The sequence below is a fragment of the Mycobacterium sp. IDUB_19 genome (genome assembly GCF_055419445.1).
Genome location: NZ_JBVAXR010000006.1, coordinates 69,157 through 125,274, shown reverse-complemented (window position 1 = coordinate 125,274; position 56,118 = coordinate 69,157). Strand labels below are relative to the sequence as shown.

The following is a 56,118-nucleotide window of genomic DNA, read 5'->3' as shown; positions in this document are numbered from 1 at the left end:
GCTCCGCGAGCACCGTGATGCCCAACGCGACCAGCACTTCCTTGGTGATGTCGATCTGCCCGCGGAACTCGTCCGGGGTTTCCGACCGGTTGGCCTTGTACTCCGGGTAGCGCTCCAGCCGGAACGTCTGCCGCGACACGTCGAACGCCGCGGCAATGTGCGTCGGAGCCTCGTCGCGCAGCAGGTTGATCAACATGGCGGTGAAGCCGTACACCGCGTTGGTGGTCAGGCCGCCGCGGGTCTTGAAGTTCTCCGCGGGCAGCGCGTAAAACGCCCGGAACGCCAGCGAGTTGCCGTCCAGCAGCATCAGGGTGGGCTTGGTTTGTTCCTCGCCGGCCTCAACAGCGAGTGCGGAATCAGCCTTAGTGCCGGCGGTCCTTGCTGGGCTCACGGCCCCACTCTAGGCACCCCTGGTGACATCAAGTCAGGCGCCGCTCACCGCCTACGTCGTACTCGGCTACCGACGCTGACACGATCGAGCCTTGTTGGTCATCGCTGGGTCCGTTACCGCGGAACGTGTCCACGGCCGCCTGTGACTCCCAATGCTCGAAGATGTCAACGCGACTCGGATCGAGCAGGTCGGCGCTGATCGCGTAGTCGATGCAACCCGGCGTTCGCCGAGCCTGCTCCACGACCGCCTTGCAGGCTTCCAGATAGCTCTCTCGCAGCATTGGATCAACGACGAGGTGACCAGCGACAATAACCACCACATACTCCTTCGCTCGGACGAAACCTCCTGAGATATGACCGCCGGTAGTCGCCGAATTCATCGCCGATCACCCAACCGCGCACACAAAACTGCAACACGTTTCAGTTTTGTCGGTGAGCTGGGTAGTCTGGCCGAGTGCCAGAGGTCACCAGTACACAAGCCGCGATCGACGGGTGGTTCGCCATCGACGACGCGGGAAATCCCCATCTGATCGGCAGCAAGTGCCCGCAGTGCGGCACCTATGTCTTCCCGCCGCGGGAGAACAACTGCCCCAACCCAGCTTGCGCCAGCGACACCTTGGAGTCCGTCGCGTTGTCGACCCGGGGAACGCTGTGGAGCTACACCGAAAACCGGTATCCCCCACCCGCGCCCTACCCGGCGGCGGACCCGTTCGAGCCGTTCGCCATCGCCGCGGTGGAACTGGCCAACGAAGGGATCATCGTGCTGGGCAAGGTGGTCGAGGGCACGCTGGCGGCCGACCTGAAGGTCGGCATGGAGATGGAACTGACCACGATGCCGTTGTTCACCGATGACGACGGTGTCGAGCGCATCGTGCACGCCTGGAGGATCGCATCATGAGCACACCCGAACCGCTCTACATCCTCGGCGCCGGAATGCACCCCTGGGGCAAATGGGGCCGGGACTTCACCGAATACGGCGTGGTCGCCGCGCGCGCCGCGCTGGCCGAGGCCGGGCTGGACTGGCGACAGATCCAACTCGTCGCTGGCGCCGACACCATCCGCAACGGCTATCCGGGCTTCATCGCCGGGTCGACGTTCGCGCAGAAGCTCGGCTGGAACGGCGTACCCGTCAGCTCCAGCTACGCCGCATGCGCCAGCGGTTCGCAGGCGCTGCAGAGCGCCCGCGCCCACATCCTGGCCGGGTTCTGCGACGTCGCGCTGGTGATCGGCGCCGACACCACGCCGAAGGGGGCGTTCGCACCCGTCGGTGGGGAACGCAAGAACGACCCCGACTGGCAGCGGTTCCACCTGATCGGTGCGATGAACCCGGTGTACTTCGCGCTGCTCGCGCGCCGGCGGATGGACCTGTACGGGGCGACGTCGGAGGACTTCGCTGCGGTGAAGGTGAAGAACTCCGCGCACGGCCTGCAGAACCCGAATGCCCGCTACCGCAAGGAGTCTTCGATCGAGGACGTGCTGGCCAGCCCGGTGGTCTCCGACCCGTTGCGACAGCTCGACATCTGCGCCACCTCCGATGGCGCCGCAGCGTTGATCGTGGCCAGCGCCGAGTTCGCCCGCAAGCACCTCGGCTCGCTCGACGGTGTGCCTTCGGTGCGCGCAGTCAGCACGGTCACCCCGCAGTACCCGCAGCATCTGCCCGAATTGCCGGACATCGCAACGGATTCCACCGCGGTGGTGCCTGGGCCCGACCGGGTGTTCAAAGACCAGATCCTCGACGCGGCCTACGCCGAAGCGGGCGTCGGCCCCGAGGACGTGAGCCTGGCCGAGGTCTACGACCTGTCCACCGCGCTGGAGCTCGACTGGTATGAGCACCTGGGTCTGTGCGCCAAGGGCGAAGCCGAGAAGCTGCTCCGCAGCGGGGCGACCGCGATCGGCGGCAAGGTTCCGGTCAACCCGTCCGGCGGGCTGGCGTGCTTCGGCGAGGCCATCCCCGCCCAGGCGATCGCTCAGGTCTGCGAGCTGACCTGGCAGCTGCGTGGCCAGGCCACCGGCCGGCAGGTGGAGAACGCCACGGTCGGCGTCACCGCCAATCAGGGCCTGTTCGGCCATGGTTCGTCGGTGATCGTCGCCCGCTGAACGACGCCTCCATTCGCCGAGTGTGCAACTGCGGCGGCCTCATGCGGCGCGTCGTCTACCTGGGTTCACACTCGACGGCCGAGAGCTACTCGTCGGAGGCGTCGCCGAGGGTTTCGAGCACGACTTCGGCCACCCGCTTCATCGTGGTCCGCCGATCCATCGCGGCACGCTGAATCCACTTGAACGCCTCGGGCTCGGTCATGCCCTGCTTGGACTGCAGCAGGCCCTTGGCGCGTTCGACGACCTTGCGGGTCTCCAGCCGGTCGGACAGTGTCTCCACTTCGCGTTCCAGCGCCCTGATCTCGCCGAACCGGCTGACGGCCAACTCAATGGCGGGGATCAGGTCGCTGATCGTGAACGGCTTCACCAGGTAAGCCATCGCCCCGGCATCGCGCGCGCGTTCGACGAGGTCGCGCTGGCTGAACGCGGTCAGCACCACGATGGGCGCGAGGCGTTTGCTCGCTATTTCGGAGGCTGCGTCGATGCCGTCACGACGCGGCATCTTCACATCCATGATCACGAGGTCGGGTTTGTGGCGCTCGGCCAGCTCGACGGCTTCCTGGCCATCTCCTGCCTCGCCGACGATTTCGTACCCCTCCTCTCGCAGCATCTCGGCCAAGTCCATACGGATCAGCGCTTCGTCTTCCGCGATCAGGACCCGGCGCGGCACAGCGGCGTCGGTGTCGGTCGTGGGGCCTGTCATGACGAACATTGTCTCGTGGATCCCGGCGACCAGCGACATCGGGGGCGGTGAGAACCGATGACCACACCGATCCTCTATGGTGGGAGGCCGCTTAAGCTAATACGCCGGACAAGCCCTCGTATCCCAACTGGCAGAGGAAACGGATTCAAAACCCGTCCAGTGTGAGTTCGAATCTCACCGAGGGCACCAGGCCTGACCCGGTGCAAACCGGGTGCAGGATCGTATTTCGGCAACGCCGCAATCCCGAATCCGACACACAGGGGTTCGTTACGCGTCTGGCTTGTTGAACAGACGTACAGTAAGCACGCTTAGCCCAGTCCCTAGAGAGTGGAGTTCGTCGTGTCGCGTTTTAGCAAAACCCTCATCGCCCTCGTTATAGCGCTCACCCCGCTCGCCACCGCGGCATGCGGTAGCTCCTGCGCGGCCGGAGCGTCCAGCTGCTTCGTTCTCTAAGTGGCTCGGCCCTATCCACCCCTCCCCGGAGGGGTAATCGTTATTGACCACAATCGGTCAGCGAAACCTCTTGTGCATCAAGACATTTGGCGCGCCTGACGAGTCGGCGATCCAACGCCGTCAATGGGGTCGGGTAGCTATCTCCCCGAGGCACTGCGCCTGACCCGGTGCAAACCGGGTCAGGATCGCATTTCGGCAACGCCGCAATCCCGAATACAACACGGTTGATTCGCAACACGTTTTGGCTTGTTCAACAGACGTACAGTAAGCACGCTTTGCCCCGTTCCACCCAGAATGGAGTTCGTCGTGTCGCGTTTTAGCAGAATTTTCGTTGCCCTCGTTATCGTGCTCACCCCGCTCACCACTTCGGGATGCGGGAGCTTCTGCCTTCCCGGCGGATCCTGCATCGCCATCTAAGTGGCTCGGCGCTGTCCACCCCTCCCCGGAGGGGTGGACAGCTATTTCACGACCGATGGTCGACTAGCGAGATCGCCTGTACACCAATGTATTCGGCGAATCCCGTAGCTGCGCAACCCGATCTCAGTAGTATTCGGGGATGCCGTGGGAAACGGCACCTTCTCGTGCGAGAGGTTGTGGCGTGAACCTGCGACGTAATCAGCGAGAACCGTTGGCGGACATCATCATCGAATTAGATGACCCCGCCGACCTGTTCGCCGTCGACCAGCGGTCGCTGCTGTCCGGCTCACGCCGAATCGACAGCGGCATCGACGAACTCGTCGAGCTGATGCTTTCCCAGAAGCGGCATTCCGCCGATCAGCGCATCGTCCTGGACATAGCCGGCGAGTGCTCGGGGGAACTGACCGCAAACCTGGTGGCGTCGGTCCACCGCTACTGCGAGTTGGCGGTCCGCCGATCCGACCGGCAGCACGACTTGATCTGGCGTCAGGGCATGCGGTCGTTGATCAGCGGCTCGCTGCTGTTCGTCGTCGGCATCGGGCTGTCGTTCATCTTCACCCGCCCGTTCGTCGGCGAGTTCGCCACCGAACTATTCGGAAACGGTGTGTTCCTGGTGGTGGCGTGGGTCGGCCTCTGGTACCCCCTCGATGTGCTGTTCATCGCCCGAGAGCAGGCGAAACGCGAGTCCCGGGTGTTCGCCACCATGCTGACCATGCCGGTCGTGGTCCGGCCCCACATCGCCGTGGTTCCCATCGCGCAGCTGCCGGGATTCGCGCCCCCCGGATCCGGCGGACGCCGCTCCACCCGCCTTCGTGACACGCATATCCATTTGCGGGGTGCGCCGCCGACCGGGAGTCCCGGCGCGAGTTAGCCTTTCGCCGCCAAAGCCGTCACCCCGGGGCACTCGGGCCCCACAATTTTCACCGCCACAGTGGGTATATGCCGATTCAGCGGTTACGCTTTGAACGTGGTGGCTAGGAAATGTGGTGCCCCACCAAGTCGGCCGGATGGCTCGACACGCCCGGACTGTAAGGCGGCGGTGCGGGCGAAGAATGGCGCCCGCAACGACCACTACGCCGACAGTCACGCGCGCCGGGTCAGGGTCCTCAACATCAACGCCTTGATGGGCGTGCTGGTGTGCCTGGTTTTCGCCGTTCTCGGCTTCTGGTCCGGACCCGCGGCCTACCCCATCCAGGTGGTCAACGTCATCACCGGAGGGATCTTCGCGTTGGTCCCGTGGCTGCACCGTTTCGGAGAACTGGTTGCGCCGCTTACCTTTATCTTCACGGCGTATACCGCGGTCGTCGTGACCTGCTGGGAAGTCGGCACCGGCGGCGGCGTGCAGTACTTCCTCGTGACGACCGCCAGCCTCGTGGTGTTGCAGCTCGGTGCGGAGCGCATCGGCCTCGCGGCGCTGCTGGCCGCTATCGGCGTCGCGCTGGTTGTCATGCTGCAGTTCCTGGTGCCCCGCTCCACCGGGCTGGAAGCGCCCTGGGCGATCACGATGAGCTTTGTCATCACCACGGTCTCGGCGTGCGCGATGGTGGTCGTGACGGTGTGGTTCGCGCTGCGCGATACCGAGCGTGCCGAGGCGGTCATGGAAGCCGAATACGACCGCTCGGAGGCGCTGCTGGCCAACATGTTGCCGGCCAGCATCGCTGAGCGACTCAAAGAGCCCGAACGCGACGTCATCGCCGACCGATACGAGGAGGCCTCGGTGCTGTTCGCCGACATGGTCGGCTTCACCGAGCGCGCAAGTACCACCGCGCCATGCGACCTGGTCAAGTTCCTCGACCGCCTCTACAGCACTTTCGACGAACTGGTGGACAAGCACGGACTGGAGAAAATCAAAGTCAGCGGGGACTCCTACATGGTGGTCAGCGGAGTCCCGCGGCCTCGGCCCGACCACGTCGAGGCGCTCGCGGACTTTGCCCTCGAAATGACCGCTGCCGCCGCCAATCTCGAGGACCCGCATGGTCTTTCGGTGCCGCTGCGGGTCGGCTTCGCGACAGGCACCGTGGTCGCAGGCGTCGTGGGGTCGCGTCGCTTCTTCTACGACGTGTGGGGCGACGCGGTCAATGTTGCGGCCCGGATGGAATCGACCGACTCCGTTGGCCAGATTCAAGTGCCCGAGGACGTTTACGAACGTCTCAAGGATGACTTCGTGCTGCAGGAGCGCGGCCGCATCGAGGTCAAAGGCAAAGGCATGATGCGCACCTGGTATCTCATCGGCCGCAAACCGGCAGCGGCCGAACCTGGCGGGCTGGCTGCCGACGAGCCCCGGACAACCCACGGCGCCACGGTCTAAAGCCCCTATTTTCGGCTTCGCGGTTGTGCCACAGTGAGGCTATGCAGCCCACTCCTATTCCGAGCATGTTGCCGCATCTGTGGAAATCCACGCTGGTATCGGGACTTCTGACGCTGATTGTCGGCGTCCTGGTGCTGGCGTGGCCCGGAATATCCATCCTGGCCGCCGCGATCGCCTTCGGCGCCTATCTGCTGATAACCGGTGTCGCACAAGTCGTGTTCGCCTTCAGCCTGCATGTTTCGGCGGGCAGCCGCATCCTGTTGTTCGTCAGCGGTGCCGCCTCGTTGATCCTGGCCGTGTTGGCATTTCGCCACTTCGGTCAGGGGTACGCCGTGCTGTTGCTGGCCATCTGGATCGGTATCGGATTCATCTTCCGTGGCGTGGCCACAACGGTTTCCGCGATCAGCGATCCCACCCTGCCCGGACGCGGGTGGTCGATTTTCCTCGGCGCGATCAGCCTGCTCGCCGGCATCGTCGTGCTGGCGTCGCCGTTCGCATCGATCGTCACGTTGGCGCTTGTTGTCGGCGTCTGGCTGGCCGTCATCGGCGTCTTCGAGATCGTCGCGTCGTTCGGGATCCGCAAAGCCTCTAAAGAACTCGGGAATGGCGCCGGGCTCGCCTAACTACTACACTGTGTCGTAGACCGCTGCAAGTCACGGGAGCTGACAGATGAATGTCGTCGACATTTCAAGGTGGCAGTTCGGTATCACAACCGTCTACCACTTCATCTTTGTGCCGCTCACGATCGGGCTGGCGCCCGTTATCGCGGTCATGCAGACCGCATGGGTGGCCACGGGCAATACCGCCTGGTATCGGCTGACCAAGTTCTTCGGCAAGCTGTTCCTGATCAACTTCGCGATCGGTGTGGCGACCGGGATCGTGCAGGAATTCCAGTTCGGCATGAACTGGAGCGAGTATTCGCGGTTCGTCGGCGACATCTTCGGCGCCCCGCTCGCGATGGAAGGCCTGGCCGCCTTCTTCTTCGAATCCACCTTCCTCGGGTTGTGGATCTTCGGCTGGAGCCGGCTGCCGAAGTTGGTTCACCTCGCCTGCATTTGGGTCGTCGCGATCTCGGTGAATGTGTCCGCGTTCTTCATCATCACCGCGAATTCGTTCATGCAGCATCCCGTCGGCGCGCATTACAACCCGGCGACGCGGCGTGCCGAATTGGACAGCATCGTGGCATTGCTGAGCAATAACACTGCGCGAGCGGCATTTTCACATGCGGTCAACGGTTCGCTGCTGACCGCGGGCACCTTCGTCGCCGCGGTCAGCGCCTGGTGGCTGGTCCGCTCGAAAAAGACCGCCAATGTCGACCTCGGCGCGGTGTTTCGCCCGGCGGCCATCCTGGGATGCTGGGTGGCGCTGTTCGCCACCGTCGGGCTGTTCTTCACCGGCGACCAACAGGGCAAGCTGATGTTCCAGCAGCAGCCGATGAAAATGGCGTCGGCGGAATCACTCTGCAACACAGAGACAAATCCGGACTTCTCCATCCTGACCGTCGGCACGCACAACAACTGTGACAGCATCACCCGCGTCATCGAGGTGCCCTATGTCCTACCGTTCCTCGCCGAGAGCAAATTCAGCGGTGTGACGTTGCAGGGTGTACGCAACATCCAGCAGGACTACGAGCATCGATTCGGGCCAAATGACTACCGGCCCAACCTGTTCGTCACCTACTGGTCGTTCCGGATGATGATCGGCTTGATGGCGATCCCGATATTGTTCGCGCTAGCCACCTTGTGGCTGACCCGCGGCGGTCGCACCCCGACCCAATCGTGGTTCTCCTGGTTCGCGCTGCTCACCATTCCCACTCCATTCCTGGCCAACAGCGCCGGGTGGGTGTTCACCGAAATGGGTCGGCAGCCGTGGATCGTCGTGCCGAACCCGACTGGCGACCAACAGGTTCGACTAACCGTCAGCCAAGGCGTATCCGATCACCCCTCCAGCGTGGTCGTCGTCTCGCTGGTGATGTTCACCCTCGTCTACGCGGTGCTCGCGGTCATCTGGTTCTTCCTGCTGAAGCGCTACATCTCCGAGGGCCCGTTGGAGCACGACGCGGAACCCGCACCGCCGAAAGCACCCGGCGATGATGAGGTGGCACCGCTCTCATTCGCCTACTGACACGCAGACCGACCGGGACGGAGCTCACCAATGGCGCTGCAAGAGTTGTGGTTCGGTGTCATCGCCGTGCTGTTCCTGGGCTTCTTCATCCTGGAGGGCTTCGACTTCGGCGTGGGCATGCTGATGGAGCCGTTCGGTCGTGTCGGCAGCGGGGATCCGGAAATCCACCGGCGCGCGGCGCTGAACACCATCGGCCCGGTGTGGGACGGTAACGAAGTCTGGCTGCTCACCGCCGGCGCCGGGATGTTCGCCGCGTTTCCCGGCTGGTATGCGACGGTGTTCTCGACGCTGTACCTCCCACTGCTCGCGATCCTGTTCGGCATGATCGTGCGTTCGGTGTCGATCGAATGGCGCGGCAAGATCGACGACACGAAGTGGCGCGCCCTGGCCGACTTCGGTATTGCCGCCGGATCCTGGTTGCCCGCGGTGCTGTGGGGCGTGGCGTTCTCGATCCTGGTGCGCGGTCTGCCGGTGGACGCCCACGGTCACATCCATCTTTCGATCGGCGATGTGCTCAACGCCTATACGCTGCTGGGCGGCTTGGCCACGGCCGGGCTGTTTCTGCTGTACGGCGCGGTGTTCGTCGCGTTGAAAACATCCGGCGCGATCCGAGAAGACGCGCACCGCTTCGCGGCGCGGCTATCCCTCCCGGTCACCGGACTGGTTGCCGCCTTTGGGCTTTGGACGCAGCTGGCGCACGGCAAGAACTGGACCTGGCTGGTGCTGGGAGTGGCGGTCGTCGCGCAGCTCACCGCGGTGACGTTGGTGTGGCGCCGGGCCTCCGACGGCTGGGCGTTCGCGAGCACGGCGGTCGTCGTTGCGGCGGTGGTTATCCTGTTGTTCGGCGTGCTGTATCCCGATTTGGTGCCCTCGACGCTGAACAAGCAGTGGAGCGTGACGATCTACAACGCGTCGTCGACGCCCTACACGCTCAAGATCATGACATGGGTGACCGCATTCTTTGCCCCATTGACGGTCGTGTACCAGGCGTGGACGTATTGGGTGTTCCGGCAACGAATCTCGACTGACCGGATACCGCCGTCGATCGGCCTGGCGAGGCGTTCGTCCTGACCACACGCAACTCCCGGGCGCCCCTGGACCCGCGACTCTGGCGGGCGTCGACCGCGTTGCGTCGCTACCTGGTCGCCGTGGTGAGCTGCGGAGTGGTGATCTCCGGATGCGCGATCGGTTCGGCGATCATATTGGCGGGCGTCGTCGCGCGGGTCATCAGCGACCACTCGGCCCGAGGGCTGCGAGACTGGCTTGCGCCGCTGTCAATCGTGTTGGCACTGTGGGCCGTCCGTACGGTGACGCGCTGGCTACAGGCGCGGCTGGGCCAGCGTGGGGCCAGCGCGGTGATCGCCGATCTCAACGACCAGGTGCTGGTGGCGGTAACCGCCCGTCAACCCAATGAAATTGCCGCGCAGCGCGATGACGCAGCGGTCGTGGTAACCCGCGGCCTGGACGGCCTGCGGCCCTATTTCACCGGATATGTGCCCACCTTGCTGCTTGCCGCGATCCTGACTCCGGCGACCGTGGCCGTGATCGCCCTCTACGACCTGAAATCGACGGTGATCGTGGTGATCACGCTGCCGCTGATCCCGATTTTCATGGTGCTGATCGGGCTGGCGACCGCCGAGCGATCAGCGGCGGCGCTGGCCGCCATGACGACCCTGCAGGGCCGGCTGCTCGACCTGATCGCCGGCATCCCCACGCTGCGGGCACTGGGCCGCGCCTCGGGCCCGGAACATCGCATCGCCGAACTCGCTGCCGCTCATCGACGCTCGGCGATGGCGACGCTGCGGATCGCGTTCCTGTCGGCGCTGGTGCTGGAATTGCTGGCCACGTTGGGCGTGGCGCTGATCGCGGTCGGTATCGGTCTGCGCTTGGTGTTCGGCGAGATGAGCCTGACCACCGGATTGACGGTGCTGCTGCTGGCGCCGGATGTGTACTGGCCGCTGCGCCGCATCGGGGTGGAATTCCATGCCGCCCAAGACGGCAGAACCGCGGCCGACAAGGCATTCGCGCTCATCGGCGAGCCCGCCGCGGCGGTGGTACGCACCCGGACGGTGGTCGCCCGCGGTGCGCAGATCCGCCTGGAAGCGCTCAGTGTGGCCGGACGAGACGGCAATTCACCGTGCGAGTTGACCGCGGCGATCCAGCCGGGTCTGGTGACGGTGCTGACGGGGCGAAATGGCGCCGGCAAGACCACCTCATTACAGGCAATCGCCGGACTTACCGTGCCGTCGTCCGGCCGCGTCACCGCCGACGGGGTCGACGTCACCGAGCTCGAGCAGACGGCGTGGTGGCGACAGCTGTCCTGGCTGCCGCAACGCCCAGTGCTTCTCCCCGGCACGGTCGGTGACAACCTAAGCCTGCTCGGCAAGTTGGATGATATTGAGAGCGCTTGTGCTGCAGCTGGATTCGATGCAGTGCTGGCCGAGCTACCGGAGGGGCTGAACACCACACTCGGGCGCGATGGTGTCGGGCTGTCATTGGGACAGCGACAACGGCTGGGCCTGGCCCGAGCCCTCGGGTCGCACGCTGCGGTGCTGCTGCTCGATGAACCCACCGCACACTTGGACGTCCGTACCGAAGAACGGGTGCTGCGGGCCATGGTCGAGCGGGCACGCGCGGGAGCGACCGTCGTGGTCGTCAGCCACCGGCAGCCGGTGGTGGCGATCGCAGACCAGGTCGTCGAGGTCGTCTCGGACAGGCAGGTGCGTTGTGCGCACGTCTGAACCCCTACTGGCCGCGTCGAGCTTGTTGCGCCCACGGCTGCCCCGCATCCTGGCGGCCATCGCGCTGGGAGTGCTGTCGCTGGGCAGCGCGTTGGCCCTGGCCGGAGTATCGGCGTGGCTGATCACGCGGGCCTGGCAGATGCCGCCGATCCTGGACCTGTCCGTCGCGGTCGTCGCGGTGCGCTTGTTCGCGATCTCGCGAGGCGTGCTGCATTACTGCGAGCGACTGGCCACTCACGACACCGCGCTGCGTGCGGCCGGTGTTGCCCGGGCGGAGATCTACCACCGGCTGGCGGACGGGCCGGCCGCGGTGGCCGTCCGGCTGCACAGCGGTGAGCTGGTGGCGCGCGTCGGCGCCGATGTCGACGAACTGGCCGACGTCCTGGTGCGCGCCCTGATACCGATCGGCGTCGCGGCGGTGCTGGCGGTGGCGGCAACCGTCGTGGTCGCGGTTATTTCACCCGCGGCCGGCGCGGTGCTGGCGATCTGCCTGCTCATCACCGGTGCGGTGGCGCCCCGGCTGGCGGGCAGAGCGGCCGCGGCTCAGGAAGAGATTGCCCGCCAACATCATTCCGAGCGCGATACGTCCGCGATGATCGCCCTCGAACACGCACCCGAGCTTCGGGTCGCCGGCGCGCTGCCCGATGTCATCGCCGAATCGCATCGCCGCCAACTCAATTGGAGTGATGCACTGGACGCGGCCGCCAGGCCGGCCGCACTGGCCGAGGCCATGCCGACCGCCGCCATCGGGGTCAGTGTGCTGGGCGCGGTCGTGGCCGGGATCGGGCTGGCGCCCGCGGTCGCCCCGACCACGCTGGCGGTCCTGATGTTATTGCCGCTGTCCGCGTTCGAGGCGATGACTCCCCTGCCGGCGGCCGCCATTCAGTTGACCCGTTCACGCATCGCCGCACGTCGTCTGCTCGACCTGATTCCGCAGGACCGGACGGCTGAATCCCCCGCGACGGCAACGCTACCCACCGGCACGGCCCGGCTGTCGGCCGACGTGTGCTCCGGTCACACGCAGGCCCTGTCGCACCAGCTGACGCTCGACCTCGCACCCGGCGCGCGGCTGGCCGTTACCGGCGCCAGCGGCTCCGGTAAGACGACGCTGCTGATGACACTCGCCGGCTTGATGCCGCCGCTGCACGGCCGGGTGATGCTGAACGGAGCCGACCTGAAACAGTTCGCCGAGTCTGAATTACCCAGCGCGGTAAGCTTTTTCGCCGAAGATGCGCACATCTTTGCGACCACGGTCCGCGATAACCTACTGGTCGCCCGCGGCGACTGCGGAGACGGCGAACTGGCGGCGGCACTGGACGCGGTCGGTCTCGGCGAATGGCTGGCGAGTTTGCCGCAGGGCCTGTCGACCGTGCTGACCGGCGGTGCGCAGGCGGTGTCGGCGGGTCAGCGCAGGCGACTGTTGCTGGCCCGAGTGGTCATTTCGCCGGCCCGGATCGTGCTGGTCGACGAGCCCACCGAGCACCTCGACGCGGCCGATGCCGAACGGATTTTGGCGGACCTGCTGACACCGGGCCCAGGGCTGGTGAGCGCCGAGCGGACGGTTGTGGTGGCCACTCACCACTTGCCCACCGGAGTTCGCTCTCCCGAACTGCACATCGGGTAAGCGGGTACCGTCGCGTTACAGCGCATCTGCACGCAGTAAGCCGACGCTCACAGGTGGCGTCGGCGCGGCATGAATTCCAATGTCAGCAAAACGAATACCAGCGGAGCCAGCTGCGTCATCGATATCAGCGCGTAGCGCCGAGCGTCCAACGCATGAAACTTGTGCACGTACCGGTACAACGACTCGAGGGCGATCAGCGGGTCGAGCAGATGGATCAGCCGATAGAACAGCCGCTCGAGCCGGCCGCGATTCTTGTCGTCGAAGATCTCCGGGAACGCCGCGAAGGAAAGCGATAACCGTTGCGCCCCAGCATCTTTCCCGGCCACGATCATGTCGACGCTGAGCCGTTCGTCGATCCCGTTGGGAGCGCCGCGGCGTCGCCATGGCACGTCAAGGGTGATATCGCTGCCACCGCCGGCCGTCGCGTACCGATGAAAGCCCTGGACCTGCCCGTCGGCGTCCCTGGCGACAATCAGCTGTATCCCAGGGAATCGGCCCTCCAGCACGCCATCGAGGTTCATGTAGAAACCCCGATCGGTGTGAGCCGCACGGGGCGACGCGTGCACCACATCGGTCAATTCGGCCAGCAACTTATCATCGAGTTCTTGCTCCGCCGCGATTTCCGTTGTGATACCGGCGTTGTGGGTGCGCTGCACCGCCTGACGCAAGTTGCGAAACTTGCGTCCCACCATGTCGAATCCGGACAAGTCGACGACGACGTCGCGACCGATCGGGACCGCCCGCAGCGATTGTCTGACCACCGCCGGGTCGTTCCACAGCCCGAGCCGTCGCTCACTGCAACCCACCACCGCGATGCGCCAGCCGTGGGTGTGGCACATCGAGGCGAAATCGGCGACCAGCTCGGGGAATTGCGCCTCATCGCCGATCGGATCCCCGCCGACCACCGCGAACCCCATCCGCGTCCGGTAGGCCAGCGCCGCGTCACCCGCGGCGGTGAAGTGGTAGCTCTTGCCCGTTTGCATCGCAAACGGTGCCAGCGGGTCATTCGTGGTGGCATTGATCAAAGCCCATGCCCGGGGCATATCTTCGGATCTTGGATGCGACGACGTCGGCCACATCAACAGCAATCCCGATCCTGCGATCAGTACGTCACCGAGGAGGTCAAACCCCAGCACATGCGCGCCCAGCCCCGCCAATACCGACAGAGCGGCCACTGCCGCGTGCATGGTCGTCACCGGACGACCCAGGAAGATGCCGCGAGCGATCAACGCCACGGCGGCCAGCACGGTGAGAGACCAATCGAGCCGATCGGCGTAATGCCACTGCGGCTGATAGCGGTGATGGGCGAGTATCGCGACCAGCCAGCATGCGGCGCACAGCAGCGCCAGGGCGCCGATACAGCGCGCCGCGAGCGAATCGACGTGCACCACAACACGTTCGCGCGCGCGCAGCTTGGGTAGGAGGTCTGCCGACGGACCTTTCATGCTTCACCTCCCGATGGGCGTGTCGCTTGTCCCATCGAATACCCGGCACCTTCGAAGTTACGCCCGATTGCGGTCCCGCAGAACCGAAAACGGACGAGTGTCAAGTAACTATTCGATAACCGCTACCGGTTCGAGGGCGGAAAGTATTTCAGCACACCTTCTTGCACCACGGTCGCGACCATTTGGCCGCTGCCATCGAAGAAATGGCCGGTGCCCAGCCCGCGAGAATCCGCAGCCACCGGCGACGTCGTCGAATACAACACCCAGTCGTTGAAATCGACCTGCCGGTGAAACCACACGGAATGATTGGCCGACGCGGCGAAAATGCGGTCGAACCCCCACGACAGCCCGTGGGTGGTGATGACCGAATCGAGCACCGTGGTGTCCGAGGAGTACACCATCGTCGCGGTGTGCAGCACCGGGTCGTCGGGCACCGCACCGTGCGCCTTGAGCCACACCCGGTTGTAGGGCAGCCGCTCCCCCTTGTCCCGCATCACCCAGGCCGGATCGTTGGTGTAGCGCCATTCGACCGGCTGCAGGGCCTTGACGAAGTGCGGAACGGTCTCCTCGTAGCCGCGCAACAGCTCGCTGATCGACGGCTGCGTGTGGGGCGGCGCTACCTGTGGCGGCTCGACGGCGTGCTCGAGACCACGGCCGCCGGACATGTAGGAGATCATCGCCGAGGACAGCAACGTGCCGTCCTGCACGGCGTCGACGCGCCGGTTGGCGAAGCGCCGCTCGTCGCGTAACCGGGAGACATGGAATTCGATGTCCTTGGCGGTGTCGCCGCCGTTGATGAAGTGCACCGACAGGGCGCTGGGCGGCAGGTTGTCCCGGAGCAGGGAGCGGCTGCTCGCGACGAACGATTGCGCCATCAGCTGCCCGCCGAAGGTCCGCATCGGGTTCTTGGTGGGGTGAGACCCGACGAACAGGTCGTCGCCCACGCGATTGAGGTCCAGGACCGCCAACAATTCGTCGAAATCGGAATTCGGCTCATTGCCGGCCGGCACGGGCTCTCCTTGCGCGTTAGAGGTCGTCCTCCCCGATGCGGTGGACGTGGATCAAGTTGGTTGACCCTACTGTGCCAGGTGGGGCGCCGGCGACGATCACCACCAGGTCACCCCGCTTGTATCGGCTCAGCTCGATCAGTGATTTGTCGGCCTGACGGATCATCTCGTCGGTGGATTCCATGATCGGGACGATGAACGTCTCGGTGCCCCAGGTCATGGCCAGTTGGCTGCGAACTTCGGGCCAAGCGGTGAAGGCGAGCAGCGGCAGCGGGGTGTGCAGCCGCGCCAACCGCTTCACCGTGTCTCCGGACTGGGTGAAGGCGACCAGCGCCTTGGCGTCCAATCGCTCGCCGATGTCGCGGGCGGCATAGGAGATCACGCCGCGCTTGGTGCGCGGCACATGCGTCAACGGCGGTGCGGCGGTGGAATTGTCCTCAACCGCACAGATGATTCGCGCCATCGTCCGGACCGCAACCAGCGGGTACTTCCCGACCGAAGTTTCGCCGGACAACATCACCGCATCGGCGCCGTCGAGCACGGCGTTGGCGACATCGGAGGCCTCGGCGCGGGTCGGCCGGGAATTCTCGATCATCGACTCGAGCATCTGAGTCGCCACGATGACTGGTTTCGCGTTCTCCCGGGCCATCTGGATGGCCCGCTTCTGCACCAGGGGGACCTCTTCCAACGGCAGCTCGACGCCCAGGTCGCCGCGCGCCACCATGATGGCATCGAAAGCCAGCACGATCGCTTCGAGATTGTCGACGGCTTCCGGCTTCTCCAGCTTGGCGATCACCGGCACCCGCCGGCCGATCCGATCCATCACCTCGTGGACCAGCTCGACATCCGATGGCGAGCGCACGAAGGACAGCGCGACCAGGTCGACGCCCAGGTCCAGCGCGAAGGTGAGATCGTCAACGTCCTTGTCCGACAACGCCGGTGCGGTCACGTTCATCCCCGGCAGGGACATGCCCTTGTTGTTGCTGACCGGGCCGCCCTCGGTGACAGTGCAGATCACGTCGTGGACATCGATGCCTGCAACGACGAGCCCGACGTTGCCGTCGTCGACCAGAACGCGGTCACCGACCACGGCGTCCTGGGCCAACCTCTTGTAGGTGGTCGATACCCGGTCGTGGGTGCCATCGCAATCCTCGACCGTGATCCGGATGGTTTCCCCGTCGGCCCAGTAGGTAGACCCCGTGGCAAAGCGCCCGAGCCTGATCTTCGGGCCCTGCAGGTCGGCGAGCACACCCACAGCGCGCCCGGTGGCGTCCGAGGCGGCACGCACCCGTTCGTATGCGGCTTTGTGGTCGGCATAGTCGCCGTGGCTGAAGTTCAGTCGGGCGACGTCCATTCCGGCTTCGACCAACGCCAAAATGAGCTCGTCCGATTGAGTTGCAGGGCCGAGGGTGCAGACGATCTTCCCGCGTCTACTCACGCCGATCAGCTTAGTCGTGCCGTTGGTTCTCGGGGTGACCCCAAGGTGGCCGCGCGTTGAGCCATCGGGAAATCACGACGCCGGGTGACCAGGCGGTTCGCGGCACCGTCAGCCGCTGAGAATCGTCGGAACCAGCGGAAAGCCGGGCAAATTACGCAGCACCGTCCACGCGATCGCCGCGACAGTGATGGTGATCACCGCAGGGATCGGAAGCGATCGACGGCCCTGCTGCCACCGGATGAGCAGCCATCCGGCCAACAAAGGCAGACCCGCCAGCAGGAAGACGTTGTCGTTGATGCTGGCCGCCAGATGGCCGTGCAGCAGGTCGTGCGTCATCCGAAGCCCGCCGCAGAAGGGGCAGTTCCAGCCGGTGAGCCATTTGAACGGACACTGCGGGTAGGCCGAAGTGGTGTTGTGCGGGTCGATGAGTCCGACGTAGCCGAGCGCTCCGGCCAAAAGCACCCCGGTGCCGGCGGTGATGTAGCGGCGGTGACGGTGCACGCCGTGCTGACACAGGTCTGCCGTGCGGGAGTCAGGTTCCATCGCGCAGCGGCCGACCCTGCGGGTCATCGACCTTGTCGGTCAGGATCAGCACGGCGTCGACGATGCTCCAGATCAGGCCGACACCGCAGGTGAGCACGCCCACGAGCAGTTGTGCAACACCCAGTCCGACGTCGCCGATGTAGAAGCGGCCGATGCCGCCGATGCCGACCAGGCTGAGCAGCTGCAACAAACCCGCGATGGTCTTCGACTTGTCCGAGTACGGCAGTCCCGTCACCGGGTGACGGCCGTACGGTGCGGCCGGGTCGTACAAAGCACCGGGCCCCGGGTATTGCTGGTATTGCGGATACGGCGGTTGATACCCCGGCGGCTGTGGTGGTTGTGCGCCTGAGTCTGGAACATCACTCCACGACGGATCAGTCACGGTCTCAGCATGCCAGATCCATCGGGCGTACCCCAGCCTCACCGAACCAGAGCATGTCGGCTGCTAGCGGCCCGAACGCCGACCCCGTCGTCGCAGTGGCCAGCGACGCCGAGTTTCGTTGTCTTCGTCGCCGGTTGCCGTCTGGTCTGCGGCCTTCTCAGCTGCGGGTTCTTCGGACTTCGCATCGGCGGCCGGCGTCGAGTCGGGCTCGCTGTCCTCGGCTTGCGCGATGGCTTCTTCCGGGTCGCTGACCTCGGTCTCGGTCTCGGCCGGCTCTGGTTCGGCTTCCGACTCGCCCGCATCCGCCTCCGCAGCTTCGGGTTCTTCGGCTTCAGCTTCGTCGGCTTCGGGCTCCTCGGCGTCAGCCTCTTCCGCTTCAAGCTCCTCGGACTCAGACTCCTCGGCTTCCGGCTCTCCCGCATCCGCCTCCGCAGCTTCGGATTCTTCGGCTTCGGGCTCGTCGGCTTGCGCCTCGTCGGCCTCAGACTCCTCGGCTTCCGGCTCCTCGGACTCAGACTCCTCCGCCTCCGGCTCCTCGGCCTCAGCCTCTTCGGCCTCCGGTTCGTCGGCCTCGGGCTCCGCAGCTACCGCCTCGGCTTCCGGCTCGTCGGCTTCGGGCTCCTCCGCCTCCGGCTCCTCGGCTTCAGCCTCTTCGGCCTCGGGCTCCTCGGCTTCAGGCTCGACGGCCTCGGGCTTCGCGGTTTCGACCGACTCGGCAGAATCGGGCGGCCCGGCGTCGTCGTCCACCGCGGCCGCAGTCGCTGCCGCCGCCGAAACCGCAGCGACGCTGGCAAGTTCTTCTATCGGCTCGACTTCTGGCCCGGATTCGCCGTCGGCAGCGTCGTTCTTGCCACGCAAACTCTCGGGATCTTCGCGGCCCTTTGGCGCCAGAACGATGTAGACGATGGCAGCGATGAACACGAAAGTCGATGTGAACGTGTTGATCCGGATACCCGCGATATGTGTGGCGGTGTCATCCCGCATCAGCTCAACCCAGAAGCGCCCAACGCAGTAGAGCGCGACATAGGACGCAAACAACCGTCCGTGACCGATCGCGAACCGCCGGTCAATATAGATGAGGACGACGAAAACCAGGACGTTCCAAATCAATTCGTACAAAAACGTCGGGTGCACGACCGCGTGCAGCATCCCGGTCGAGACGCCGTCGAGCGAATGCGGGTCGACGTACCCCGACGGATCGCGGCGGTAGAAGATTTCCAGGCCCCACGGCAGCGTGGTCTCCCGGCCGTAAAGCTCTTGATTGAAGTAGTTCCCGAGCCGACCGATGGCCTGCGCCAAGATGATCCCCGGGGCAAGCGCGTCGGCGAAGGCCGGCAACGGGATCCCCTGGCGTCGGCAACCGATCCACGCTCCGAGCAGACCGAGTGCCACCGCGCCCCAGATGCCCAGTCCGCCGTCCCAGATTCGCACCGCCGCGCCCAGCCCGGCACCGCCCGGGCCCCAATATGTCCGCCAATCGGTGGCCAGGTGATAAAGCCTGCCGCCGATCAAACCGAACGGCACCACCCACAGTGCGATGTCGTAAATTACCCCGCGCTGTCCGCCGCGAGCTGCCCAGCGCCGGTCTCCGATCATCAGCGCGACCACGATCCCGGCGATGATGAACAGCGCATACGCGCGAATCGGCAACGGCCCGAGGTGCCAGACACCTTGCGGTGGGCTGGGGAAATACGTGGGCAACATCGTCATGACGTCGACACTCGCACACCTTCGGCCAATTCCCGGGTCAGGGCGCGCAAGCTCGGCAGTCCGTCGCCGAGCGCCGACACCAAGGCCGAACCGACGATGACGCCGTCGGCGTAGCCGCCGATCTGCGCGGCCTGTTCCCGCGATCGCACACCGAGGCCCACGCCGACCGGGATGTCGGACACCGCCTTGATCCTGCTCACCAATTCGGGCGCGGCGTTCGACACTGCATCGCGTGCACCGGTCACGCCCATCGTCGACGCGGCGTAGACGAATCCGCGCGATGCCTCGACCGTGGTCACCAGTCGCTGTGGTGTCGACGATGGCGCCACCAGAAATATGCGATCCAGGCGATGCTCCTCGGACGCGGCCACCCACTCTTCGGCTTCGTCGGGGATCAGGTCCGGAGCGATCAATCCGCGCCCGCCTGCCGATGCCAGGTCCCGCGCAAACGCGTCAATTCCATAGCGCAGCACCGGGTTCCAGTACGTCATGACCACCGATTGGCCGCCGGCCTTACTGATCGCCTCGACCGCGGCCAACGTGTCGCGGACGCGTACTCCCCCGCGCAGCGCGGCCTCGGTGGCCCTGGCGATCGTCGGGCCGTCCATACCGGGGTCGGAATACGGCACGCCGACTTCGATGAGGTCGCAACCCGATTCGACCAGCGCGATCATCGCGTCCACCGACGTTTGCACGTCCGGAAAGCCGGTCGGCAGATAACCGATCAGCGCCGCGCGGTTTTCGGCCCGGCACGCATCGAAAAGCGGTGCCAGCCTACTGGCCTGGCTTTGCTCCACCGTCATCGCTTGCCCTGCTCGTCCATCAGGCCGAACCATTTCGCCGCCGTCTCGACATCCTTGTCGCCGCGTCCCGACAGGTTCACCACAATGATTGCGCCGCTGCCTAATTCGTTGCCGAGCTTGATGGCACCGGCGACGGCATGCGCGGATTCGATGGCCGGGATGATGCCTTCGGTGCGACACAGCAGACCAAACGCGTCCATCGCCTCGGCGTCGGTGATCGGCCGGTACTCGGCGCGCCCTGTTTCCCTGAGCCACGCGTGTTCCGGACCCACGCCCGGGTAATCCAAACCCGCTGAGATCGAATGGGATTCGATCGTCTGGCCATCTTCGTCCTGCAGCAAATAGGAGAACGATCCCTGAAATGCGCCGGGCGAGCCGCCGCTGAACGTCGCCGCATGTCTGCCGGTCTCGACGCCGTCGCCCGCCGCCTCGTAACCGATCAGCCGCACGCCCGCGTCGTCGATGAAGGGGTGGAAGATTCCGATGGCGTTGGATCCGCCGCCGACGCAGGCCGTGACGGCGTCGGGCAGCCGGCCCGCCTGCGTTTGGATCTGAACGCGCGTCTCCAGGCCGATGATGCGCTGGAAATCGCGCACCATCGTCGGGAAGGGATGTGGTCCCGCCGCGGTGCCGAAGCAGTAGTACGTGTTGCCGGCGTTGGTGACCCAATCTCGGAACGCCTCGTTGATGGCATCCTTCAGGGTTTGCGAACCCGTGTCGACCGAGACAACCTCGGCGCCCAGCAGCCGCATCCGCGCCACGTTGAGCGCTTGGCGCGCCGTATCGACAGCGCCCATGTAGATCACGCACTCCAAGCCGAACAATGCGCATGCGGTGGCGGTGGCCACGCCGTGCTGCCCGGCGCCCGTCTCGGCGATCACCCGGGTCTTGCCCATTCTCTTGGCCAGCAACGCCTGCCCGAGCACGTTGTTGATCTTGTGAGAACCGGTGTGGTTCAGGTCTTCTCGCTTGAGGAAGATGCGCGCCGAACCGGCGTGCTCGCTCAGGCGAGTGGCCTCATAGAGCGGCGATGGCCGACCCGCGTAGTTAGCCTGCAAGTCGTCGAGCAGATCCAGGAATTCGGGGTTGACGCGTTCCTTCTCGTAGGCGGCGGTGACTTCTTCGATCACCGCCATCAATGCCTCGGCGACGAAGCGGCCACCATAACCACCGGGGCCACCGAAATGCCCACCCGAGTCGGGGTCGTGTCGGGTGGGTTCTGAGATGGCCGCGCTCGTGAGCGGAAGGCCGGGGCGATTTAGATCCACCATCACCAATGCTCAACGCGGGGATGGCTCATGGGGTTCAACGTTTCAACGCAGGGGCTCTTGAATAATCAACGAGCCGGTTTCGGACAGGACGGGTGGGTGCCCGCGGTCACCAGATCGGCAACGGCGGCACGAGGGTCGCCGCTCTTGACCAAACCCTCACCGACGAGGACGGCGTCAGCGCCGGCACCGGCGTAGGCCAACAGGTCTCCGGTGCCCCGAACCCCGGACTCGGCGATCCTGATCACGTTGCTGGGCAACCCGGGAGCGATGCGTGCGAAGCAATCCCGATCCACGTGCAGCGTCGCGAGATCACGGGCGTTGACCCCGATCACGTGGGCCCCGGCCTTCAGCGCCCGGTCGGCCTCTTGCTCGGTGTGGACCTCGACAAGTGCTGTCATGCCCAGTGATTCGGTGCGGTCGAGCATCGCCGCCAGCGCTGACTGCTCCAGGGCGGCGACGATGAGTAACAGCATGTCGGCGCCGTGTGCACGCGCCTCGTGGATCTGATAGGGCTGCACCACAAAGTCTTTGCGTAAAACCGGAATCGACACGGCGGCCCGCACCGCATCCAGGTCGTCGAGCGAACCTTGAAAGCGCCGCTCCTCGGTCAACACACTGATGATCCGGGCACCGCCGTCTTCGTACGCCTGCGCCAGCTTGGCCGGATCGGCAATGGGCGCCAACGAACCCGCCGATGGACTGGCGCGCTTGACCTCGGCGATGACGCCGATCCCGGGCTCGCGCAGGGCGGCCATCACGTCAAGTGGTGGTGGCGCCGCGGCGGCCGCCGCCTTGATCTCGGGCAGGCTGATACGGGCTTCGCGCGCGGCAACATCGGCCCGGACTCCCTCGAGGATGGAGTCAAGGACTGTCGCCGGACTCATACCTGTCGTTTCCCTTCCCACATGTCACCCCGCGGTCACCTAACCGGTTCCGAGCCGATTTCGACGACGTCAATGAAGGGTAGCGACCGTCGGCTCGCGACCCGTCACCGACCCTCGGTGTCAGACTCGCGGGGCCGATCGGTCGGGTCGTGCCCCTCATCGAGTGCGTCCCAGATCATCCGCTCTGACATGTCTGGGGCCCCCGGCTCCTCCAGCATCGCCCCGTCGGCGCCTTTGCGCCTCGCAATTGAGCGGCGGGTCGCGGGCGCGGTGTATTTTTTCGCCCCGGCGCGTGCGGACATCGCCGATCGCATCAACAGGACGGCGGCGATCAATGTGCACGCCGCGGCGGCCACCGCGAGCCCCGCTCCCCAGTAGCGCCGCTCGGTGCCCACCAGCGTCACCAGCGAAATATGGGCCAGTTCGGCTCCGCGCACCGCGACGTCCGGCAACACCCACAGGCTGAAACCCAGATAGCCGATCGCCAGACTGATCACTGCCAGCAGCCCGGCAACCGCCCGCAGCGCCCAGCCGCGCACCGCGAGCGCCGCCACGGCCGTGGCAAGCATCAGCAGCGCGAACGGCAGCAGGGCGGTCGACCATGACGCGCCTGCCAGGATTACTTCCTTGGGAGGTCCCAGCCCGTCGAACGACCGGATGACCACCCACGGCAGTCGCGAGGCCGCCCACAGCAGCCCCGCGGCAACGACCAGCAGGAGCTGGGCGATGCCGATCGTCAGCCGGGCCCGGCGGTCCGGCGCGGCATCACCCATTGCGGGGTGCCTCCGGGGCGGTGAGCGTCTGCGCGGCGGCGATCGCATTCAGCACCGCGCGCGCCTTGTTGCTCGCCTCGTTGTGCTCGTAGGGACCGTTTGAGTCGGCCACTACCCCGCCCCCCGCCTGGACGTACGCGGTGCCGTTGCGCATCAGCGCGGTGCGAATGGCGATCGCGAAGTCGGCGTTGCCGGCGAAGTCGAGGTAGCCGAGTACGCCGCCGTATACGCCGCGGCGCGTCTTCTCCACCTCTTCGATCAGCTCCATGGCCCGCACCTTCGGCGCGCCGGACAACGTGCCGGCCGGGAAGCAGGCCGTGACCGCGTCCAGAGCGGTGCGGCCCTCGCCGAGCATGCCCGTCACGGTGGACACCAGGTGCATGACGTGGCTGTAGCGCTCGATGTGGCTGTAGTCCTCGACGCGCACGGTGCCGGGCGTGCAGACGCGGCCGAGGTCGTTGCGGCCGAGGTCGACCAGCATCAGGTGCTCAGCACGTTCCTTTTCGTCGGACAGCAGCTCCTTTTCCAGCAGCTGATCTTCTTCCTCGTTCTGTCCCCGCCACCGGGTACCGGCGATCGGATGCGTCGTCGCCCGGCCGTCGACGACGGTGACGAGTGCCTCCGGGCTGGATCCGACGATCGAAAAGTCAGTTGCGCCAGCACTATTCGGCACGTGCAGCAAATACATGTAGGGGCTCGGGTTGGTCACCCGCAGAATCCGGTACACGTCGATCGGGTCGACGTCGGTGTCCATCTCGAAGCGCTGCGAGGGCACCACCTGGAACGCTTCGCCGGCCGCGATCTGGTCGACGAGGTAGTCGACGATCTTCCCGTATTCCTCGACCGTGCGTTGCGCCCGGTACTCGGGCTCGGGCCTGCTGAAGGTGGCAACCGTCGACGGCAGCGGCTGGCCCAGCGCCTCGGTCATCACGTCCAGGCGCGCGACGGCATCATCGTAGGCCTCATCGACGCGCTCGTCGGTGCCGTTCCAGTTCACGGCGTTGGCGATCAGCGTGATCGTGCCCTCGTGGTGGTCGACCGCCGCCACATCCGTGGCCAGCAGCATCAGCATGTCCGGCAGATGTAGGTCGTCGACGGCCATTTCCGGCAACCGTTCCAGGCGCCGCACCATGTCGTAGGCGAAAAACCCCACCAGACCACCCGACAGTGGCGGCAGCCCCGGTACCGCCGCGGTGGCCAGCAGCTCGAGCGTGGCCTGCAGCGCTTCCAGCGGGTCGCCGCCGGTGGGCGCATCCTGGGGAACCGCGCCCAGCCAGACGGCCTCGCCGTCGCGCACGGTCAACGCCGAGGGCGACCCTGCCCCGATGAACGACCATCGCGACCACGATCGGCCGTTCTCCGCGGACTCCAGCAAGAAAGTGCCGGGTCGATCGGCGGCAAGCTTGCGGTATGCCGACAACGGCGTCTCGCTGTCGGCCAACACCTTCCGGGTCACCGGAACAAAGCGGTGCCCGGCCGCAAGCAGGCGAAATTCCTCCCGTGAGGTGGTGTCGGCAAGGTGTGGGTGCACTCAACCATCCTCGCAGATACGGTTGCTCAGCCCGGGCCTGCCCGACGACGATGCAGGCCGCGTCAGCGGCGTGTGAGGAGTCGAACACCTGGGGCGTAGCCTGACGGCCATGAAAACTGGTGACACGGTGGCCGACTTCGAACTTCCTGACCAGACCGGATCGCCGCGCAAGCTCAGCGCCCTGCTTGCCGACGGCCCAGTAGTCCTGTTCTTCTACCCCGCGGCGATGACTCCTGGGTGCACCAAGGAAGCCTGCCACTTCCGGGACCTGGCCTCCGAATTCGCCGCGGTCGGCGCCAACCGGGTCGGCATCAGCACCGACGCCGTGCAAAAGCAGGCCAAGTTCGCCGACAAGGAGAATTTCGACTACCCGCTGCTGTCGGACACCGAGGGCACCGTCGCCACCGCGTTCGGCGTCAAGCGCGGCCTGCTCGGCAAGTTGATGCCGGTCAAGCGCACGACGTTTGTCATCGACACCGACCGCAAGGTGCTCAACGTGATTTCCAGCGAGTTCAGCATGGACACCCACGCCGACCAGGCACTGCAGACGCTGCGGGCGCGCTCGTCGGCGTAATCGCTTGCGCTGCTTGCTGTTACGGGATGATCGCCAAAAACACGAACGCGGCCAGCAACACCAGATGTACCTCTCCCTGTAGCCGGGTCGCCCGGCCGGGTACCACGGTCAGCATGCTGATCACCACCGTCAATGCAAACAGCACCAACTGAGTTGGACCCAGACCGAGTATCAGCGGTCCCTTGATCCAGATCGACGCCAGCGCGATGCCGGGAATGGTGAGCCCGATGCTGGCCATCGCCGAGCCGTAAGCGAGGTTGAGGCTGGTCTGGATGCGGCCCGCTCGCGCCGCTCGCGCCGCGGCGAGCGTCTCCGGCAGCAGCACCAGGGCCGCGATCACCACGCCGACGAATGAGTGCGGGAACCCCGCCACCGACACCAGTTTCTCGACGGCCGGCGACTCTTGTTCGGCCAGACCCACCACCGCAACCAGCGCCACCAGCAGCAGCCCCGAGCTCCGCAGCGCCGCGGCCTTGGTGGGCGGCTCCGCATCGCTTTCCTCGTCGAAGATGCTCTGCTGGCCTTTCTGCGCGATCGGCAGAAAGAACCCGCGATGCCGCACCGTCTGCGTGAAGACGAACAGCAGGTACAGCAGCAACGACGCGACGGCAGCGAATTCGAGCTGGCCGGGCGAGAATTCCTGACCCCCGCGAGTGGTGGTGAAGGCGGGCAGCACCAGGCTCAGGGTCGCCAGCGTGGTCAGCGTGGCCAGCGCCGCACCACTGCCGTGCGGGTTGAACAATGTGACGCCATAACGGTGTGAACCCAGCAGCAGTGACAAGCCGGCGATGCCGTTCGTGGTGATCATCAAGGCCGCGAACGCGGTGTCTCGGGGCAGCGTCGCCGCCTCGTTGCCGCCAGACGCCATCAGCGCAATGATCAGGGCCAGCTCGATGACGGTCACCGCCGTGGCGAGCACCAACGACCCGAAAGGTTCCCCGACTCGGTGCGCGACCACCTCGGCGTGGTGCACCGCGGCCAGCACCGAGCCGATCAGGAATACCGCCTCGATCCCGGCGAGCAAGGACCCGGGCGCCGTGCCCCAGGTCAGTGCCAGCGCGACGAGGGCGATCACCGGCACGACAACGTTCCAGGACAGCTGTTTCAACATCGCCCGCCATTCTCACCGAAATCGTCGGCCGGTGCCCCGTGAGCCCGGGCGCCGAAACGCGGCGCAGTGCCGGCCGCGATTAGCCGGCCGCCGCGATCAGCGCCTCAGTAGCATGCTCACATGCCGCAAAGCGATGGGTTACACCAAGGCGCGGTGTTCGCCGGATACACCATCGTTCGGCGTCTGGGGGCCGGGGGAATGGGCGAGGTGTATCTGGCGCAGCATCCACGGTTGCCCCGCCGTGACGCCCTGAAGATCCTGCCCGGCGAGCTCACCGAGAACCTCGAGTTTCGGCAACGCTTCAACCGGGAGGCTGACCTTGCCGCGAGCTTGTACAACGAGCACATCGTCGGCATCCACGACCGCGGGGAATACGAAGGGCAACTCTGGATCTCGATGGACTACGTGGAGGGGACCGACGCCGCGCAGCTGCTGCGCCAGTACCCGTCGGGGATGCCGAAAGCCGACGTCGTCGAGATCATTGCGGCCGTTGCCGACGCGCTGGATTACGCGCATTCGCGCGGCCTGCTGCACCGCGACGTCAAACCCGCCAACATCCTGCTCAGTGACACAACGCCCCGACGGCGGATCCTGCTGGCCGATTTCGGCATTGCCCGCGAGCTGGGTGAAATCAGTGGCCTGACAGCGACAAACATGATGATGGGCACGACCGCCTACTGCGCACCCGAGCAGCTGCAGGGCTTGGATCTCGACGGACGCGCCGACCAGTACGCGCTGGGATGCACCGCGTTCAACCTGTTGACCGGTTCCGCCCCTTTTCACGGCTCCAACCCGGCGGTGGTCATTACGCAGCATTTGTCCGCGCCGCCGCCGCCGATCAGTGAGCGCCGCCCCGAACTGGCAGACCTGGACGGAGCGCTCGCCAGAGCGCTCGCCAAGAGCCCGGCCGAACGTTATGCGACATGTACGGATTTCGCCGCCGCACTGGGAAGCCAGCTCGGCACCGTGGCGGCCGAGGTCGTCGGCCCGACACAAGCGGCCCCTATTCCGACCGAAGTGATCGCGGCGTCGCAAACCGCCTCGGCCCCACCGCCACCAGCACGTAGCAATCGGCGCACGGCGATCGCGGTCGCGGCGATCGTCGGCGTCGCGCTGATCGGCCTTGGGGCGCTCGTCGGCGTGCGCCTGCTCGGCGGCGACTCGAACCAGCCGGGCAATAGCAGCGCCGCCTCGCGATCGGTTGCGCCGCCGAGCGCGACCCAGGCAAAGCCGGCGATCACGCTGTCCGGCCAAATCACCGATAAATCCGGCGTGCTCGCGCCCCTCGAATACGACGCGGTGAACCGCGCGCTCACCAAGCTCTACAACACCCGAGGCACCCGGCTGTGGGTGGTGTACGTCAAGAACTTCGATGGCCTCAAACCGGTCCGATGGGCCGAGGACACCATGCGCGCCAACAACTTCACGGACAGCGACGCGATTCTGGCCGTGGCCACCGAGGAGCCGGCCTATTCCTTCCGGGTGCCCAACGCCGTGATCACCGGGAAGCCCATCGATCTGGAAGTCATTCGCCGCGACCGCATCTCGCCGGCGGTCTTCCGGCATGAATGGCCCCGCGCGGCGATAGCCGCGGCCAACAGTTTGGACGTCGGCCGGAGCTGAGCCCGGTTAGTCCTGGGGGTCCAGCAGCACGTCGGCGTCGAAGCAGCTGTGGTCTCCAGTGTGGCAGGCGCCGCCGACCTGATCGACGGTCAACAGCACGGTATCGCCGTCGCAGTCCAGACGCACGGAGTGCACATGCTGGGTGTGGCCGGACGTCGCGCCCTTGATCCACTGTTCGCCCCGGGATCGCGAATAGTAGGTTGCCTCACGGGTTTCCAGTGTGCGGGCCAGCGCCTCGTCGTCCATCCAGGCGACCATCAGGACGTCACCGCTGCCCCGCTCCTGCACGACGGCGGTGAACAGTCCGTCGGCATTGCGCTTCAGGCGCGCGGCGATGTTCGGGTCGAGCGTCATCGCACGGTGATCCCTGCTGCGGCCATCGCTGCCTTCACCTGCCCGATCGTCAGCTCGCGGAAGTGAAAGACGCTGGCTGCCAACACCGCATCGGCACCGGCGTCGACCGCGGGTGCGAAGTGGTCCACCGCCCCGGCGCCGCCGCTGGCAATCACCGGAACCGTGACCGCGGCACGGACCGCGCGCAGCATCGCCAGGTCGAACCCGGCCTTGGTGCCGTCGGCGTCCATCGAGTTGAGCAGGATCTCCCCCACCCCCAGTTCGGCGCCGCGGGCCGCCCACTCGACGGCGTCGATACCGGTACCGCGACGGCCGCCGTGCGTGGTGACTTCCCAACCCGACGGTGTTGGCGCCGAACCGGTCGGCACCGTACGGGCGTCGACGGATAACACTATGCACTGCGAGCCGAATTGCCTTGATAATTCGGCGAGTAGCTCGGGGCGGTCAATCGCGGCGGTGTTGACCGACACCTTGTCCGCGCCCGCCCGCAGCAGCATGTCCACGTCGGCCACGGTGCGGACTCCGCCGCCGACCGTCAGCGGAATGAAGACCTGCTCGGCGGTGTGGCGCACTACGTCCAGCATCGTCGCCCTGCCGGACGACGATGCGGTCACGTCGAGAAAGGTCAGCTCGTCGGCGCCTTCGGCGTCATACACCGCGGCGAGTTCCACAGGATCACCGGCGTCGCGCAGGTTCTCGAAGTTGACTCCCTTGACGACCCGCCCGTCGTCGACGTCCAGGCACGGAATCACCCGCACGGCAAGGTCGGTACCCGCATACATGTCAGTAGTCCTCCGGTCGGCCGGCACTGCGCACGATCTCGAGAATCTGCCCGTAGGCGCCGGGTGCCGCGGCCAGCACCGACCGCGACTCGGGAGTCCACGGTTGGCCGGCCAGATCGGTGACGGTGCCACCCGCGGCCCGAACGTGCGCGATTCCTGCGGCGTGATCCCACACATTTCCACCGAAAACGACTGCACCGGCGAGGATTCCGTCGGCCACGTAGACGAGGTCCAGGCCGGTCGATCCGTGCATCCGCAATCGCGAGGACACCGTGCTCAGCTTCTCGAGCACCGCGACCCGATAACGTCCCGGGAAGCGGCCGCGGGATTCGGCGTTGAACGTGCCGACGCCGATCAGGCCATCGCCGAGATCGGTGTGAGTCAGCGACGGCCGCTCGGCACCATTTTTCATCAGCGGGCCGTCGGAGACGGCGGTGTAGCGGTCGTCGGTGAACGGGATCCAGGTCAGGCCTGCCACCGGTTCGCCATCGTGCAGCAGGCCCAGAAGAATCGCCGCCATCGGCGACCCGGCCGCGTAGTTGAAGGTGCCGTCGATCGGGTCCAGCACCCACACCCATGGCGAATCGACGGGTGTGCCGCCGAATTCCTCACCGTGCACCCCGATTCCGGTGGCCGCTTCCAGCGCGGCGACGACCTGCCGCTCGATCTCAAGGTCGACTTGGGTGGCGAAGTCGTTGCCCTTCTTCCGAACTGCCGAATCGGCGCGATGGCCGGCCACGAATGGCTCGACTGCTGCGTCGAGGATCACTGACGCCTCGGCCAGCAGCACGTGCAGATCCATCGGTCTACGCCCGCACCGCGTCCAGTGCCTGCGGCAGGGTGAACCGCCCGGCATACAGCGCCTTGCCGACGATAGCGCCCTCGACGCCGCGGTCGGTCAGCGTAGCGATGGCGCGCAGGTCGTCCAGGCTCGACACGCCGCCCGACGCGATGACCGGGGCGTCGGTACGTCCGGCGACGTGGGCCAGCAGGTCGAGATTGGGACCGCCGAGCGTGCCGTCCTTGGTGACGTCGGTGACGACGAACCGCGAACATCCTTCGCCGTCAAGGCGTTCCAGCACGTCCCACAGGTCACCGCCATCGGTCTCCCAACCGCGACCGCGCAACCGGTGCTGGCCGTCCACGATCTGGACATCCAAGCCGACGGCGACCTTTTCACCGTGCTCGGTGATCGCCCGCGCGCACCACTGCGGGTTCTCCAGCGCCGCCGTGCCCAGGTTGACCCGGGCACAACCGGTAGCCAGTGCCGCGGCCAGCGAATCGTCGTCGCGGATCCCGCCGGACAGTTCCACCAACACGTCGAGCTTGCCCACCACCTCGGCGAGCAGTTCGCGGTTGGAGCCACGGCCGAATGCGGCGTCCAGATCCACAAGATGGATCCAGTCGGCGCCGTCGCGCTGCCAGTTCAGCGCCGCATCCAGCGCGGAGCCGTACTCGGTTTCGCTGCCGGCCTTGCCCTGCACCAAGCGCACGGCACGACCTTCGACGACGTCGACAGCGGGTAACAAAAGCAGTGGCATCTACAGTCCCTCAACCCAGTTGCTCAATACGGCCGCACCGGCATCCCCGCTCTTCTCCGGGTGAAATTGGGTGGCGGCCAGCGGCCCGTCCTCGACCGCGGCCAAAAACGGCACCTGATGGGTGGCCCACGTCAGCACCGCCTCCGGCGAACCCTCCCACCGCTGCGCGGCGTAGGAGTGCACGAAGTAGAACCGGGCGGACGCATCCAGCCCCTTGAAAAGTCGACTGCCCGAGCCGGATTGCACGACATTCCAGCCCATGTGCGGGATCACCGGGGCGTCCAGCCGGGTCACGGCACCCGGCCACTGCCCGCAGCCCGACGTCTGGACCCCGAATTCAACGCCGCGCGCGAACAGGATCTGCATGCCGACGCAGACTCCGAGCACCGGGCGTCCGGCGGCCACCCGCTCGGCGATGATCCGCTCGCCCGCGATCTTGCGCAGCCCGGTCATGCAGGCCTCGAACGCACCAACGCCGGGAACCACGAGCCCGTCGGCGGCTGCCGCCGCGCGGGCGTCGGCGGTGACTTCCACCGTCGCGCCCACCCGCTGCAGCGCACGCTGAGCAGACCGCAGATTGCCCGAGCCGTAGTCCAGAACGACGACCGATCGTGTTGTCACAAAACACCTTTGGTGGACGGCACTCCCGACACGCGGGGATCGGGTTCAACCGCCTGGCGCAATGCGCGCGCCACGGCCTTGTACTGGGCCTCGGTGATGTGGTGCGGGTCGCGCCCGTACAGCACCCGCACATGCAGCGCGATGCGGGCGTTGGCCGCCAGCGATTCGAACACGTGCCGGTTGATCACGGTGTGATAGGGCACTGAGTTTCCGGCGATGGTGGTGTGTTGCAGGTGATCCGGCTCGCCGGTGTGCACACAGTACGGGCGGCCCGACACGTCGACCGCGGCGTGCGCCAGCGTCTCGTCCATCGGGATGAAGGCGTCCCCGAACCGGCGGATGCCCTTCTTGTCGCCGAGGGCCTGACCGAGCGCCTGTCCGAGCGCGATCGCGGTGTCCTCGATGGTGTGGTGTCCCTCGATCTCGACGTCGCCCTTGCTGCGTACGGTCAGGTCGAAGCTGGCGTGGCTGCCCAACGCGGTCAGCATGTGGTCGTAGAACGGCACACCGGTGTCGATGTCTACCTGCCCGGTGCCGTCGAGGTCGAGCTCGACGACGATGTCGGATTCCTTGGTGCGGCGCTCAATTCGTGCGCGACGGGTCGCAAAAGTGGTCACGGTGCTCCTAATACATGGTCGCGACCCGCTGCACGCGGCGTCGCCGCGCTTGCGATCGCTCCTACGGGGCTGGGATCGGCTGGGGCCAGCTCGGTGGCGGCGACCTGGGCGCTCGCTTCGAGGAAAGCGTCGTTCTCGTCGGCCAGCCCGATGGTGGTGCGCAGGTAGCCGGGAAGGCCGACGTCGCGGATCAGAACGCCAACGTCCAGGTAACGCTGCCAGGCAGTGGGCGCGTCGGCGAATTGGCCGAACAGCACGAAGTTCGCGTCGCTCGGGATTACCCGAAAGCCCAAGCGGGTCAGGGCCGTCGAGACCCGTTCACGCTCGGCGATCAGGGTGGCCACGCTGCCCAGGGTGTCGTCGGCGTGCCGCAGCGCGGCCCGGGCCGCGGCCTGAGTGACCGACGACAGGTGGTAGGGCAACCGCACCAACAGCATCGCGTCGATCAGCGCCGGCGTGGCCACCAGATAACCGAGCCTGCCGCCGGCGAACGCGAACGCCTTACTCATCGTGCGGCTGACCACGAGCCGGGTCGGATACTCCTCGATCAGCGCCACCGCACTTGGCTGCGACGAGAACTCGCCGTACGCCTCGTCGACGATCAGGATGCCCGGAGTCACATCGAGCAGCCGGCGCAGGTCCGGCAGCGAAATGCTTTGTCCGGAGGGGTTGTTCGGGCTGGTGACGAACACCACGTCGGGTTTGCGTTCGGTGATGGCGGCGACGGCCCCCTCCACGTCGAGGCGGAAGTCGTCGGCACGGGCGGCCTCGAACCATTCGGTGCGAGTGGCGTCGCAGATCAGCGGGTGCATCGAGTAGGACGGCACAAATCCGATCGCGCTGCGCCCCGGCCCACCGAACGCCTGCAGCAGCTGCTGCAGAATCTCGTTGGAACCGTTGGCGGCCCACAGGTTTTCCACACCGAGCGGGGTGCCGGTTTGCGCGGTGAGATAGCTCGCCAGATCGGTGCGCAACGCGACCGCGTCGCGGTCGGGGTAGCGGTGCAAGTCCGCTGCGGCCTCCTGGACGGACCGGACGACATCGTCGACCAGCGCCTTGCTGGGCGGGTGCGGATTCTCGTTGGTGTTCAACCGCACCGCAACCGCCAATTGCGGCGCTCCGTAAGGCGATTTGCCGCGCAGGTCGTCACGCAGCGGCAGATCGTCGAGGGTGACCTGCCGTTCGGATGCGGTCATCGTTCGAACCTCCGCCGTACCGCCTCGCCGTGCGCCGGCAGGTCTTCGGCTTTCGCGAGCGTGACCACATGACCGGAGACGTCTTTGAGGGCCGCCTCGGTGTACTCCACGACATGAATTCCGCGCAGGAAGGTCTGTACCGACAGGCCACTGGAGTGCCGGGCGCTGCCCGCGGTCGGCAACACGTGGTTGGATCCAGCGCAGTAGTCGCCGAGGCTCACCGGCGACCACGGGCCGACGAAAATGGCTCCGGCCGAACGTATTCGGCTGGCGACGCGCGCCGCGTCCACGGTCTGAATCTCGAGGTGTTCGGCGGCGTACGCGTTGACCACCTTGACGCCGGCGTCCAGGTCGTCGACCAGGATGATGGCCGATTGCGGCCCACTCAGCGCGGTCGTCACCCGATCGCGGTGGACCGTGGTCTGCAGCTGGGCCGCGACTTCGGTGTCGGTGGCCGCCGCCAGGTCCGCGCTGGCGGTCACCAGCACACTGCCCGCCATCTCGTCGTGTTCGGCCTGGCTGATCAGGTCGGCGGCGACATGCGCGGGATCGGCGGTGTGGTCGGCGAGGATGGCGATCTCGGTCGGCCCGGCCTCGGCATCGATGCCCACCAGTGAGCGGCAGAGCCGCTTGGCGGCCGTGACGTACACATTGCCCGGCCCGGTGATCAGGTCGACCGGCTCCAGTTGCGCGCCATCGGTGTCGACGCCGCCGTAGGCCAGCAGCGCCACCGCCTGCGCGCCGCCGACCGCCCACACCTCGTCGACGCCCAGCAGCCGGGCCGCGGCCAGGATCGTCGGATGCGGCAAGCCGTCGAAGCGGGCCTGCGGCGGGCTGGCCACCACCAGCGACTCGACACCCGCGGTCTGCGCCGGCACCACGTTCATCACCACGCTGGACGGATACACCGCATTGCCGCCGGGCACGTACAGGCCGACCCGCTCGACGGGGACCCACCGCTCGGTGACCGTCGCGCCCGGCCCGAGCACGGTGGTGACGTCGGTGCGGCGCTGGTCGGCGTGCACGGCGCGGGTGCGCTCGATCATCACCTGCAGCGCGTTGCGGACGTCGGCGTCGAGTTCGTCCAGCGCGGCCTGCAACGCGGACCCGGGCACGCGCACGGCCGCGGGGCGCACGCCGTCGAACGACGCGCCGAATTCCAGGGCCGCCTCGGCCCCGCGCTCGGCGACGGCCTGCACAATCGGCCGTACTCGCGGCAACACCGACTCCACGTCTGCCCCACCACGCGGCAAGGCGGCCCGCAGCCGGCCGGCCGTCAGCTCCGCGCCCCGCAGGTCGATGCGGGCCAGCACAGAGGGCGGTGAGGCAGTCACAGCGTCCATTGTCCCAGAGGAACTCAAATCAATATCCGACCGGTACAGTGCCGGTAATCAGGCCCACGGCCGCGTTAACTACGTTCCGCAAGGGAGCCGGCATGTCCACAAAGGATCACCCGAACAACGCCCCGGGCATCCCGATGGTGTATCCGACGTGGTTCGAGAACTTCCAGGTCAAATACCTCAACCCGGCGCTGAAGCCGATCGCGCGGTTCCTGCCCGGAACGGGCACCATCGAGCATCGCGGCCGCACGTCGGGCAAACCGTACAAAACCATCGTGACGGCCTACCGCAGCGGCAATGTGCTGGCGGTCGCGCTGGGTCACGGCAAGACCGACTGGGTGAAGAACGTGCTGGCTGCCGGGCAGGCTGACCTGCACTTTGCCCGCAAGGTCGTGCATATCACCAATCCCCGCATTCTGCCGGCCGGTTCCGACGGCACCGGCCTGCCCCGGCTGGCGCGTCTGCAGTTGCGCCGCATGGCGGTTTTGGTCAGCGACATCGCCTGAGCGGGCGGCTTCCAGCGTCGAGTGTGCGCTCAGGGCTATGAGTGTGCGCTCAGGGCGCCCAGGACGCACAGCCGACGCCAAGGATGCGCACTCGACGGAGATGGCGGGGCTAACCGGCGCTGAGGGCTAGGCCCTGGTGAAGACGGTCTTGCCGGTCATCGTCGGCCATACCGAGGGCGCGTCCGCCCAGGGCACCACCCGGTCGACGGCCGGTGCCAGATCGCAGCCCCCGGCCAGCAGTTCCAGCACCGCAGGAATGGCCGAACGCGCATTGACCCGCCCGGTGACAAACCGCACCCCGCGGGTGTACATCGGCAACAGCGGCATCTCGACCATCGGCTGGTAGTAGACCCCGGTGTCGGTGCACACACCGTCCGGCCAGGTCGCACGCAGCGTCGCGGCCAGCAGCGACGGGTCGGCTGAGGTGTGCACGGTGACCGGATACGGCTCCCACGACTTGTCCGGCTTGATCCGATCGTGGACGACCGCGCCAAGCTTTTCGGCTGCCGCCAGGCGGCGAACGTCGTGGTCGACGTAGTCGACACGGGCTCCCAGCGCGGCCGCGAACGCCGCCGCGTACAGCCCGATCGACAGCTTGCCGATCACCAGCACCCGGCGGTCGGCCGGATCGAGCGCGGCCAGTTCGGCCGCATACGGCCCGACCGCCCGCCATCCGTCGGGAATGTTGTCCGACAGCGAGGCAATGGCATTAGGCTGCAAGCTATCCGGGGCGGAGACCAGCATCGCGTCGGCGTAGGGCACCAAGACCAGATCCGACATGAATCCCCCGCCGTTCAGACCGGCGAGCGGGCCGAGACCATACATCGCCATCAGCGGCACCGAGCCACACGAGCCTGTCGCGCCGCGGCGGCAGTGCGCGCAGTTACCGCAGCTGATCTGGAACGGCACCACCACCCAGTCGCCCGGCCGGACGGTGCCTACGGCGTCGCCGACGGCTACGACCTCGGCCAATCCCTCGTGCCCGACGGCGTATCCGGGCGGCAGCGGCGCCTGGCCGCGGGCGACCGCGACGTCGAGGTCGCAGCAGGCCACCGCCAACGGCCTGACCACTGCTTGTTCCGGTGCGATGATTTCCGGCTCGGGCACGTCGCGCCACGCATACCGTCCCGCGTCTTCAAAGGTCAGCTGCCTCATCTCAGCATTCTTGAGTGATCTTTCAAGTATTGTCAATAGCTGTGCCCAGACCCGACCGCAGCCGCGCAGCACTGATCGAGCGCGCTGCCACCCTGTTCCGGCGCCAGGGCTATGCGGCGACCGGACTCAACCAGATCCTCGACGAGGCCGGCGTCAAAGCCGGTTCGATGTATCACCACTTCCCACAGGGCAAGCAACAGCTGGCCGCCGCGGTCGTCGACAGTGCCGGGGCGGGGATCGAGCAACTACTGCGCAGATTCCTCGCCGGCGACCGGGCAGTGGCCGACGTCGTCGATCGGTGGATCGACCTGCTGGTCGCGGGACTTGCCGGCGACCAGCGTGACGGCTGCCCGATCGAGCCGATCGCCACCGAGTCCGTCAACGCGAGTCCACTGGTGCGCGCGGCTTCAGCGCGTGCCTTCCAGGGTTGGTGCGCGGCAATCGAGGATCGGCTGCGCTCCGAGGCCTGGGCCGACCGGGACGCGGAAACGGTTGCGCTCGCGGTGATCTCATTGATCGAGGGAGCGCTGATCCTGTCTCGGATCGCGGGCGACCCGGCCGCGCTGAACGCCGCCAAACCCGCGGCACGCTCGTTGCTGAACGGCCGGCGTCAGGTCAGCGATTGATTCAGGCGAACTTTGCCGCGCGTTTGTTCAGGAACGCGTCGATCCCTTCGCGGCCGTCGGCGTTGTCGGCGCATGCCGCGATAGTCCGGCCCTCGATCTCCATTTGTTCCTCCAGGCCATTGCCGAAGCTCATCATCAGCAGCTTCTTCACGGCTGCGCTGGAAGCTTTTGCCGCGGAAGCCATTTCAGCGGCCAGCTGGTCGGCACGACCGGCCAGATCGGCGTCGGGGACGACTTCGGTGACCAATCCCCACCGCGCTGCCTCCGGGGCCGACAGCCGACGGTTGGTGAGCATCAGTTCTTGGGTGCGACGCACACCGATGAGTCGCGGGAGGTAGTACGACGAGCTGCCGTCCGGGCTCAGCCCCGCCTTGGTGTAGGCCATCGTGAACGACGCAGACTCCGCAGCCAGCACGAGATCCCCGATCATCGCGAGGCTGAACCCCGCCCCCGCCGCCACGCCGTTGACCGCAATGATCAGCACGGCGTCCATTCGCGCGAACGTCGAGATCGCGCGGTGCAGGTCGTCGGCGATGCTCTTGACGAATCGTCCCGCACCCAGAGGGGATGCCGCCATCGCCTTCAAGTCGCCCCCCGCGCAGAAGAAGCGTCCCGCGCCGGTGAGCAGCACCACCTTCGTCTCGGCGACGTCGCATCGCACAGCGGCGTCCGCCAATTCTGCGGCCAGCGCATCGTTAATCCCGTTGGCCGCTTCCGGCCGGTTGAGCACGATTCGTGTGAAGGGTCCGGTCTGCGCGAGCGTGAGCGTGTCGTAAGTAGTCATCGGCTGCGACATTAACTGCCGGTCACGCTGGTGCGGCCGCGACCCGTACTCGCCGCCCGCAGCGGAGCAATGAGCTCCGAGTTGACCTACATGTCCAGACCGATATCGAGCACGCGTACCGAGTGGGTCAGCGCGCCGACGGCCAGATAATCCACCCCGGTCGAGGCGTAGGCCGCCGCGGTGTCCAGGCTGAGCCCGCCCGAGGACTCCAGCAGCACGGCCGGCGCGCGGGAGTCGCGGCGCTGCACGGCCATCTGCGTCTGCCACACCGGGAAGTTGTCCAGCAGAATCAGCTCCGGCTTCTCGGGAAGCACCTCGTCGAGCTGCTCGAGCGAGTCGACTTCGACCTCGCACGGCAGATCGGGGGCGGCCTCGCGCACCGCCCGCAGCGCCTCGACGACCGATCCCGCGGCCGCGACATGGTTGTCCTTGATCAACGCGGCATCGCCCAGCCCGAGGCGATGGTTGACCCCGCCGCCGATCCGCACCGCGTACTTCTGCAGGGCGCGCAGCCCCGGCAGCGTCTTACGGGTATCGCGGACCTGGGCCTTCGTGCCGCTCACGGCGTCCACCCAGGCTGCGGTCGCGGTGGCGATGCCCGACAGGTGACAGACCAGGTTCAGCATCGTCCGCTCGGCGGTCAGCAGGCCGCGGGTCTCCGCCCGCACGGTCAAGACGGGCTGGCCGGGTTGCACGTGAGCGCCGTCCTCGACGCGGCTGAGCACCTGGTAGCGGTCGGCGCCGAGCACCTCGTCGAGCACCAGCAAGCCGACGTCCAATCCGGCGATCACGCCCGGCTCGCGGGGCACCATCGACGCCGTCGCCGCGCCGGCCGGCACCGTGGCGAGCGTGGTGATGTCGGGCCCGTAGTGCAGATCCTCTTCGAGACCACGCCGAACAATGTCACGAGCGGCGGCCAGTTCGGCGTCGGACAACGTCATCAGGACACCGCCGCCAGGGCTTCGGCGCACACCGTGTCAGCGAGCCGGACCACGATGCTGCGGGCCTGTTCCGGCGCAGTCTCGGGGTACTCCGCACGGTGGTGGCAGCCCCGGCTTTCGTTGCGGGCCAACGCCGCGGCGGCCACCGCCCGGGCGGTCAGCGTCAGCGCCACATCCTCGAAATCGCGACGGCCCTCGACGCTGCGAACCCGCGCCCTGGACAACGTGTCGGACAGGCGCTGCAGCCCCGCGGCGTCGCGTACCACCGACGCGTCCCGCGTCATCGCGGTTTGCAGTTCACGGCGCTTCGACGCGGTGTGAGTGATCGGCTCGGGCGCGGTCGCGGGCATCCGCCCGGCCGCCAGCGCGTGCACAGCCGCGGCCTTCCCGGCGCGACCACCCACCACCAGACCTTCCAGCAAGCTGTTGGACGCCAAGCGATTCGCGCCGTGCATCCCGGTGCGGGCCACCTCGCCGGCGGCGAACAACCCGGGCAACTCGGTTTGACCGTGCACGTCGGTGACCACGCCGCCGCAGCTGTAATGCGCACCGGGAACAACCGGGATCGGTTGATTGACCGGGTCGACGCCGGCGGCCCGGCACGCGGCGGTGACGTTGGGGAATCGGGCCTCGAAACCCTCGATCCCGCGCGCGTCGAGGTAGACGCATTCATCGCCGGTGGCCTTCAACCGCGCGTCGATGGCTCCCGCGACCACATCGCGCGGCGCCAGGTCACCCATCGGATGAACTCCCGCGGTTACCGAATTGCCTTGCCGGTCAACCAGTACCGCACCCTCGCCGCGAATGGCCTCGGTGATGAGTGGCCGACGACCACCGGCTTGGCCGCCGAACAACATGGTGGGGTGGAACTGGATGAACTCGAGATCGCTGATCGGGACGCCGGCCCACAAGGCCAAAGCGATTCCGTCGCCGGTGGACCCGTCGGGATTGGTGGTCGCGCTGTAGAGATGTCCGAGCCCGCCGGAAGCCAGGATCACCGAGGGCGCGGTGATGATCCCGACGCCGTCCGGATTGCCCACGGCCACCCCGGTCACCGCGGTGCCGTCGTGCAGCACTCGCAGCGCCACGTGGCTGGTGCGAACGTCCAGCGTCCGCGCGGCGTGGTCGAGCGCTCGCTGGACCTCGGCACCGGTGGCGTCGCCGCCGGCGTGCACAATGCGGCGTCGCGAGTGCCCGCCTTCGCGGGTCAATGCCCACCGGCCCGGCACCGATTCGTCGAATCGCGCGCCATGCCCGACCAATTCGGTGACCGCGCGGTACCCGTCGGCGACGATCGAGTACACGGCTTGGGGATCGCACATGCCCGCGCCCGCCGCCAGGGTGTCGGCGACATGGGCGTCGACGGAGTCCTCGTTGTCCGGCAGCACGACCGCGATACCGCCCTGGGCGTAATGCGTTGCGGTGACACCGTGGGTCTGGTCGGCCTTGCTGAGGACGACGACGTTGCGCCCGGCGCGATGGGCGGCCAGCGCGGCCGCCAATCCCCCGACGCCCGTACCGATCACCACGACGTCGGCGTCGTGTGTCCAGGCGGGCCGGGTCGTCATTCGCCGCCGCCCGGCTGGCCGATCTCGATCATCCGCTGCACGCTGCGCCGGCCGGCCGCCGCGACATCCGGGTCGACGTGGACCTCGTCCGCGCCTTCCACCAGGCAGCGCAGCAGCGCACCGGGGGTGATCATCTTCATGTATTTGCATGAGGCGCGGTCGTTGACCGCGCGAAAGTCGACTTCCGGTGCGGCTCGGCGCAATTGGTGCAGCATGCCGACCTCGGTGGCGACCAGGACCTTGCGGGCGCGTGTCTCGTGCGCCGCGTCCAGCATGCCGCCCGTGGAAAGGATCTTCACCCGGTCGGCGGGAAAGGCTCCTTCGCCGGCGAGGTACAAGGCCGAAGTGGCGCAACCGCATTCGGGATGCACATAGAGTTCGGCATCGGGATTGGCGCGGGCCTGCTCGGCGAGCTCGTCGCCGTTGATTCCGGCATGTACGTGGCATTCGCCGGCCCACACGTGCACGTTCTTGCGGCCCGTCACCCGGCGGACATGCGCGCCGAGAAATTGGTCCGGGCAGAACAGCACCTCGCGATCGGGGTCGATCGACTCGACCACCTCGACCGCGTTGGACGAGGTGCAGCAGATGTCGGTCAGCGCCTTCACGGCTGCCGTGGTGTTGACGTAGGAGACGACGACGGCGCCGGGGTGCTCGTCTTTCCAGGCGCTCAGTTCGTCGGGAGTGATCGAATCGGCCAGCGAGCAACCGGCCCGCTGGTCGGGAATGAGCACGGTCTTCTCCGGGCTGAGGATCTTGGCCGTCTCGGCCATGAAGTGCACGCCGCAGAACACGATGGTGTCCTCGGGCGCATCGGCGGCGATCCGCGACAGCGCGAGCGAATCTCCAACGTAGTCGGCGACGTCCTGAATGGCGGGTAGCTGGTAATTGTGCGCGAGCACGGTGGCGCCGCGCAGTTCCGCCAGGCGGCGAACCTCGCCGGCCCACTGCTCGTCGCCGTCCACGCCGCCATAACCGGTGGGGGAATTGGTGATGCTGGCAACCATGTCTTCGGCGAGCGTGTCCATGCGATTCATCACCGTCACGGCGGCTCCTTTCGACCGAGGAGGTTTTCGACTTATAATCGAAAACATGCCCAATGGTAGCACCGCCCATGAAGTGCTAGCGGTTGTGTTCCAAGTTCGCCAGGCCACCGAGCAGGTTAAGGGAGCCTCCCGAAAAGGAAAACCGCAGCTAAACGTGCTGTTATGGGAGCGTGCGCGCGATCCGCAACGGGGCACCTGGTCACTGCCCGGCGGACGACTGCGCAACGACGAGGACATGATCACCTCCGTGCGGCGCCAGCTGGCCGAAAAGGTGGATCTGCAGGAGTTGGCTCACTTGGAGCAGCTCGCCGTGTTCTCCGACCCGCACCGCGTGCCGGGTGCGCGGGTGATCGCCTCGACATTCCTTGGCCTGGTGCCATCCCCCGCCACGCCCGAGCTGCCGCCCGACACCCGGTGGCACCCGGTCAGTGCGCTGCCGCCGATGGCGTTCGACCACGGCCCGATGGTGACGCACGCGCACGCCCGACTGGTCGCCAAGATGTCGTACACGAACATCGGATTTGCTTTGGCGCCAAAGGAATTTGCACTTTCCACATTGCGCGACATCTATGACGCGGCGCTCGGCTATCAGGTCGACGCGACGAATCTGCAGCGGGTGCTGGCCCGCCGCGGCGTGATCACGCAAACCGGCACCATCGCGCAGTCGGGTCGCAGCGGCGGCCGACCGGCAGCTCTGTACCACTTCACCGAAGCTGCGCTGCGGGTCACCGACGAATTCGCCGCGCTCCGGCCGCCCGGCCAGCCTTGACCAGCGTCACTCCCGGCCGCTAGGCAAGAATGGGCTCACCGCCCGGCCATTACATTTTGGTTACCGCCCGTTCATGCGCGAAAATGCTGGGTGGCCTAGAAGGGATCCTGAATGGTTGAACTCGGCAATTTGGCAGGCACTGACGGTGCGGAGTGGATCGGTCGGCCGCCCCATGAGGAACTGCAGCCCAAGTCGCGCCCGCTGCTGCCCTCCGACGACCCGTTCTACCAGCCACCTTCCGGCTTCCAACACGCCGAGCCCGGGACGGTGCTGCGCTCCCGCGACGTCGAGTTGGCGTTCCTCGGCCTGATCCCGCAGCCGGTTTCGGCTACCCAGCTGCTCTACCGGACGACAGACATGAACGGCGTTCCCGAGGCCTGCGTGACCACGGTGATCGTCCCGGCCGATCGCGTTGTCGGGCAGAGCGGCCCGGTGCTGTCCTACCAGTGCGCGATCGACGCCATGTCGTCGCGCTGCTTTCCGTCCTACGCACTGCGCAGAAGGTCGAAGGCCCTCGGTTCGATAGCTCAATTGGAGCTGTTCCTGGTGGCTGCCGCCGTCGCCGAAGGCTGGGCGGTCTCGGTGCCCGACCACGAGGGCCTGCAGGGTATGTGGGGCGCGCCCTACGAACCCGGCTACCGCATCCTGGACGGGATTCGGGCCGCCATGAACTGTGACCGGCTGTCGCTGTCGCCGTCGGCGCCCGTCGGGCTGTGGGGGTACTCCGGCGGCGGCCTGGCCAGCGCCTGGGCCGCCGAAACGTGTGCCGACTACGCACCAGAGCTGGACATCGTCGGGGCAGTGCTGGGATCGCCCGTCGGCGATCTCGGCCACACCTTCCGCCGGCTCAACGGGGGCGTGTTCGCGGGCTTGCCCGCGATGGTGGTCGCCGCGCTCGCGCACGTCTACCCCGACCTGAACAAGGTCATCAAGGAGCACACCAACGACGAGGGTCAGGCCCTGCTGAACCGGCTGCACACGATGACGACGGTCGGTGCCGTGCTGCGGATGGCCGGCGAGAACATGGGCGACTATCTCGACGAGCCGCTGGAGGACATCCTGTCGTCACCCGAGGTGTCGCATGTCTTCGAGAGCATCAAGCTGGGCGTCGCAACACCGGCCCCGCCGGTGTTGATCGTGCAGGCCGTGCACGACTACCTGATCGACGTCCACGACATCGATGCGCTGGCCGACGCGTATTCGGCCGGCGGCGCCAGTGTCACCTACCACCGCGACGCGTTCAACGAGCACATGCTCCTGCACCCGCTGTCCGCGCCGATGACGCTGCGCTGGCTCACCGACCGGTTCGCCCGCCGACCGGTAAACGACCACCTGATCAGGACCGTCTGGCCGACGATGTTCCACCCGATGACCTACGCCGGCATGATTCGCCTGGGCGTCATCGCGGCCAAGGTCCTGACCGGACGAAAGATTCGTCGCCGCCCGCTATGAGACGGAGGCTTCCGGCTCCATCGGCAACGTCTGCGATGGCTGATCGGTAAGCCCCGAGCTGCCCAGGTCGTCGTGCGCACTTCCGGCCGCCATTACGGCATACACCAGCGCTGCGACGCCGGCGGGCCACAACAGCGTCGTGACCACCTGTAGCAGCCCGAGTCCGAAGAACACCGGCGGCGCCTCGATGACGTAGGACACCGCCGGACTTCCCAGCAGCGGTACCTTGTCGACGTCCAGCGCGCCGTAGCGCAGCAGGACCAGCACCGCCCCTACCGCCGCGGCCACCGCGGCGGCGCCCACCATGCCGATCGTCAGCCCGATGACCATGCCGGGCCCGCGAAGGCGGCGGCACTGCCACACCAGCACCGGCGCGACGACCGCTAGCACCGTCAACAGACCCAACATCAGGCATGGCACGTCGAAGAAGTGCTGGGACTCGGTACCCAGGTACTCATGCACCCGCTCGCCCGCGTGAGTCATCGCGACCACCAGGTGAATCGGCGGAGCCATCCACGCCCACAGGCCGCCGACCAACACCCCGGTCGCCGAGAGTCCAAGTGCCACAAGCAGAATCGCGCGCAGTCGCGACGGGGCGGCGCGGCAAGCGGACTCGGGAGCCGCGGGCGCAGCGGGTTCTGTCACCGCTGAGTCTCCAAGTCCGACGAGTCGACCTCGCCGTGCCGTGAGCATCGCGCCCGCCAGCCGTCGGGGCGAACCTGGACGATCATCCGGCGCCCGCATTCGGCGCAAAAGCGCGGGGGTTCAAGGCCCAGCTGGGCCGCGGTGGGCACGGTCGTACCCCCCAATTCCCCGGTATAGACGTTGTAGACCCCGGCGCTGACCGGAGCGCCCAGATCTGGCACCACAAGACTCCAACCTAGCCGCTACAAGCTGGCATTGAGCGCCTTGATGGGCATCTGCAAGTCCTCGAGCAATTCCAGATCGGATTCGGCGGGGCGGCCGAGTGTGGTCAGGTAATTCCCGACGATCACGGCGTTGATGCCGCCCAGGATGCCCTGCTTGGCGCCGAGGTCGCCCAGGGTGATCTCCCGGCCACCGGCGAAACGCAGCATGGTGCGCGGCAACGCCAACCGGAACGCCGCCACCGACTTCAACGCCTCGCTGACCGGCATCACCTCGAGGTCGCCGAACGGGGTGCCCGGCCGCGGGTTGAGGAAGTTCAGCGGCACCTCGTCGGGGTCGAGTTCGGAGAGGTCGGCGGCGAATTCTGCGCGCTGCTCGAGGGTCTCTCCCATGCCGAGGATGCCGCCGCAGCACACCTCCATGCCCGCGTCGCGCACCATCGTCAGGGTCTGCCAGCGCTCTTCCCAGGTGTGAGTGGTGACGACGTTGGTGAAGAACGATTTGGCGGTCTCCAAGTTGTGGTTGTAGCGGTGCACGCCCATCGCGGCGAGCTCGTCGACCTGTTCGGGAGAAAGCATGCCCAGCGAACAGGCGACGTTGATCTCGACCTCGTTGCGGATCGCCTCGATACCCGCCGCGACCTGGGACATCAGCCGCTTGTCCGGACCACGGACGGCGGCCACGATGCAGAACTCGGTGGCACCCGACTTCGCGGTTTGCTTGGCCGCCTCGACGAGGCTCGGAATGTCGAGCCAGGCGCTGCGCACCGGCGAGGCGAACAAGCCGGACTGGGAGCAGAAATGGCAGTCCTCGGGGCAGCCACCGGTCTTGAGGCTGATGATGCCCTCAACCTCGACCTCGGGGCCACACCAGCGCATCCGCACCTCGTGGGCCAGCCCAAGCAGCTCCTCGAGCCGCTCGTCGGACAGCTGCAGCACCGCAAGTACCTGGTCCCGGCTCAGTCCGTTGCCGTCCTCCAACACCTGCTGGCGGGCTACCGCCAGGATGTCTGCCTCATCGCCGGCGTCGGTGGTGGGTCGAGTTGCCGCTTGAGTCACCAAGTACTCCCCTGCATCTTTGTCGCGTCCGCGTCTGCGGTCACATTCGCCACAACGTCGTGGCAGCCTGAACGAAACGTGTTCAAAGTAGGGTAACGGCCCGCGCGTATCCGCCCGCGACGTGGGCGAGCCCGGGCCGAGGAAATGGCGACCGCAGGGGTATACGACCACCATGGCTGCTCAGCACGTCGAATACCTGGCACACCACTGGATTGTGTTGGCGGTGCCGGCCTTCTTGCCGGCCGTGATCGTGGTCGCCGTGGTCCTCTATGTCGCGTTGAAGGACCGCCGCGCCGGCCCGGCGGAGGATTCCCAGGAGCCGGCGAAAGCTCCCGACGACACGGGTGATTGACACACCCTCAATCGGGGCATTACACCTTGGATCGTCAACTTACCTGCCAGTAATAAGTGATCGTTGGATCGGATCTCCCGGGACGTCCCGGCGCAGTAGGGAGGACATGACAATGGTGTCAACGGGGCTACCGCTTCTCGCCGAGCCGTCGGCCCGCGGTGCGGGACTCAACCAGGTGATCGGGCTGTCGGTCGCCGCGATGGTCATCACGTTGGTCATGTTGTGGGTGGGCCATGCGCACCGCACTCATCGCATCACGTGGTTGACCCGGCTCGCCGACAAGTTGGGCGAGATATTCCACCGCCCGAGCTGGGTGGCGCTGCCCGTCCTGGTCTTCACCACGTCGATCATCTGCGCCCTGTTCGGCTTCATCTGGGACGTCAGCTGGCATATCGGCAACGGCCGCGACCCCGGGCCGCTGGCGAACCCGGCGCACTACTTCATCATCATCGGGCTGTTCGGGGTGTTCCTGGCCGGGATGATCTCGATCGTCCTCCCGTTCGAGAAGCCCGGCCCGGCGGCGGTGCGCATCACCCGCAACTGGCACGCACCGGTCGGCGGCGTGCTGATGGCCGGCTGCGGACTCTACGCGATGATCGGGTTCCCGCTCGACGACATCTGGCACCGGATCTTCGGCCAAGACGTCACCCTATGGGGCCCAACGCATTTGATGATGATCGGCGGCGCCTGCTTCTCACTGTTCGCGGTGCTGATGCTGGAGCGCGAGGGAGAGGCCGAACAGGCCTTGAAACAAGCCTCAGACGCCGCACACGGCGCATTCATCACCTTCCTGCGTTACCTGTCCTTCGGTGGAATGTTCATCGGGTTGTCCGTCTACCAAATCGAATACGACTTCGGTGTCGAGCAATTCCGCTTGGTGCTGCAGCCGATGATGATCGCCTTCGCGGCCTCCCTGGCGGCGGTCGCCGCCCGCGTCACGATGGGCCGCGGCGCGGCGATCATTGCGGCGTTGTTCGCCGTCGCGCTGCGCGGTGGGGTCGCGCTACTGGTGGGCCCCATCCTGGGCGCCCCGATCAACTGGTTCCCGATGTACCTGGGCCCCGCGCTGGTCGTCGAACTGGTGGCGCTGAGTCCACTGTTCAAGCGCCCCATCGCTTTTGGCGCCGTCTGTGGCCTGGCGGTGGCGACGGTCGGGCTGTGGCTGGAGTCGTTGTGGATTTCGGCCGTCTACCACTACCCGTGGCCGGTCAGCATGTGGGGCGAGGCGCTGGCCATGGCGGTACCGGTCGCAGTGCTGTCCGGGATGTGCGGGGCGATGTTCGGCATGGTGCTGTCCGGGCAGGGACTGCCCCGCCGCTCGATCGGCATCTCGGTGGTCGTCGCGACCGTCGTGGTGATCGGCGGCGCGGTGGCCAACGGCCTGCACATCGTGGTGCCGGAACATGGCAAGGCCACGATCACGCTGACCGAGCTGCCCAGTGCCCCCGGTAAGCGCATGGTGTCCGCCGATGTGCAGCTGACACCGACCAATACGGTCGGCCCGCAGCCGGATTGGGTGACGATTCTGTCCTGGCAGGGCCGAATGGAGAACGACCGAGGGCTGGTGGTCGACCGGCTCGACAAAGTCGGCCCGGGTCACTACCGCACTGCCGCGCCGGTCCCGGTGTGGGGTTCGTGGAAGACCTTGCTGCGGATTCAGGACGGCTACACGATGACGGGCGTACCGATCTACGAACCGGCCGACGACGCCATTCCGGCGGCCGAGGTTCCCGCCCTGTCCTCGATCGACCGGCCGTTCGTGCACGAGATCACCATCCTGCAGCGCGAACGCGACCAGAACGCCCCCGGGTGGCTGTACAACGCCGGTTCGCTCGTGGTGCTGATCCTGACGCTGATGGTCATCGCCGGCCTCACGTGGGGCGCGGGCCGCATCAACAATGCGCAGTCGGAACCGGAGCCGGTCGAGGAAAAGCAACCACTCCCGCGAGCGGCATAACGCAATGACGTTGCGCGGCAACCTGTTCGCGGCGTGGGTGACGGTGCTGATGTGCGGGCTGATCGCGTGCGGCGATTCGCCCGGCCAGGGCACGTCTGGACCGTTGAACATCGACGTCACCATCACCCACGGCCAGGTCACCCCGACGAACACGACGCTGCAGGCGAAGGTCAAGCAAGACATCACCGTGCACGTCGCCAGTGACGCCACCGACGAGCTGCACGTGCACTCGGTGCCCGATCACAAATTCCAGGTCGCGGCCGCGCCCAACCAAATCTTTCACTTCAGCGTCGAGGTCCCCGGCAACGTCGAAGTGGAGCTCCATCATCTGGACCGCACGATAGCGACGATTCAAGTCCAGCCGTGACGGCCGATCCTGTGCTGCTGGCGCATGGTCTGGGCGGGTCGGGCGATCTTCCGGTGCCCTACATGTACGCGATGGTGGGTGCGGCGTGGGCGCTGACGTTCACCTTCGCGGTGGTCGCCTTCGCTTGGCGGCGACCGCGATTCGATCCGGATGCGCCCGGCCACCCGCTGCCGGCGTGGGTGACGACGCTGGTCGACGCGCGCGCCACGCGCCGGGCGGTCGCGGCCGTGGGCCTGGCCTTCGGGGTGTGGGTGGTGCTGGCCGGGATCTTTGGTCCGCAAACGCAAGCCAACGGCCTGCTCGGGGCGTTCTACGTGCTGCTGTGGGTAGGGCTGGTCGCGCTCTCGCTGGCGTTCGGTCCGGTCTGGCGAATGATCTCACCGATGCGCACGGTGTACCTGCTGCTGCGGAGCGCGCTGCCGGAACGGCTGAGCCGGCCGCGGCTCTCCTACCCGGAAAGCTGGGGATACCGTCCGGCCGCGGCGGGGCTGTTCGCCTTCGTCTGGCTGGAACTGGCGAGCCCGAACTCCGCGTCGCTGCCCTGGGTGCGGGCCTGGCTGCTGGTCTACGCGGTGGTGTTGCTGGCCGGGGCGTGGCTGTGCGGCCAGCGCTCGCTGGCCAGGGCTGACCCGTTCGGCGTGCACAGCATGGCGGTGTCGCGGCTGTCCCCGTTTCGCCGCTCGACGACGTCCGGGCAGATCGTCATCGGCAACCCGTTCGACCATCTGCCGTCGCTGCCCGTGCGGCCGGGTGTGGTCGCGGTGCTGGCGGTGTTGCTCGGGTCGACGGCGTTCGACAGCTACTCGTCGTCGCCGACCTGGCGCAACTTCGCCGATGGGGTTTCGCACCATGCGCACGGCGTGCCGGCCACACTGGCGTCGTCGGCACTGAAGACGATCGGGTTGTTGGTCTTCATTTCGTTTGTTGCACTGACCTTTTCGCTTGCGGCGCGGGCAACCGGCGGGCTGGACCGCGAGCAGCGTCGCGCACTGCCGGGTCAGCTGGCGCACTCGCTGATCCCGATCGTGGTGGGCTACATCTTCGCTCACTATCTGTCCTATCTGGTCGAGCGCGGACAGCAGGCCGTGATCGCCCTCGCCGATCCGTTCGGCCAGGGCTGGAATCCGTTGGGGCTGGGGCACGCTCACGTGGCCTACGTGCTGTCTCAGCACCCGCCGGTGCTGGCCACAATCAAGGTCGCCTGCGTGGTGACCGGGCACATCGTGGCGGTGATCGCGGCGCACGACAAGGCGTTGCGGCTGCTGCCCGCCGGCCATCAGCTCACCGGGCAGCTGACCATGATGCTGGTCATGGTCGGCTACACGTTCACCGGCTTGTACCTGCTGTTCGGCGGCTAAAGCAGGTGTTCGACGCGCTTGTTGCCGTCCCAGCGGCGCAGGCCGGCGAAGCTGCCTTCGATCTGCGCCGGACGGCCCGCAATGCGCAACGCCCGTCCCAGCTGGGCGCCACCGACCCGGCGGGCCAGCGTGACATGGGCGGTCCACTGGCCGGGCAGGCTGTTGGCCATCGGCGCGGGCGCCAGGTACGGGCGGCACAGCCGGTGCACCTCGGCGTGCAGCGCCAACAGCTCGCTACTCGGCACCAGCAGCCGGGCGAACACCGCGCTGGTGCGGCCGAACAGCACGGGCGCGCCGATCAGCGCGTGCAGCGGAAGCCGTTGGCCGACCGGCCCCAGCAGCTCGTCGACCTCGGGGGAAATGGTTTCGGCGACGGCCAGCGTGACATGTGGACGACTGGCCGGGGCCAGGCTGGGGATCCCGGCGCCGGCCAGCTCTTCGGCGATCCGGCGGATCGCGGCCTCGGTGTCGCGGTCGAAGACCAGCTCGATCGAGTGCACCATCAGCGCACCAGCGACCTCACCCAGTCACTGTCGAACGCCGCTGCGCTCATCGTCGCGAAGTCGTCGACGGTCATGGCGCCGGCCCCGGCGGGCAGCGCGGCCCGTACCGGCGCCAGCCGGTCCAGGGCCGACCGGTTCGAGGTCTCGACCACTCCGGGGCGCGGCGGCCAGCTGCCGATTATCAACCCGGCACACGAAATATGTTGTCCGGCAAGTGATTCCACGGTGAGTGCGGTGTGGTTGAGGGTGCCCAGTTCCGCGGTGACGGTGACGAGCACGGCGGCACCCAGGTCGACGGCGAGATCGCGCAGGGTGACGCCGGCGTCGGCGATCTCGACCAGCAGCCCGCCGGCGCCCTCGACCAGGGTGAGCCGGCCCGGGCGGTCCAGGTCGCGGATGAGCCCCAGCATCTGATCGCGGGCCGGAAGGGGCATCCCGGCCTGCTCCGCCGCGGCGACGGGGGCCAGTGGTTGCGGATAGCGCGCCAGCCCGGCGGTCTCGGTCACCCCGGACAGCCGGGTCACCTCGGCGAGGTCGTCGTCACCGGAGTCGGTGCCGGTCTGAACGGGTTTGCACACCGCGACATCGAGCCCGGCCTGACGCGCATGACAGGCCAGCGCGGCGACGGCGACCGTCTTGCCCACCCCCGTGCCGGTACCCGTGACGACCAGGACGGTCAACGGCGCGCCACGGCAAGGACGTCGGTCAGCACGCGGCGCGCCACGTCCAACTCGGCGGCATCCAGGGAAGCACGCGCCGACAGCCGCAGCCGCGACGTCCCGGCGGGCACGGTCGGGGGCCGGAAGCAGCCCACCCGCACACCCGCGTCCAGGCAGGCGGTCGCGGCGGCCAGCGCCACCTCCGGTTCGCCCAGGATCACCGACACCACCGCCGACTGCGGCTCTTCGGGCACGTCGCAGATCCGGGCGAGTTCACGGGCATGCCGCAGCACCGCCTCGGGCCGCCACGCCTCGGTGCGCAGGACGTGCAGCGCGGACAGCGCGGCACCGACCGCGGCCGGGGCCAGGCCGGTGTCGAAGATGAACGGGCGGGCCGCGTCGATCAGATGAGCGCGCACCTCCGCGGGCCCCAGCACCATGCCGCCCTGGCTGCCGAGCGCCTTGGACAGCGTCGTGGTCATCACCACGTCGGGGGCACCGGCGAGTCCGAGCTCGTGCAGCAGCCCACGGCCGCCGCCGCGCACACCGAGCCCGTGTGCCTCGTCGACGATGAGCAGCGCCCGGTGCCGACGGCAGACGTCGTGCAACTCGCGCAGCGGGGCCAGCGCGCCGTCGGCGCTGAACACCGAGTCGGTGATGACGACGGCCCGCTCCTCGACGCGCGAGCTCAGCGCCGCATCGACAGCGTCGACATCGCGATGCGGCGTCACCGCCACCCGAGCCCGCGACAGCCGGCAGGCGTCCACCAGCGAGGCGTGCGAATGCGCGTCGGAAATCAGCAGCGAACCCGGGCCCGAGAGTCCGACGACGGCGCCGAGGTTGGCCGTGTATCCCGAGGAGAACAGCAGGCCCGCGGCGGCGCCGACGAAGTCGGCCAGCTCGGCCTCGAATTGCTGGTGCAGTTCGGTGTCGCCGGTGACCAGGCGAGAGCCGGTCGCCCCGGCTCCCCAGACGCGCAGCGCCGCGACGCCGCCTTCGATCACGTCGGGATGCTGCGACAGACCGAGGTAGTCGTTGGACGCCAGGTCAAGCTCGGTGGCGACCGCCGGGCGCGGCCGCAGCGAGCGACGCAGCCCGGCCTGGCGGCGCTGCTGTGCCACCTCCTCCAGCCAGGCCAGCGGGGAGACCTCGATCGGTGCCTGCTGGGTGGCCTTCATAGCCCTAAAGACTACGAGAGCCTACGAGCCTGGCGACCTCGACCATCGCCGAGGCGATCTGCGCGATGTCGGCGGACCCGCAGATGTAGGGCGGCATCGCGTAGATCAGGTTGCGGAACGGGCGCAGCCAGATGCCGTGGTCCAGCGCCGCCGGGGTGGCGACGGCCAAGTCGACCGGCCCGTCGCATTCGATGACGCCGATGGCGCCGCAGACCCGCACGTCGGCCACGCCGGGCAGCGCCCGTGCCGGCTCGAGCCCGTCTTTTAGCCCGGCCGCGATGTCGGCGACCCGCGACCGCCAATCCTGGGCCAGCAGCACCTCGACGCTGGCCACCGACACCGCACAGGCCAGCGGGTTGGCCATGAAGGTGGGGCCGTGCATCAGCGCGCCGGCCTCACCGGAGCTGATGGTGTGCGCGATGTCGGTGGTGCACAACGTCGCAGCCAGGCTGAGGTATCCGCCGGTCAGCGCCTTGCCGACGCACATGATGTCCGGGCTCACGCCGGCGTGGTCGGCGGCGAACAACTCGCCGGTGCGGCCGAAGCCGGTGGCGATTTCGTCGAAAATCAGCAGCACCTCGTGCCGGCGGCAGATGTCGCGCAGGTCGCGCAGATAGCGCGGGTCATGGAAGCGCATACCGCCTGCGCCCTGCACGACGGGTTCGACGACGACGGCCGCCAGTTCGGTCGCATGTTGAGTGAGTTGTTCCTCGAACGCCACGCTGTAGGCACGGTCGTAGTCGCTGGGCACCTGCGGCGCGAAGACCTGGGCGGCCAGGATGTCGGTCCACAGCGAGTGCATGCCGCCGTCGGGGTCGCAGATGCTCATCGGCGCGAAGGTGTCGCCGTGGTAGCCGCCCCGCCAGGTCATCAGCCGGTGCTTGCGGGGCCGGCCGCGGCTGCGCCAGTACTGCAGCGCCATCTTCACCGCGACCTCCACCGACACCGACCCGGAATCGCTGAAAAACACCGTTTCCAGACCGGCCGGGGTGATCTCCACCAGCAGCTGCGCCAGCCGCGCCGCCGGTTCGTGGGTCAGCCCGCCGAACATGACGTGGTTCATCGACCCCAGCTGGGCCGTCAGCGCCGCGTCCAGCACCGGGTGGCCATGACCGTGGATTGCGGTCCACCAGGAACTCATCGCGTCCAGCACCTCGACCCGCTGACCGTCCCTGACCAGCGTCAACCAGGCGCCGCGCGCACCGACGGCCACCATGGGGGCGACGGACTCACTGCCGATGGTGCTGTAGGGATGCCACAGATGCGCGGCGTCGATCGCGCTGATTTGCTCGGGCGTCAACCCGGATCTCGCCGCAGGCATAGAGACCGAGCGTAAAGCAGCCGGGTCGCACAAAACCCGGCCATCGGGGAGCATCTATCGGCATGGCGTTGCCGTACCCGTTCGAAGATCCGCACCGCGGCGACCGCGCCGGTTCCCCGCCGAGGGCCCAGCAGTCCGGCGATCCGGACAATTTTCAGCCAATGCCCTACGGCGACAACGACTCTGACAAACAGAAGTCACGTATCATTCGTCTTCGGGTGGCCCCCTGGGATCTGATCGCCACGATCACCCTGGTGGTGCTGCTCGTCATCCTGGCCACGGCGACAACGTGGCCAACCAGGCTCTACGGCTTCCTCGGTGAGGTGTGCACGGATGAATCGTGTGGACTGGTGCCCTTCGGAGTCGACGGGTACATCTACCCGGTGGTGTGGGGCGGTATCGGTGCGGCGATCGCCGCGGCGGGCGTTGGCCCGTTCGTTTCCCTGCTGAAGGGCTGGTACATGTCCTTCTGGCCGGTGCTGTCGCTCGCGATCATCATGGTGAGCTCCGTGGTCGGCGATTCGCTCACCGTCTTCAGCTCTCGTTACTGGCACTGATTCCGCCCCGCCGCCGCCCGCTGGGCGAGCGTTGCGACCGCGCACGGTGTGAGACCGAAATCACAACTGCCGATAAAGATTTGGGCTCGGCAGTCACCGTCCGGTCACGGTCCGACACCAAATCCTTCGTGGAGCTCACCAGCTATTTTCCGGGTGCGATTTCTGTTGTAAAAGTGTCTGTAGTGACTGGTGTGACTCAACGGGTGATCCGAATGATTCACGTTCCCGCAAGGAGGCGGCGTTCGACCCCCAACCCGGAGGTCGTCGCGAGTCAATACCCGACAGAGTTCAGGAAGGTTGGAACTCCAATGAAGCGCATCTACTCGTTAGCCATCGGGCTGGCCATGCTGGCGGCCCCGGTGGCGGCCCCGGCGATCGCCGCCGCCGACCCCGGCGTCCGGTCGACGGATTACCAGCAGGCCACCGACATCGTCGTCATGCGCGGTCTTTCGCAGCGCGGCGTGCCGTTCTCGTGGGCCGGTGGCGGCATCAACGGCCCCAGCCGCGGCACCGGTACCGGCATCAACACCGTCGGCTTCGACGCCTCGGGCCTGATGCAGTACGCCTACGCCGGCGCCGGGATCAAGCTGCCGCGTTCGTCCGGCGCCATCTACCGGGCCGGCCAGAAGGTCCTGCCGCAGCAGGCCCAGAAGGGCGACATGCTCTTCTACGGCCCCGAAGGCACGCAGAGCGTCGCGATGTACCTCGGGAACAACCAGATGCTCGAGGTGGGCGACGTCGTCCAGGTCTCGCCGGTGCGCGCCAACGGCATGACGCCGTATTTGGTCCGCGTTATCGGCGCGCCGCTGCAGCAGACCCCGTTACAGCAGCTCCCCGGCCAGACGCCCACGCAGCAGGCACCGCTGCAGCAGGTGCCCACGCAGCAAACCCCGCAAGCTCCGCTACAGCAGCCGCCGACCCAGCAGGTCCCGCTGCAGCAGGTTCCCACGCAGCAAACCCCGCTTCAGCAGGCCCCGTTGCAGCAGGCGCCGTTGCAGCAGACCCAGGGACAGGCACCGCTGCAACAGGCACCGTTACAGCAGATCCCGGCGCAGCAGGCACCGCTGCAGCAACCGGCGCAGCCGGCGCTGCCACAGCTGCCGAACCTGCAGACGTTTATGCAGCCGGCTCAACCAGGCGCCACGCGGTAGGTTTCGCGGTCGTTACAAAACGCCACTTGCTCCACTGAGCAGCATCGCCGAGAGGCGAGCGCTGAGGAGCAAGTGGCGTTTTTGGGTAAATTAACGGTGACCATGCAGACCACGTCACCGCCTCCGCGACCGGCCGCCTCGGCGGACCCGGGCGCTCCGGGGGCGCGCACCTCGGGCTCTGCGGGGTTCTATCGCTACGATCTCGACGGCGTGCGCGGCATCGCGATCGCGCTGGTCGCCGTGTTTCACATCTGGTTCGGCCGGGTCTCCGGCGGTGTGGACGTGTTCCTGGCGCTGTCCGGATTCTTCTTCGGCGGCAAGATCCTGCGCGCCGCGCTCAACCCGGCCGCCTCGCTGTCGCCCGTGGCCGAAGTCATCCGGCTGATCCGCCGCCTGGTTCCCGCCCTGGTCGTGGTCTTGGCCGGGTGCGCGGTACTGACCATCCTGGTGCAACCGCAAACCCGCTGGGAGACCTTCGCCGACCAGAGCCTGGCCAGCCTCGGTTACTACCAGAACTGGGAGCTGGCCAACAGCGCGTCTGACTACCTGCGGGCGGGCGAAGCCGTAAGCCCGTTGCAGCACATCTGGTCGATGTCGGTGCAGGGGCAGTTCTACGTCGCCTTCCTGCTGCTGATCGCCGGCTGCGCCGCCCTGTTCCGGCGCCCGCTCAAGACGCATCTGCGAACGTTGTTCCTGGTGCTGTTGAGCGCGTTGACGGTGGCCTCGTTCGTCTACGCGATCTTCGCGCACTCCGATGACCAGTCGATCGCCTACTACGACAGCTTCGCTCGCGGCTGGGAGTTGCTGTTGGGCGCGCTCGTCGGCGCGGCGGTTGCCTACATCCGGTGGCCGATGTGGCTGCGCACCACCGTCGCCAGCGTCGCGCTGGCGGCGATCGTGTCCTGCGGGGCGCTGATCGACGGCGTCAACGAATTTCCCGGGCCCTGGGCGCTGGTACCCGTCGGAGCCACCATGCTGATGATCCTCGCCGGGGCTAATCTGCAGGCCGATCCCGACACCCGGATGCCGCTGCCCAATCGGCTGCTGGCCACCCGGCCCCTGGTGGAACTGGGCGCCATCGCCTACTCGCTGTACCTGTGGCACTGGCCGCTGCTCATCTTCTGGCTGTCCTACACCGGCAACAAGCACGCCAACTTCGTCGAAGGCGCGGGGGTGCTGCTGGTCTCCGGGGTGCTCGCCTACCTGACCACCCAGCTCGTCGAGGATCCGCTGCGCTACCGGGCGCCGCAGGGATCCGCACCGGCAACAGCCGTCCCGGCCCTGCCCCCGTGGTCGCGGTTGCGCCGGCCGACGATGGCAATCGGTTCTGTGGTCGTGTTGCTGGGCGTCACGCTGACCGCGACCTCGTTCACCTGGCGTCAGCACGTCACGGTGTTGCGGTCCGCGGGCAAGGAACTCAGCGTGCTCAACCCGCAGGACTATCCCGGCGCCCGCGCCCTGACCGAACACGTGCGGGTGCCGACACTGCCGATGCGGCCCAGCGTCCTGGAGGTGAAGGAAGACCTGCCCGTCTCGACGC

Annotated in this window: 57 protein-coding genes and 1 tRNA gene (2 of these 58 cut by a window edge); 23 read left to right on the top strand and 35 right to left on the bottom strand. The window is 67.1% G+C overall.

The window, feature by feature from the left end; translation table 11 throughout:
* A protein-coding gene (gene polA, locus ACZY0B_RS07830; RefSeq protein ID WP_463763557.1) for a DNA polymerase I crosses the window boundary here: on the bottom strand, positions 1-307 show its 5' end (the start). The gene continues 2,354 nt to the left of window position 1, outside the view; 307 of the gene's 2,661 nt are visible here — the first part of the coding sequence; its start codon is at positions 305-307; its stop codon lies off the left edge, out of view.
* 112 nt (positions 308-419) lie between these two features.
* Positions 420-707, bottom strand: a complete 288-nt coding sequence (locus ACZY0B_RS07825) for a putative quinol monooxygenase (RefSeq protein WP_463763490.1) — start codon at positions 705-707, stop codon at positions 420-422.
* Positions 708-844: 137 nt separating this feature from the next.
* Here ACZY0B_RS07825 and ACZY0B_RS07820 point away from each other — a divergent pair, with 137 nt between their 5' ends.
* Both ACZY0B_RS07820 and ACZY0B_RS07815 read left to right on the top strand, forming a co-directional pair.
* On the top strand, positions 845-1,288 hold the full coding sequence (locus ACZY0B_RS07820) for a Zn-ribbon domain-containing OB-fold protein (protein WP_463763489.1): 444 nt from the start codon (positions 845-847) through the stop codon (positions 1,286-1,288).
* Positions 1,285-2,487: a lipid-transfer protein gene (locus ACZY0B_RS07815; RefSeq protein WP_463763488.1), complete on the top strand. Its 1,203-nt coding sequence runs from the start codon at positions 1,285-1,287 to the stop codon at positions 2,485-2,487. The genes ACZY0B_RS07820 and ACZY0B_RS07815 overlap by 4 nt, the downstream gene beginning before the upstream one ends.
* An 85-nt stretch (positions 2,488-2,572) precedes the next feature.
* On the opposite strand, the gene ACZY0B_RS07810 is transcribed toward ACZY0B_RS07815, so the two are convergent.
* On the bottom strand, positions 2,573-3,190 hold the full coding sequence (locus ACZY0B_RS07810; protein WP_463763487.1) for an ANTAR domain-containing response regulator: 618 nt from the start codon (positions 3,188-3,190) through the stop codon (positions 2,573-2,575).
* Positions 3,191-3,302: 112 nt separating this feature from the next.
* Here ACZY0B_RS07810 and ACZY0B_RS07805 point away from each other — a divergent pair.
* The 8 genes from ACZY0B_RS07805 to cydC all read left to right on the top strand — a co-directional run bounded on the left by ACZY0B_RS07805 (position 3,303) and on the right by cydC (position 12,857).
* Positions 3,303-3,379: transfer RNA gene (locus ACZY0B_RS07805), tRNA-Leu, on the top strand.
* 862 nt (positions 3,380-4,241) lie between these two features.
* Positions 4,242-4,931, top strand: coding sequence for a hypothetical protein (locus ACZY0B_RS07800; protein ID WP_463763486.1), 690 nt, complete (start codon positions 4,242-4,244; stop codon positions 4,929-4,931).
* Positions 4,932-5,027: 96 nt separating this feature from the next.
* A complete protein-coding gene (locus tag ACZY0B_RS07795) occupies positions 5,028-6,368 on the top strand; it encodes an adenylate/guanylate cyclase domain-containing protein (protein ID WP_463763485.1) in 1,341 nt (446 codons plus the stop codon).
* 41 nt (positions 6,369-6,409) lie between these two features.
* A complete protein-coding gene (locus ACZY0B_RS07790) occupies positions 6,410-6,991 on the top strand; it encodes an HdeD family acid-resistance protein (protein ID WP_463763484.1) in 582 nt (193 codons plus the stop codon).
* A gap of 46 nt (positions 6,992-7,037) precedes the next feature.
* On the top strand, positions 7,038-8,492 hold the full coding sequence (locus ACZY0B_RS07785) for a cytochrome ubiquinol oxidase subunit I (RefSeq protein WP_463763483.1): 1,455 nt from the start codon (positions 7,038-7,040) through the stop codon (positions 8,490-8,492).
* A 30-nt stretch (positions 8,493-8,522) separates the two neighbouring features.
* Positions 8,523-9,563 (top strand): cytochrome d ubiquinol oxidase subunit II, encoded by a 1,041-nt coding sequence (cydB, locus tag ACZY0B_RS07780; RefSeq protein ID WP_463763482.1) that lies wholly within the window; start codon positions 8,523-8,525, stop codon positions 9,561-9,563.
* A 56-nt stretch (positions 9,564-9,619) separates the two neighbouring features.
* The gene (gene cydD, locus ACZY0B_RS07775) at positions 9,620-11,233 is read left to right on the top strand and encodes a thiol reductant ABC exporter subunit CydD (protein WP_463763481.1); all 1,614 of its coding nucleotides are present in this window, start codon (positions 9,620-9,622) and stop codon (positions 11,231-11,233) included.
* Positions 11,220-12,857: a thiol reductant ABC exporter subunit CydC gene (cydC, locus tag ACZY0B_RS07770; protein ID WP_463763480.1), complete on the top strand. Its 1,638-nt coding sequence runs from the start codon at positions 11,220-11,222 to the stop codon at positions 12,855-12,857. The genes cydD and cydC overlap by 14 nt, the downstream gene beginning before the upstream one ends.
* Before the next feature lie 47 nt (positions 12,858-12,904).
* On the opposite strand, the gene ACZY0B_RS07765 is transcribed toward cydC, so the two are convergent.
* From ACZY0B_RS07765 to ACZY0B_RS07715, 11 genes are all read right to left on the bottom strand, one after another.
* On the bottom strand, positions 12,905-14,302 hold the full coding sequence (locus ACZY0B_RS07765; protein WP_463763479.1) for a bifunctional lysylphosphatidylglycerol flippase/synthetase MprF: 1,398 nt from the start codon (positions 14,300-14,302) through the stop codon (positions 12,905-12,907).
* A 122-nt stretch (positions 14,303-14,424) separates the two neighbouring features.
* Positions 14,425-15,312, bottom strand: coding sequence for an acyl-CoA thioesterase domain-containing protein (locus tag ACZY0B_RS07760; RefSeq protein ID WP_463763478.1), 888 nt, complete (start codon positions 15,310-15,312; stop codon positions 14,425-14,427).
* Between the two features lie 16 nt (positions 15,313-15,328).
* The gene (gene pyk, locus ACZY0B_RS07755) at positions 15,329-16,747 is read right to left on the bottom strand and encodes a pyruvate kinase (RefSeq protein ID WP_463763477.1); all 1,419 of its coding nucleotides are present in this window, start codon (positions 16,745-16,747) and stop codon (positions 15,329-15,331) included.
* A 108-nt stretch (positions 16,748-16,855) separates the two neighbouring features.
* Positions 16,856-17,290, bottom strand: coding sequence for a DUF2752 domain-containing protein (locus ACZY0B_RS07750; protein ID WP_463763476.1), 435 nt, complete (start codon positions 17,288-17,290; stop codon positions 16,856-16,858).
* Positions 17,280-17,672: a TM2 domain-containing protein gene (locus tag ACZY0B_RS07745; protein WP_463763475.1), complete on the bottom strand. Its 393-nt coding sequence runs from the start codon at positions 17,670-17,672 to the stop codon at positions 17,280-17,282. Before ACZY0B_RS07745 ends, ACZY0B_RS07750 begins: the two co-directional genes overlap by 11 nt.
* 63 nt (positions 17,673-17,735) lie before the next feature.
* The gene (locus ACZY0B_RS07740; RefSeq protein WP_463763474.1) at positions 17,736-19,382 is read right to left on the bottom strand and encodes a prolipoprotein diacylglyceryl transferase; all 1,647 of its coding nucleotides are present in this window, start codon (positions 19,380-19,382) and stop codon (positions 17,736-17,738) included.
* Positions 19,379-20,185, bottom strand: coding sequence for a tryptophan synthase subunit alpha (gene trpA, locus ACZY0B_RS07735; RefSeq protein WP_463763473.1), 807 nt, complete (start codon positions 20,183-20,185; stop codon positions 19,379-19,381). Before trpA ends, ACZY0B_RS07740 begins: the two co-directional genes overlap by 4 nt.
* A complete protein-coding gene (gene trpB, locus ACZY0B_RS07730) occupies positions 20,182-21,456 on the bottom strand; it encodes a tryptophan synthase subunit beta (protein WP_463763472.1) in 1,275 nt (424 codons plus the stop codon). The genes trpA and trpB overlap by 4 nt, the downstream gene beginning before the upstream one ends.
* 65 nt (positions 21,457-21,521) lie before the next feature.
* Positions 21,522-22,340 carry an indole-3-glycerol phosphate synthase TrpC gene (trpC, locus tag ACZY0B_RS07725; protein ID WP_463763471.1) on the bottom strand — a complete coding sequence of 273 codons (819 nt, stop codon included), beginning with the start codon at positions 22,338-22,340 and terminating at the stop codon, positions 21,522-21,524.
* Between the two features lie 104 nt (positions 22,341-22,444).
* A complete protein-coding gene (locus tag ACZY0B_RS07720; RefSeq protein ID WP_463763470.1) occupies positions 22,445-23,113 on the bottom strand; it encodes a TIGR02234 family membrane protein in 669 nt (222 codons plus the stop codon).
* Positions 23,106-24,644 carry an anthranilate synthase component I gene (locus ACZY0B_RS07715; protein WP_463763469.1) on the bottom strand — a complete coding sequence of 513 codons (1,539 nt, stop codon included), beginning with the start codon at positions 24,642-24,644 and terminating at the stop codon, positions 23,106-23,108. The genes ACZY0B_RS07720 and ACZY0B_RS07715 overlap by 8 nt, the downstream gene beginning before the upstream one ends.
* 109 nt (positions 24,645-24,753) lie before the next feature.
* Here ACZY0B_RS07715 and ACZY0B_RS07710 point away from each other — a divergent pair, with 109 nt between their 5' ends.
* Positions 24,754-25,218, top strand: coding sequence for a peroxiredoxin (locus ACZY0B_RS07710; protein WP_463763468.1), 465 nt, complete (start codon positions 24,754-24,756; stop codon positions 25,216-25,218).
* Between the two features lie 19 nt (positions 25,219-25,237).
* On the opposite strand, the gene ACZY0B_RS07705 is transcribed toward ACZY0B_RS07710, so the two are convergent.
* Entirely contained in the window at positions 25,238-26,329 is a 1,092-nt protein-coding gene (locus ACZY0B_RS07705; protein ID WP_463763467.1) for a calcium:cation antiporter, read from the bottom strand.
* Positions 26,330-26,449: 120 nt separating this feature from the next.
* On the opposite strand from ACZY0B_RS07705, the gene ACZY0B_RS07700 reads away from it, so the two are divergent.
* Positions 26,450-27,952, top strand: coding sequence for a serine/threonine-protein kinase (locus tag ACZY0B_RS07700; protein ID WP_463763466.1), 1,503 nt, complete (start codon positions 26,450-26,452; stop codon positions 27,950-27,952).
* 6 nt (positions 27,953-27,958) lie between these two features.
* Here ACZY0B_RS07700 and hisI read toward each other — a convergent pair whose 3' ends face one another.
* The 8 genes from hisI to hisD are packed head-to-tail and all read right to left on the bottom strand — an operon-like array spanning position 27,959 to position 34,376.
* A complete protein-coding gene (hisI, locus tag ACZY0B_RS07695; RefSeq protein WP_463763465.1) occupies positions 27,959-28,306 on the bottom strand; it encodes a phosphoribosyl-AMP cyclohydrolase in 348 nt (115 codons plus the stop codon).
* Positions 28,303-29,088, bottom strand: a complete 786-nt coding sequence (gene hisF / locus ACZY0B_RS07690; RefSeq protein ID WP_463763464.1) for an imidazole glycerol phosphate synthase subunit HisF — start codon at positions 29,086-29,088, stop codon at positions 28,303-28,305. Before hisF ends, hisI begins: the two co-directional genes overlap by 4 nt.
* 1 nt (position 29,089) lies before the next feature.
* Entirely contained in the window at positions 29,090-29,890 is an 801-nt protein-coding gene (locus ACZY0B_RS07685; protein ID WP_463763463.1) for an inositol monophosphatase family protein, read from the bottom strand.
* A gap of 4 nt (positions 29,891-29,894) precedes the next feature.
* Positions 29,895-30,629, bottom strand: coding sequence for a bifunctional 1-(5-phosphoribosyl)-5-((5-phosphoribosylamino)methylideneamino)imidazole-4-carboxamide isomerase/phosphoribosylanthranilate isomerase PriA (priA, locus tag ACZY0B_RS07680; RefSeq protein ID WP_463763461.1), 735 nt, complete (start codon positions 30,627-30,629; stop codon positions 29,895-29,897).
* On the bottom strand, positions 30,630-31,250 hold the full coding sequence (gene hisH / locus ACZY0B_RS07675; RefSeq protein WP_463763460.1) for an imidazole glycerol phosphate synthase subunit HisH: 621 nt from the start codon (positions 31,248-31,250) through the stop codon (positions 30,630-30,632). It abuts the gene before it with no gap.
* Positions 31,247-31,879, bottom strand: a complete 633-nt coding sequence (hisB, locus tag ACZY0B_RS07670; RefSeq protein WP_463763556.1) for an imidazoleglycerol-phosphate dehydratase HisB — start codon at positions 31,877-31,879, stop codon at positions 31,247-31,249. The genes hisH and hisB overlap by 4 nt, the downstream gene beginning before the upstream one ends.
* Positions 31,864-33,063, bottom strand: a complete 1,200-nt coding sequence (locus tag ACZY0B_RS07665) for a histidinol-phosphate transaminase (protein ID WP_463763458.1) — start codon at positions 33,061-33,063, stop codon at positions 31,864-31,866. Before ACZY0B_RS07665 ends, hisB begins: the two co-directional genes overlap by 16 nt.
* Entirely contained in the window at positions 33,060-34,376 is a 1,317-nt protein-coding gene (hisD, locus tag ACZY0B_RS07660) for a histidinol dehydrogenase (RefSeq protein ID WP_463763555.1), read from the bottom strand. Before hisD ends, ACZY0B_RS07665 begins: the two co-directional genes overlap by 4 nt.
* Before the next feature lie 122 nt (positions 34,377-34,498).
* Here hisD and ACZY0B_RS07655 point away from each other — a divergent pair, with 122 nt between their 5' ends.
* Positions 34,499-34,909: a nitroreductase family deazaflavin-dependent oxidoreductase gene (locus ACZY0B_RS07655; protein WP_463763457.1), complete on the top strand. Its 411-nt coding sequence runs from the start codon at positions 34,499-34,501 to the stop codon at positions 34,907-34,909.
* A gap of 126 nt (positions 34,910-35,035) precedes the next feature.
* On the opposite strand, the gene ACZY0B_RS07650 is transcribed toward ACZY0B_RS07655, so the two are convergent.
* On the bottom strand, positions 35,036-36,064 hold the full coding sequence (locus ACZY0B_RS07650; protein ID WP_463763456.1) for an alcohol dehydrogenase catalytic domain-containing protein: 1,029 nt from the start codon (positions 36,062-36,064) through the stop codon (positions 35,036-35,038).
* Positions 36,065-36,105: 41 nt separating this feature from the next.
* Between ACZY0B_RS07650 and ACZY0B_RS07645 the strand changes: the two genes are divergently transcribed.
* Complete coding sequence (locus ACZY0B_RS07645) at positions 36,106-36,690, top strand: TetR/AcrR family transcriptional regulator (RefSeq protein WP_463763454.1); 585 nt, start codon at positions 36,106-36,108, stop codon at positions 36,688-36,690.
* 1 nt (position 36,691) lies between these two features.
* Here ACZY0B_RS07645 and ACZY0B_RS07640 read toward each other — a convergent pair whose 3' ends face one another.
* The 4 genes from ACZY0B_RS07640 to nadA all read right to left on the bottom strand — a co-directional run bounded on the left by ACZY0B_RS07640 (position 36,692) and on the right by nadA (position 41,029).
* On the bottom strand, positions 36,692-37,474 hold the full coding sequence (locus ACZY0B_RS07640; protein WP_463763453.1) for an enoyl-CoA hydratase/isomerase family protein: 783 nt from the start codon (positions 37,472-37,474) through the stop codon (positions 36,692-36,694).
* An 86-nt stretch (positions 37,475-37,560) separates the two neighbouring features.
* Positions 37,561-38,415 carry a carboxylating nicotinate-nucleotide diphosphorylase gene (gene nadC / locus ACZY0B_RS07635; protein ID WP_463763452.1) on the bottom strand — a complete coding sequence of 285 codons (855 nt, stop codon included), beginning with the start codon at positions 38,413-38,415 and terminating at the stop codon, positions 37,561-37,563.
* A complete protein-coding gene (locus ACZY0B_RS07630) occupies positions 38,415-39,983 on the bottom strand; it encodes an L-aspartate oxidase (protein ID WP_463763451.1) in 1,569 nt (522 codons plus the stop codon). Before ACZY0B_RS07630 ends, nadC begins: the two co-directional genes overlap by 1 nt.
* Positions 39,980-41,029: a quinolinate synthase NadA gene (gene nadA / locus ACZY0B_RS07625; protein WP_463763450.1), complete on the bottom strand. Its 1,050-nt coding sequence runs from the start codon at positions 41,027-41,029 to the stop codon at positions 39,980-39,982. Before nadA ends, ACZY0B_RS07630 begins: the two co-directional genes overlap by 4 nt.
* A gap of 46 nt (positions 41,030-41,075) precedes the next feature.
* Here nadA and ACZY0B_RS07620 point away from each other — a divergent pair, with 46 nt between their 5' ends.
* Positions 41,076-41,798: an NUDIX hydrolase gene (locus ACZY0B_RS07620; protein WP_463763449.1), complete on the top strand. Its 723-nt coding sequence runs from the start codon at positions 41,076-41,078 to the stop codon at positions 41,796-41,798.
* Between the two features lie 111 nt (positions 41,799-41,909).
* Positions 41,910-43,250: a lipase family protein gene (locus tag ACZY0B_RS07615; RefSeq protein WP_463763448.1), complete on the top strand. Its 1,341-nt coding sequence runs from the start codon at positions 41,910-41,912 to the stop codon at positions 43,248-43,250.
* Here the strand turns inward: ACZY0B_RS07615 and ACZY0B_RS07610 are convergent.
* The 3 genes from ACZY0B_RS07610 to bioB are packed head-to-tail and all read right to left on the bottom strand — an operon-like array spanning position 43,245 to position 45,175.
* Positions 43,245-43,895, bottom strand: a complete 651-nt coding sequence (locus ACZY0B_RS07610) for a DUF2567 domain-containing protein (RefSeq protein WP_463763447.1) — start codon at positions 43,893-43,895, stop codon at positions 43,245-43,247. The two genes, ACZY0B_RS07615 and ACZY0B_RS07610, sit on opposite strands and share 6 nt — an antisense overlap.
* Complete coding sequence (gene bsaP / locus ACZY0B_RS07605) at positions 43,892-44,119, bottom strand: biotin synthase auxiliary protein BsaP (protein ID WP_463763446.1); 228 nt, start codon at positions 44,117-44,119, stop codon at positions 43,892-43,894. Before bsaP ends, ACZY0B_RS07610 begins: the two co-directional genes overlap by 4 nt.
* Positions 44,120-44,137: 18 nt before the next feature.
* A complete protein-coding gene (gene bioB / locus ACZY0B_RS07600; protein ID WP_463763445.1) occupies positions 44,138-45,175 on the bottom strand; it encodes a biotin synthase BioB in 1,038 nt (345 codons plus the stop codon).
* Between the two features lie 172 nt (positions 45,176-45,347).
* Between bioB and ACZY0B_RS07595 the strand changes: the two genes are divergently transcribed.
* The 4 genes from ACZY0B_RS07595 to ACZY0B_RS07580 all read left to right on the top strand — a co-directional run bounded on the left by ACZY0B_RS07595 (position 45,348) and on the right by ACZY0B_RS07580 (position 49,209).
* Positions 45,348-45,527: a hypothetical protein gene (locus ACZY0B_RS07595; protein ID WP_463763444.1), complete on the top strand. Its 180-nt coding sequence runs from the start codon at positions 45,348-45,350 to the stop codon at positions 45,525-45,527.
* A 112-nt stretch (positions 45,528-45,639) separates the two neighbouring features.
* Positions 45,640-47,484, top strand: coding sequence for a hypothetical protein (locus tag ACZY0B_RS07590; protein WP_463763554.1), 1,845 nt, complete (start codon positions 45,640-45,642; stop codon positions 47,482-47,484).
* 4 nt (positions 47,485-47,488) lie between these two features.
* Complete coding sequence (locus ACZY0B_RS07585) at positions 47,489-47,851, top strand: hypothetical protein (RefSeq protein ID WP_463763443.1); 363 nt, start codon at positions 47,489-47,491, stop codon at positions 47,849-47,851.
* Positions 47,848-49,209 (top strand): hypothetical protein, encoded by a 1,362-nt coding sequence (locus ACZY0B_RS07580; RefSeq protein ID WP_463763441.1) that lies wholly within the window; start codon positions 47,848-47,850, stop codon positions 49,207-49,209. The genes ACZY0B_RS07585 and ACZY0B_RS07580 overlap by 4 nt, the downstream gene beginning before the upstream one ends.
* Here ACZY0B_RS07580 and ACZY0B_RS07575 read toward each other — a convergent pair.
* Genes ACZY0B_RS07575 through ACZY0B_RS07560 form a run of 4 tightly spaced genes read right to left on the bottom strand, consistent with a single transcriptional unit; the run spans position 49,206 to position 52,870 of the window.
* Positions 49,206-49,712: a 2'-5' RNA ligase family protein gene (locus ACZY0B_RS07575; RefSeq protein WP_463763440.1), complete on the bottom strand. Its 507-nt coding sequence runs from the start codon at positions 49,710-49,712 to the stop codon at positions 49,206-49,208. The two genes, ACZY0B_RS07580 and ACZY0B_RS07575, sit on opposite strands and share 4 nt — an antisense overlap.
* Positions 49,712-50,392 carry a dethiobiotin synthase gene (bioD, locus tag ACZY0B_RS07570; protein WP_463763439.1) on the bottom strand — a complete coding sequence of 227 codons (681 nt, stop codon included), beginning with the start codon at positions 50,390-50,392 and terminating at the stop codon, positions 49,712-49,714. The genes ACZY0B_RS07575 and bioD overlap by 1 nt, the downstream gene beginning before the upstream one ends.
* Positions 50,389-51,549, bottom strand: coding sequence for an 8-amino-7-oxononanoate synthase (locus ACZY0B_RS07565; RefSeq protein ID WP_463763438.1), 1,161 nt, complete (start codon positions 51,547-51,549; stop codon positions 50,389-50,391). The genes bioD and ACZY0B_RS07565 overlap by 4 nt, the downstream gene beginning before the upstream one ends.
* A gap of 4 nt (positions 51,550-51,553) precedes the next feature.
* Positions 51,554-52,870 carry an adenosylmethionine--8-amino-7-oxononanoate transaminase gene (locus tag ACZY0B_RS07560; protein WP_463763437.1) on the bottom strand — a complete coding sequence of 439 codons (1,317 nt, stop codon included), beginning with the start codon at positions 52,868-52,870 and terminating at the stop codon, positions 51,554-51,556.
* A 161-nt stretch (positions 52,871-53,031) separates the two neighbouring features.
* Here ACZY0B_RS07560 and ACZY0B_RS07555 point away from each other — a divergent pair, with 161 nt between their 5' ends.
* From ACZY0B_RS07555 to ACZY0B_RS07545, 3 genes are all read left to right on the top strand, one after another.
* Positions 53,032-53,427 carry a hypothetical protein gene (locus tag ACZY0B_RS07555; RefSeq protein ID WP_463763552.1) on the top strand — a complete coding sequence of 132 codons (396 nt, stop codon included), beginning with the start codon at positions 53,032-53,034 and terminating at the stop codon, positions 53,425-53,427.
* 308 nt (positions 53,428-53,735) lie between these two features.
* A complete protein-coding gene (gene ripD, locus ACZY0B_RS07550) occupies positions 53,736-54,578 on the top strand; it encodes an NlpC/P60 family peptidoglycan-binding protein RipD (protein WP_463763436.1) in 843 nt (280 codons plus the stop codon).
* Positions 54,579-54,680: 102 nt separating this feature from the next.
* Positions 54,681-56,118, top strand: the 5' portion of a protein-coding gene (locus ACZY0B_RS07545; protein WP_463763435.1) for an acyltransferase family protein. It continues 734 nt past the right edge of the window; the window shows 1,438 of its 2,172 coding nt (coding positions 1-1,438); its start codon is at positions 54,681-54,683; its stop codon lies off the right edge, out of view.

Coding starts and splice junctions, on each gene's coding strand:
- ACZY0B_RS07615 (WP_463763448.1), top strand. CDS start 41,910: ATGGTTGAACTCGGCAATTTGGCAGGCACTGACGGTGCGGAGTGGATC.
- ACZY0B_RS07720 (WP_463763470.1), bottom strand. CDS start 23,113: ATGGGTGATGCCGCGCCGGACCGCCGGGCCCGGCTGACGATCGGCATC.
- ACZY0B_RS07765 (WP_463763479.1), bottom strand. CDS start 14,302: ATGAAAGGTCCGTCGGCAGACCTCCTACCCAAGCTGCGCGCGCGCGAA.
- ACZY0B_RS07685 (WP_463763463.1), bottom strand. CDS start 29,890: ATGGATCTGCACGTGCTGCTGGCCGAGGCGTCAGTGATCCTCGACGCA.
- ACZY0B_RS07575 (WP_463763440.1), bottom strand. CDS start 49,712: ATGGTGCACTCGATCGAGCTGGTCTTCGACCGCGACACCGAGGCCGCG.
- ACZY0B_RS07705 (WP_463763467.1), bottom strand. CDS start 26,329: ATGTTGAAACAGCTGTCCTGGAACGTTGTCGTGCCGGTGATCGCCCTC.
- cydB (WP_463763482.1), top strand. CDS start 8,523: ATGGCGCTGCAAGAGTTGTGGTTCGGTGTCATCGCCGTGCTGTTCCTG.
- priA (WP_463763461.1), bottom strand. CDS start 30,629: ATGCCACTGCTTTTGTTACCCGCTGTCGACGTCGTCGAAGGTCGTGCC.
- ACZY0B_RS07650 (WP_463763456.1), bottom strand. CDS start 36,064: ATGAGGCAGCTGACCTTTGAAGACGCGGGACGGTATGCGTGGCGCGAC.
- ACZY0B_RS07640 (WP_463763453.1), bottom strand. CDS start 37,474: ATGACTACTTACGACACGCTCACGCTCGCGCAGACCGGACCCTTCACA.
- ACZY0B_RS07590 (WP_463763554.1), top strand. CDS start 45,640: ATGGTGTCAACGGGGCTACCGCTTCTCGCCGAGCCGTCGGCCCGCGGT.
- trpC (WP_463763471.1), bottom strand. CDS start 22,340: ATGAGTCCGGCGACAGTCCTTGACTCCATCCTCGAGGGAGTCCGGGCC.
- hisI (WP_463763465.1), bottom strand. CDS start 28,306: ATGACGCTCGACCCGAACATCGCCGCGCGCCTGAAGCGCAATGCCGAC.
- ACZY0B_RS07750 (WP_463763476.1), bottom strand. CDS start 17,290: ATGGAACCTGACTCCCGCACGGCAGACCTGTGTCAGCACGGCGTGCAC.
- ACZY0B_RS07815 (WP_463763488.1), top strand. CDS start 1,285: ATGAGCACACCCGAACCGCTCTACATCCTCGGCGCCGGAATGCACCCC.
- ACZY0B_RS07665 (WP_463763458.1), bottom strand. CDS start 33,063: ATGACCGCATCCGAACGGCAGGTCACCCTCGACGATCTGCCGCTGCGT.
- ACZY0B_RS07595 (WP_463763444.1), top strand. CDS start 45,348: ATGGCTGCTCAGCACGTCGAATACCTGGCACACCACTGGATTGTGTTG.
- ACZY0B_RS07565 (WP_463763438.1), bottom strand. CDS start 51,549: ATGAAGGCCACCCAGCAGGCACCGATCGAGGTCTCCCCGCTGGCCTGG.
- ACZY0B_RS07620 (WP_463763449.1), top strand. CDS start 41,076: ATGCCCAATGGTAGCACCGCCCATGAAGTGCTAGCGGTTGTGTTCCAA.
- ACZY0B_RS07810 (WP_463763487.1), bottom strand. CDS start 3,190: ATGACAGGCCCCACGACCGACACCGACGCCGCTGTGCCGCGCCGGGTC.
- ACZY0B_RS07785 (WP_463763483.1), top strand. CDS start 7,038: ATGAATGTCGTCGACATTTCAAGGTGGCAGTTCGGTATCACAACCGTC.
- ACZY0B_RS07655 (WP_463763457.1), top strand. CDS start 34,499: ATGTCCACAAAGGATCACCCGAACAACGCCCCGGGCATCCCGATGGTG.
- trpB (WP_463763472.1), bottom strand. CDS start 21,456: ATGGTGGATCTAAATCGCCCCGGCCTTCCGCTCACGAGCGCGGCCATC.
- hisF (WP_463763464.1), bottom strand. CDS start 29,088: ATGTATGCGGGTACCGACCTTGCCGTGCGGGTGATTCCGTGCCTGGAC.
- ACZY0B_RS07555 (WP_463763552.1), top strand. CDS start 53,032: ATGCCCTACGGCGACAACGACTCTGACAAACAGAAGTCACGTATCATT.
- ACZY0B_RS07740 (WP_463763474.1), bottom strand. CDS start 19,382: ATGACGATGTTGCCCACGTATTTCCCCAGCCCACCGCAAGGTGTCTGG.
- ACZY0B_RS07790 (WP_463763484.1), top strand. CDS start 6,410: ATGCAGCCCACTCCTATTCCGAGCATGTTGCCGCATCTGTGGAAATCC.
- ACZY0B_RS07560 (WP_463763437.1), bottom strand. CDS start 52,870: ATGCCTGCGGCGAGATCCGGGTTGACGCCCGAGCAAATCAGCGCGATC.
- ACZY0B_RS07585 (WP_463763443.1), top strand. CDS start 47,489: ATGACGTTGCGCGGCAACCTGTTCGCGGCGTGGGTGACGGTGCTGATG.
- ripD (WP_463763436.1), top strand. CDS start 53,736: ATGAAGCGCATCTACTCGTTAGCCATCGGGCTGGCCATGCTGGCGGCC.
- ACZY0B_RS07700 (WP_463763466.1), top strand. CDS start 26,450: ATGCCGCAAAGCGATGGGTTACACCAAGGCGCGGTGTTCGCCGGATAC.
- trpA (WP_463763473.1), bottom strand. CDS start 20,185: ATGACGGTGGAGCAAAGCCAGGCCAGTAGGCTGGCACCGCTTTTCGAT.
- ACZY0B_RS07630 (WP_463763451.1), bottom strand. CDS start 39,983: ATGACGACCCGGCCCGCCTGGACACACGACGCCGACGTCGTGGTGATC.
- ACZY0B_RS07710 (WP_463763468.1), top strand. CDS start 24,754: ATGAAAACTGGTGACACGGTGGCCGACTTCGAACTTCCTGACCAGACC.
- nadC (WP_463763452.1), bottom strand. CDS start 38,415: ATGACGTTGTCCGACGCCGAACTGGCCGCCGCTCGTGACATTGTTCGG.